48 protein-coding genes are annotated in these 49,350 nt (G+C 39.3%); 15 read left to right on the top strand and 33 right to left on the bottom strand.

From position 1 onward, the window contains the following. Positions 1–326: transposase (locus ACYSNQ_RS15995; RefSeq protein WP_426084589.1), on the top strand; the 326-nt coding region annotated here is incomplete at its 5' end. A 25-nt stretch (positions 327–351) separates the two neighbouring features. Here the strand turns inward: ACYSNQ_RS15995 and ACYSNQ_RS16000 are convergent. From ACYSNQ_RS16000 to ACYSNQ_RS16020, 5 genes are read right to left on the bottom strand one after another with little or no spacing between them, the layout of a single operon-like run. Continuing rightward, positions 352–516, bottom strand: coding sequence for a hypothetical protein (locus ACYSNQ_RS16000; protein WP_426084590.1), 165 nt, complete (start codon positions 514–516; stop codon positions 352–354). Then, positions 506–1,054 carry a cysteine hydrolase family protein gene (locus tag ACYSNQ_RS16005; RefSeq protein ID WP_426084591.1) on the bottom strand — a complete coding sequence of 183 codons (549 nt, stop codon included), beginning with the start codon at positions 1,052–1,054 and terminating at the stop codon, positions 506–508. Before ACYSNQ_RS16005 ends, ACYSNQ_RS16000 begins: the two co-directional genes overlap by 11 nt. A gap of 46 nt (positions 1,055–1,100) precedes the next feature. After that, complete coding sequence (locus ACYSNQ_RS16010) at positions 1,101–1,793, bottom strand: 5'-methylthioadenosine/adenosylhomocysteine nucleosidase (RefSeq protein WP_426084592.1); 693 nt, start codon at positions 1,791–1,793, stop codon at positions 1,101–1,103. 16 nt (positions 1,794–1,809) lie between these two features. Then, positions 1,810–2,094, bottom strand: coding sequence for a cell wall synthase accessory phosphoprotein MacP (gene macP, locus ACYSNQ_RS16015; protein WP_426084593.1), 285 nt, complete (start codon positions 2,092–2,094; stop codon positions 1,810–1,812). Beyond that, positions 2,094–2,675, bottom strand: a complete 582-nt coding sequence (locus ACYSNQ_RS16020) for an NUDIX hydrolase (protein ID WP_426084594.1) — start codon at positions 2,673–2,675, stop codon at positions 2,094–2,096. The genes macP and ACYSNQ_RS16020 overlap by 1 nt, the downstream gene beginning before the upstream one ends. Positions 2,676–2,938: 263 nt before the next feature. Between ACYSNQ_RS16020 and ACYSNQ_RS16025 the strand changes: the two genes are divergently transcribed. Continuing rightward, a complete protein-coding gene (locus ACYSNQ_RS16025; RefSeq protein ID WP_426084595.1) occupies positions 2,939–3,589 on the top strand; it encodes a 5-bromo-4-chloroindolyl phosphate hydrolysis family protein in 651 nt (216 codons plus the stop codon). A gap of 28 nt (positions 3,590–3,617) precedes the next feature. After that, the gene (locus tag ACYSNQ_RS16030) at positions 3,618–4,805 is read left to right on the top strand and encodes a toxic anion resistance protein (protein WP_426084596.1); all 1,188 of its coding nucleotides are present in this window, start codon (positions 3,618–3,620) and stop codon (positions 4,803–4,805) included. 44 nt (positions 4,806–4,849) lie between these two features. Here ACYSNQ_RS16030 and ACYSNQ_RS16035 read toward each other — a convergent pair whose 3' ends face one another. From ACYSNQ_RS16035 to ACYSNQ_RS16055, 5 genes are all read right to left on the bottom strand, one after another. Beyond that, positions 4,850–5,746, bottom strand: coding sequence for an alpha/beta hydrolase (locus ACYSNQ_RS16035; RefSeq protein ID WP_426084597.1), 897 nt, complete (start codon positions 5,744–5,746; stop codon positions 4,850–4,852). 225 nt (positions 5,747–5,971) lie between these two features. Then, positions 5,972–7,120 (bottom strand): mannitol-1-phosphate 5-dehydrogenase, encoded by a 1,149-nt coding sequence (locus ACYSNQ_RS16040; RefSeq protein WP_426084598.1) that lies wholly within the window; start codon positions 7,118–7,120, stop codon positions 5,972–5,974. Next, positions 7,117–7,548 carry a PTS sugar transporter subunit IIA gene (locus ACYSNQ_RS16045; protein WP_426084599.1) on the bottom strand — a complete coding sequence of 144 codons (432 nt, stop codon included), beginning with the start codon at positions 7,546–7,548 and terminating at the stop codon, positions 7,117–7,119. The genes ACYSNQ_RS16040 and ACYSNQ_RS16045 overlap by 4 nt, the downstream gene beginning before the upstream one ends. A gap of 25 nt (positions 7,549–7,573) precedes the next feature. Beyond that, positions 7,574–9,655 (bottom strand): BglG family transcription antiterminator, encoded by a 2,082-nt coding sequence (locus tag ACYSNQ_RS16050; protein WP_426084600.1) that lies wholly within the window; start codon positions 9,653–9,655, stop codon positions 7,574–7,576. A gap of 44 nt (positions 9,656–9,699) precedes the next feature. Continuing rightward, the gene (locus ACYSNQ_RS16055) at positions 9,700–11,124 is read right to left on the bottom strand and encodes a PTS mannitol transporter subunit IICB (protein WP_426084601.1); all 1,425 of its coding nucleotides are present in this window, start codon (positions 11,122–11,124) and stop codon (positions 9,700–9,702) included. 497 nt (positions 11,125–11,621) lie between these two features. On the opposite strand from ACYSNQ_RS16055, the gene ACYSNQ_RS16060 reads away from it, so the two are divergent. Together ACYSNQ_RS16060 and ACYSNQ_RS16065 are read left to right on the top strand one after the other, a co-directional pair. Continuing rightward, entirely contained in the window at positions 11,622–12,464 is an 843-nt protein-coding gene (locus tag ACYSNQ_RS16060; protein WP_426084602.1) for a MerR family transcriptional regulator, read from the top strand. Between the two features lie 271 nt (positions 12,465–12,735). After that, positions 12,736–13,311: a GNAT family N-acetyltransferase gene (locus tag ACYSNQ_RS16065; RefSeq protein WP_426084603.1), complete on the top strand. Its 576-nt coding sequence runs from the start codon at positions 12,736–12,738 to the stop codon at positions 13,309–13,311. 170 nt (positions 13,312–13,481) lie between these two features. Here the strand turns inward: ACYSNQ_RS16065 and ACYSNQ_RS16070 are convergent, their stop codons facing one another. From ACYSNQ_RS16070 to abc-f, 4 genes are all read right to left on the bottom strand, one after another. Beyond that, complete coding sequence (locus ACYSNQ_RS16070; RefSeq protein WP_426084604.1) at positions 13,482–13,736, bottom strand: TfoX/Sxy family DNA transformation protein; 255 nt, start codon at positions 13,734–13,736, stop codon at positions 13,482–13,484. Beyond that, a complete protein-coding gene (locus ACYSNQ_RS16075) occupies positions 13,736–13,984 on the bottom strand; it encodes a zinc ribbon domain-containing protein (RefSeq protein ID WP_426084605.1) in 249 nt (82 codons plus the stop codon). Before ACYSNQ_RS16075 ends, ACYSNQ_RS16070 begins: the two co-directional genes overlap by 1 nt. Beyond that, positions 13,981–14,547 (bottom strand): TetR/AcrR family transcriptional regulator, encoded by a 567-nt coding sequence (locus ACYSNQ_RS16080; RefSeq protein ID WP_426084606.1) that lies wholly within the window; start codon positions 14,545–14,547, stop codon positions 13,981–13,983. The genes ACYSNQ_RS16075 and ACYSNQ_RS16080 overlap by 4 nt, the downstream gene beginning before the upstream one ends. Positions 14,548–15,160: 613 nt before the next feature. After that, the gene (abc-f, locus tag ACYSNQ_RS16085) at positions 15,161–16,711 is read right to left on the bottom strand and encodes a ribosomal protection-like ABC-F family protein (protein WP_426084607.1); all 1,551 of its coding nucleotides are present in this window, start codon (positions 16,709–16,711) and stop codon (positions 15,161–15,163) included. A gap of 353 nt (positions 16,712–17,064) precedes the next feature. Between abc-f and ACYSNQ_RS16090 the strand changes: the two genes are divergently transcribed. Next, entirely contained in the window at positions 17,065–17,880 is an 816-nt protein-coding gene (locus ACYSNQ_RS16090) for an NUDIX hydrolase (RefSeq protein ID WP_426084608.1), read from the top strand. A 158-nt stretch (positions 17,881–18,038) separates the two neighbouring features. Here ACYSNQ_RS16090 and ACYSNQ_RS16095 read toward each other — a convergent pair whose 3' ends face one another. From ACYSNQ_RS16095 to ACYSNQ_RS16145, 11 genes are all read right to left on the bottom strand, one after another. Next, positions 18,039–19,043 (bottom strand): zinc-binding alcohol dehydrogenase family protein, encoded by a 1,005-nt coding sequence (locus tag ACYSNQ_RS16095; protein WP_426084609.1) that lies wholly within the window; start codon positions 19,041–19,043, stop codon positions 18,039–18,041. 116 nt (positions 19,044–19,159) lie between these two features. Next, on the bottom strand, positions 19,160–21,043 hold the full coding sequence (locus tag ACYSNQ_RS16100) for an acyltransferase family protein (protein WP_426084610.1): 1,884 nt from the start codon (positions 21,041–21,043) through the stop codon (positions 19,160–19,162). Between the two features lie 337 nt (positions 21,044–21,380). Continuing rightward, the gene (gene ilvA / locus ACYSNQ_RS16105) at positions 21,381–22,637 is read right to left on the bottom strand and encodes a threonine ammonia-lyase IlvA (protein ID WP_426084611.1); all 1,257 of its coding nucleotides are present in this window, start codon (positions 22,635–22,637) and stop codon (positions 21,381–21,383) included. A 23-nt stretch (positions 22,638–22,660) separates the two neighbouring features. Next, positions 22,661–23,656, bottom strand: a complete 996-nt coding sequence (gene ilvC / locus ACYSNQ_RS16110; RefSeq protein ID WP_426084612.1) for a ketol-acid reductoisomerase — start codon at positions 23,654–23,656, stop codon at positions 22,661–22,663. 170 nt (positions 23,657–23,826) lie between these two features. Continuing rightward, on the bottom strand, positions 23,827–24,312 hold the full coding sequence (gene ilvN, locus ACYSNQ_RS16115) for an acetolactate synthase small subunit (protein WP_426084613.1): 486 nt from the start codon (positions 24,310–24,312) through the stop codon (positions 23,827–23,829). Between the two features lies 1 nt (position 24,313). Beyond that, positions 24,314–26,002, bottom strand: a complete 1,689-nt coding sequence (gene ilvB, locus ACYSNQ_RS16120; RefSeq protein WP_426084614.1) for a biosynthetic-type acetolactate synthase large subunit — start codon at positions 26,000–26,002, stop codon at positions 24,314–24,316. A 159-nt stretch (positions 26,003–26,161) separates the two neighbouring features. Beyond that, on the bottom strand, positions 26,162–27,853 hold the full coding sequence (gene ilvD / locus ACYSNQ_RS16125; protein WP_426084615.1) for a dihydroxy-acid dehydratase: 1,692 nt from the start codon (positions 27,851–27,853) through the stop codon (positions 26,162–26,164). Positions 27,854–28,306: 453 nt separating this feature from the next. Next, positions 28,307–28,822, bottom strand: coding sequence for a hypothetical protein (locus tag ACYSNQ_RS16130; RefSeq protein ID WP_426084616.1), 516 nt, complete (start codon positions 28,820–28,822; stop codon positions 28,307–28,309). Positions 28,823–28,991: 169 nt separating this feature from the next. After that, on the bottom strand, positions 28,992–29,297 hold the full coding sequence (locus ACYSNQ_RS16135; protein ID WP_426084617.1) for a hypothetical protein: 306 nt from the start codon (positions 29,295–29,297) through the stop codon (positions 28,992–28,994). A 54-nt stretch (positions 29,298–29,351) separates the two neighbouring features. Then, a complete protein-coding gene (locus ACYSNQ_RS16140; protein ID WP_426084618.1) occupies positions 29,352–29,891 on the bottom strand; it encodes a hypothetical protein in 540 nt (179 codons plus the stop codon). A gap of 40 nt (positions 29,892–29,931) precedes the next feature. Then, positions 29,932–30,291 carry a DUF3958 family protein gene (locus ACYSNQ_RS16145; RefSeq protein ID WP_426084619.1) on the bottom strand — a complete coding sequence of 120 codons (360 nt, stop codon included), beginning with the start codon at positions 30,289–30,291 and terminating at the stop codon, positions 29,932–29,934. 367 nt (positions 30,292–30,658) lie between these two features. Here ACYSNQ_RS16145 and clpP point away from each other — a divergent pair, with 367 nt between their 5' ends. After that, on the top strand, positions 30,659–31,252 hold the full coding sequence (gene clpP / locus ACYSNQ_RS16150) for an ATP-dependent Clp endopeptidase proteolytic subunit ClpP (RefSeq protein WP_209558463.1): 594 nt from the start codon (positions 30,659–30,661) through the stop codon (positions 31,250–31,252). Between the two features lie 120 nt (positions 31,253–31,372). Next, complete coding sequence (locus ACYSNQ_RS16155; RefSeq protein WP_426084634.1) at positions 31,373–31,897, top strand: DsbA family protein; 525 nt, start codon at positions 31,373–31,375, stop codon at positions 31,895–31,897. Positions 31,898–32,162: 265 nt separating this feature from the next. Here ACYSNQ_RS16155 and ACYSNQ_RS16160 read toward each other — a convergent pair whose 3' ends face one another. Beyond that, entirely contained in the window at positions 32,163–32,594 is a 432-nt protein-coding gene (locus ACYSNQ_RS16160) for a cupin domain-containing protein (protein ID WP_426084620.1), read from the bottom strand. A 172-nt stretch (positions 32,595–32,766) separates the two neighbouring features. Between ACYSNQ_RS16160 and ACYSNQ_RS16165 the strand changes: the two genes are divergently transcribed. Further along, positions 32,767–33,084, top strand: a complete 318-nt coding sequence (locus ACYSNQ_RS16165; RefSeq protein ID WP_426084621.1) for a hypothetical protein — start codon at positions 32,767–32,769, stop codon at positions 33,082–33,084. 324 nt (positions 33,085–33,408) lie between these two features. Here the strand turns inward: ACYSNQ_RS16165 and ACYSNQ_RS16170 are convergent, their stop codons facing one another. Then, entirely contained in the window at positions 33,409–33,999 is a 591-nt protein-coding gene (locus tag ACYSNQ_RS16170; protein ID WP_426084622.1) for a TetR/AcrR family transcriptional regulator, read from the bottom strand. A 409-nt stretch (positions 34,000–34,408) separates the two neighbouring features. On the opposite strand from ACYSNQ_RS16170, the gene ACYSNQ_RS16175 reads away from it, so the two are divergent. After that, a complete protein-coding gene (locus ACYSNQ_RS16175; RefSeq protein ID WP_426084623.1) occupies positions 34,409–34,930 on the top strand; it encodes a flavodoxin domain-containing protein in 522 nt (173 codons plus the stop codon). Beyond that, on the top strand, positions 34,927–35,826 hold the full coding sequence (locus ACYSNQ_RS16180; RefSeq protein ID WP_426084624.1) for a hypothetical protein: 900 nt from the start codon (positions 34,927–34,929) through the stop codon (positions 35,824–35,826). The genes ACYSNQ_RS16175 and ACYSNQ_RS16180 overlap by 4 nt, the downstream gene beginning before the upstream one ends. A 133-nt stretch (positions 35,827–35,959) precedes the next feature. Here ACYSNQ_RS16180 and whiA read toward each other — a convergent pair whose 3' ends face one another. The 6 genes from whiA to uvrB form a co-directional block, all read right to left on the bottom strand. Next, positions 35,960–36,895: a DNA-binding protein WhiA gene (whiA, locus tag ACYSNQ_RS16185; RefSeq protein WP_426084625.1), complete on the bottom strand. Its 936-nt coding sequence runs from the start codon at positions 36,893–36,895 to the stop codon at positions 35,960–35,962. A 36-nt stretch (positions 36,896–36,931) separates the two neighbouring features. Then, the gene (locus tag ACYSNQ_RS16190) at positions 36,932–37,924 is read right to left on the bottom strand and encodes a gluconeogenesis factor YvcK family protein (RefSeq protein WP_426084626.1); all 993 of its coding nucleotides are present in this window, start codon (positions 37,922–37,924) and stop codon (positions 36,932–36,934) included. Then, complete coding sequence (rapZ, locus tag ACYSNQ_RS16195; protein WP_426084627.1) at positions 37,921–38,805, bottom strand: RNase adapter RapZ; 885 nt, start codon at positions 38,803–38,805, stop codon at positions 37,921–37,923. Before rapZ ends, ACYSNQ_RS16190 begins: the two co-directional genes overlap by 4 nt. A 116-nt stretch (positions 38,806–38,921) precedes the next feature. Further along, positions 38,922–39,128, bottom strand: coding sequence for a hypothetical protein (locus tag ACYSNQ_RS16200; protein ID WP_426084628.1), 207 nt, complete (start codon positions 39,126–39,128; stop codon positions 38,922–38,924). 349 nt (positions 39,129–39,477) lie between these two features. Then, positions 39,478–42,294: an excinuclease ABC subunit UvrA gene (gene uvrA / locus ACYSNQ_RS16205; RefSeq protein WP_426084629.1), complete on the bottom strand. Its 2,817-nt coding sequence runs from the start codon at positions 42,292–42,294 to the stop codon at positions 39,478–39,480. A gap of 10 nt (positions 42,295–42,304) precedes the next feature. Then, positions 42,305–44,299 (bottom strand): excinuclease ABC subunit UvrB, encoded by a 1,995-nt coding sequence (gene uvrB, locus ACYSNQ_RS16210; protein ID WP_426084630.1) that lies wholly within the window; start codon positions 44,297–44,299, stop codon positions 42,305–42,307. Between the two features lie 282 nt (positions 44,300–44,581). On the opposite strand from uvrB, the gene ACYSNQ_RS16215 reads away from it, so the two are divergent. The 4 genes from ACYSNQ_RS16215 to ACYSNQ_RS16230 form a co-directional block, all read left to right on the top strand. Then, positions 44,582–46,732, top strand: a complete 2,151-nt coding sequence (locus ACYSNQ_RS16215; RefSeq protein ID WP_426084631.1) for an amino acid ABC transporter substrate-binding protein/permease — start codon at positions 44,582–44,584, stop codon at positions 46,730–46,732. After that, positions 46,733–47,470 carry an amino acid ABC transporter ATP-binding protein gene (locus ACYSNQ_RS16220; RefSeq protein ID WP_426084632.1) on the top strand — a complete coding sequence of 246 codons (738 nt, stop codon included), beginning with the start codon at positions 46,733–46,735 and terminating at the stop codon, positions 47,468–47,470. It begins immediately after the preceding gene. A gap of 430 nt (positions 47,471–47,900) precedes the next feature. Continuing rightward, complete coding sequence (locus ACYSNQ_RS16225) at positions 47,901–49,007, top strand: SLC13 family permease (protein WP_426084633.1); 1,107 nt, start codon at positions 47,901–47,903, stop codon at positions 49,005–49,007. A gap of 129 nt (positions 49,008–49,136) precedes the next feature. After that, positions 49,137–49,350, top strand: a 214-nt coding sequence (locus tag ACYSNQ_RS16230) for a transposase (RefSeq protein ID WP_461731384.1), incomplete at its 3' end; no start/stop codon positions are given.

Genomic DNA, 49,350 nt, shown 5'->3' on the forward strand with positions numbered 1-49,350 from the left:
CAGAATGCAAGAAGAAGCTTTCAGATGAAAAAACAGGTTCGATTTATCGACAACGGAAAATCGATGTAGAACCAGTGTTTGGGCATCTAAAGGCTCATTTGGCGTTCCATCGTTTCCATTTACGTGGGAAACAAGGAGCGAAGATTGATGTTGGTTTGGCTCTCATGGCACTAAATCTAAGAAAATTAGGGAAATATATGGAGAGAAAGAGAAGGGAAGAAGAAAAAACAAGTCCGATTTTGACATTCATCATCAAAATCGAGCTTGTTTTCTTTTTGAGAGTGGATTATGTCCCAGTCTCTTTTAGTATGTGGAAATCCGAATAAACGGTGAGACAATCTATACTGGCACTTAATTGCGACGAGCAACCGCAGGCTCACATTCTTCTTTAGAAAATGCAGCTTTTTGAGCACCGTCTTTTTGTCTTTCAGGAGCAGCAAGAGCGGATGCTTCATTTATGTCCCACTCCCTCTTCTGACCTTCAGTACCTAAGACTTCTTTATCTTTAGTCGACAATTTCCGCGCCTAATGTATTAGCAAAATGCCGCAATGCCCATTCGTGCCCAGCCTGATCAAAGCTTGCTACAGCAGATTTATGAATCACCAGTTGATAGCCTAGATTATAAGCATCTACAGCTGTATGCAAAACACAAATATCCGTACAGACTCCTGTCAAATGTATTTCCGTGATTTGGCGTTCCCGCAGCCGAATATCCAAATCTGTACCACTAAAAGCGGAATAGTGCCGTTTATCAATCCAATAAACGTTCTCCTGATTTTTTGTTTCTTCGTATAGTGGTTTTAAGCCGCCAAATAACTCCCGGCCCTTTGTCCCTGCAAGATTATGTGGGGGAAACAGCTTACTTTCCGGATGATAAGCGTCATCCTTGTCATGTCTGTCTATACCATATATGACGAAGTCGCCGTTCTCTGTAAAGGTTCTGGTAATCTCTACTAAAGCTTCCTCAATCGCCTGTCCTGGTTCTCCTGTTGTCAAAGCACCATCAGCAGCAACAAAATCATTAGTGTAATCGATAGAAATTAATGCTTTCATTCTCTTCACTCCTTTGTTTCATTAGTGTCCCAGCCATTACCTGTTTTTATACCAAATGTCTAACAAACTGGATAACCATCTCAGCAGATTTCTTTCCAGCTTCTATAATAAACTCATCGAAGGACTGTGTAGCTTCATGGTCAGCCGTATCGCTAATTGCACGAACGACTAAAAAGGGAATATTGAACTGAGCTGCCGCTTGAGCAATAGCTGCCCCTTCCATTTCACAAGCCAAGGCTTCTGGAAAATCCTTAAGTATCCCAGCGGTTTTTTCCCTTCCATTTACAAAGGAATCCCCAGTTACGATTAGTCCATGCTGTACAGGTAAGCCAATCTTTTCAACTGCTTTTTTCATTTCGGCTTTTAAATACGTGCTGCACTCATAATATAACGGCATTCCCGGCAGCTGTCCTTTTTCATAGCCAAAGCCTGTAACATCAACATCAAAATATGCCAGTTTATCTGCAATAACAATATCCCCTACAGCCAAGCCTGCGCCAATTCCCCCGGCAGAGCCTGTATTGATAACCATGTTAACACCATACTCCTGAATAAGCAGCACCGTAGTTACAGTAGACAAGACCTTGCCGATACCTGAACGCACAACGATTACCTCGTGATTGCCAAGTGAACCTGAAACAAAAACCGCACCCGCCCGTTCCCATGATTTCTTTTCTACTAATACTTTTTTCAGTTCTTCAATTTCCTGATCCATCGCACCAATAATACCGATTTTCATTTATTATTCCTCATTTCTACAAATTCAATACAATCAGCATAACAATCACTAAAAGTACAGCAACAATAATAATTGCCTTCGTCAGTGTTGTACTTCGCTGTCTAATTTTGTTTTGTTCTCCTGAACGCGTCTTAACGATCTCCTGACTTTTTTTCCGTTCTTTTCTATAAAAATCAGAAATTTCTTTTTCCTTTTCCTGATACTCTTGTTCAGCACGCTCCTGGCGCTGCTCCAGCTCAGCTTCAGCAGCTGCCTTGCGCTTACGCAGCTCTGTCCGAGTAATTAACGGACCTTTTCCCATCAGTGTGCCTCCTTAGCATTTTTCTTTAATTCCATTAATTCCCAATATTGAACAGCAAACAATGTCTTGGCATCACAAATCAAGCCATTGGCAACCTCTTGTTTTGCTTCTTCTAAAGTCAGCTCGTACAATTCAATCACTTCATCCTCATCCTGAGGCAGCGGATTTTCCACCTTTTCAAGATTTTCTGCATAGAAAATATGAAGAATCTCGTCAGCGAAGCCCGGAGATACATACATTCCTGTTATTGGAATCAGTTTTTCTGCTCGATAAGCCGTTTCTTCTTCAAGCTCCCGTTTGGCTGTTTCTATAGGATGATTTTGTTCACCCGGGTCAATCTTTCCGGCTGGAATTTCTAAAATAACTTTTTCCAGAGGCTTGCGGAATTGTTTAACCATAACCATTTTATTATCAGCTGTAATTGGAATGACTGCTACACCGCCCGGATGAAAAACCAGTTCTCTTTTTCCTGTTGATCCATCTGGTAAACGGACATCATCAACAACAACTTCTATAATATGACCTTTAAATATCTCCTGTCTCGTTATTGTTTTTTCTTCAAAATCCTCATAATTCAACATGTTTTCACCCTGCTTTCAGTAGTTCAGCATATTCTGCTGCTGTGGACGAGCTCTTCATTATTTTAGATGATACCGCCCAGATTTACAACTTTCTTAAAAAATACCATATTTTCCATAATAATAAACTTTTTTCGCTGTTTCTTATGTTTTTTGTAAATATCAAAATCAACCTTAGGACGGATATTTTTTCTAATAGGGATTGTGTTAAAATGACTTATGTAGCAAGAGAGAAATCTTTTGATTAGAAAATGGAGGGTATTCATATGATTGGAAGAAAAATTTTACAAATAATCGCTTATATAGTTTTAGCTGCTGTTCTTGTCAACTTCACCTATATCAATATCGAATTGATTGCGTTTCTTTTAGTAGCAGCTATCCTCATAACTCTTTTTGTCGGACGTAAAAAAGATAAAGCTGCGCCGGCACTGCCGAATCTGACAAAAGCAAAAGAAGAGCACTATGAACAGCTAGGAATGAGCGACAACGAAATCATGTTTTTCCGCGACACCATGAACACAACCAAACGTCAAGTTGAAAAGCTTCAGGAAAACATCAACCGTTCAACAAAACTAAAAGCAATCGATTTGCGGAATGATACCTTGCGGGTAGCAAAAGCTATGTTCAAGGAATTGGTAAAAAATCCAACTAAGCTTCATTCTGCCAATCATTTTCTCTATACTCATTTGCCGAATCTAGTAGACCTGACTGACAAGTATTTGGAAATTGACAGTCACGAAATCAAGAGTAAACAGGCGTATGAAAAACTAGAGGAGAGTGCTCAGATTATCGACCAAGTGTCCAAGCTGATTAAAAAGGATTATGAACAGTTTGTAGCTGAAGATTTGGAAGATTTAGATGTTGAGATTTCGATTGCTAAAAACAGTTTGAAAAGAGATAATAATGGTAGCGAATAAATAGCTACTTACACAGGAGGTTATATGGATGGATAATAAACAAAAAGAAACCGTATCCGTAGACAACGCATTAGATGATTTATTAAATAATCCGTTCTCTACACCAATCGATACATTAACAACTACGCAGCAAAATGAGATATCGGCACTGCGTGACCAGCAGGCGGCAGTCCGTTTGGTTGATAAGCTGCCGGAAGATCGGAAGCGTCAGGCTCAAGAACTGGCTTCAAAAATTGATATTCAGGATTCACAGGCTGTAATCACTTACGGCTCTAATGCTCAAAACAAGCTTAGCGAATTCTCTCAGTCTATGCTGAATCATGTACAGGCTCAAGACATCGGTCCGATTGGCGATTCTCTGACGGATTTAATGTACCGTCTGAATGAAGCAAACCCTGATGAGCTTCGTGCTGGAGAAGGAAATATTTTTCAAAAAATGTTTGGCAAGGTAAAACAGTCAATTTTTGAAATCACTGCAAAATATCAAAAAATTGGTGCACAGATTGATAAGATTGCTGTCAAGCTAGACCGTGAAAAGGAAGGTCTTTTGAAAGATAATCTAATGCTGGAACAGCTTTACAACAAGAACAAAGACTATTTTGATGCCTTAAATATCTACATTGCTGCCGGAGAATTGAAAATTGAGGAACTAAACTTAAAAACAATTCCGGAAGCGATGAAAAAAGCGGAAGAAACCGGCGATCAGATGGACGTGCAAATTGCTAATGACTATACACAGTTTCTTGACCGTCTGGACAAGAGAACCCATGATTTGCGCTTAGCTCGGCAGATCACAATTCAGCAGGCACCTCAAATCCGCTTGATTCAAAATACAAATCAAGCACTCGCTGAAAAAATTCAAGCATCCATTAATACTGCGATTCCATTATGGAAAAACCAAGTAGTTATTGCACTGACCTTGCTTCGTCAAAAGGATGCAGTAACTGCTCAGCGTCAGGTCTCTGAAACAACCAATGACCTATTGAAGAAAAACTCTGAGATGCTGAAGATTTCTGCTATTGAAACTGCCAAAGAAAACGAACGGGGGATTGTGGATATCGAAACACTACAGAAAACTCAAAATGATCTGGTTGAAACAATTCAGGAAACACTTCGTATTCAGCAGGAAGGAAAAGAAAAACGCCGTGCTGCTGAAATCGAATTAGGCAATATGGAAGAAGACTTGAAGAACAAGCTTTTAGAACTAACACAATAAGCAAAAAGACCTGTACCTCTTTTTTAAAAGGAACAGGTCTTTTTTTAGATTATATGATTAAGAAAATCAGCCATTTCCACTAATGATGACTTTGCTTCTGGAACAGTGGCAGCTTTTGACTGAAAAACATGCCAAAGTCCTTCCCACTTCTTATATTCTGTCTGAACGCCGGCTGCTTTCATTTTTTCAGCAAGACGTTCACCATCACTCCATAACAGCTCATCACTTCCCACGTGGATCAATATTGGCGGGAAACCTTCAAAGGTACCAAATAACGGCGACACATCTGATGCTTTACGCAGCTCTGAGCTGCAGTAATAATCCGCAGTCAACTCCAAATCCTCTTTAAAAAGCTGAGGATCTTTTTCTTTATTCTCATCGATAGATTTGCCAGATAAGCTATAGTCAATCATCGGTGAAAAATGAAAGGAGGCTTTTGGCAATTCTGCCTTTTGGGTTTTTAGGCGCAGCATCGTTGCTAATGACAAAGTACTCCCCGAAGAATCGCTGCCAAAAATGATGTTTTGCGGTAAATAGCCTTTTTCCAATAATCCCTGATAGAGCTTCCCTGACGCCTCCACTGCTGCCGGATAAGGATGCTCAGGCGCTAGCGGATAGTTAAAAAGCAATACCTTTCGATTGGTATGTACGGCAACATACGTCCCCAGCTTACGATGGGTAATAATAGAGCCCTGGTTTAGGCCTCCCCCGTGAAAATATACAATGACTTGATTTTCCTGTGTATCTTTTGGAATCAGCCACTCCGTCTCTAATCCGACAATTATTTCCGGAACTGCTCTCATACCTTCCGGCAGCTCCACATTCTTACAGGAATCCTCCCATTGTTTCCGCTGTTCCTCCAGAGGGGTGTACAAAATCTCGTCTAGATCTTTGCTTTCCATCATCTTTTTACTTGCTTCTATAGCAGCTGTACTAGGCATGAGTTTCCTCCTTTTTTGTTCTTATTTTACCACAAGAATAGCTTTCCACCATATTTGAATCCGCCTATCCATTTTTTGAAAGCATACGGCTAACTAACAGAAAACCTTCCCATTTATGGGGTCAGTACAAATCAGATTCTCCAAATAAAAAGAGCCAAGTAAAAATTGCTTTTCCAATTTTTACCCGGCTCATCTTTTTCTTAACATCTTCTTTATTTTATTCAACTACACTAATTCATGATAAGAGTCTCTAACCTTCTCAAACAGCTTAGTATAGGGCTTCAACCCCGTGTATTGTTCGATTGTAGCATCAAGTCCGCTTTCTTCGATAGCCTGCTGTAATGCGCAGGCTTCCTCATCTGAAGGATTCTCAAACTTCAAAGCAGCAGCAATTGCTATCGCTAATGCTTTTGGCGTTTCATTAAAGGCTTCTACAAATTGGCGGGCCGGCTGAATAAAGCGGTCATTTTCGCCAATTTTTCTGATTGGCGAACGTCCAACCCGTGTAACATAATCAGATACATATGGGTTTTTAAAACGGTCAATTATTTTATCAATATACTCTTGATGATCTTTGTGAGAAAACTGGAATTTCTTTTCCAGTAAGGCTCCGGTTTCCTCTAATGCACTTCGAACAATAAATAGTACTTTTTCATTATGGATGGCGTCCTCAATAGAATCAATGTTTTTAATATAGCCAAAATAAGCAGTTACTGCATGCCCCGTGTTCACGGTGAACAGCTTTCTTTCAATATAAGGCGTTAAATCTGGAACATATGTCATCCCAGCTATTTTAGGTGCAGATGCCGTGTTGGGAAGCTCCTCCACCACCCATTCATAAAAAGGTTCAACTGTCACAGTTAATAAATCATCATGCTGCTGATCTGGTACAATGCGGTCTACTGCTGAGTTAGGAAATGCCACAAATTCATCTGCGTACCGCTGCTCTTCTTTTGACAGCTTCTTATATACCTCAGCCTTTAGTAGAGCTGAACCGCCAATCATATTTTCACATGCAATCACAGTAAGCGGCTTTTCTGCCACACTCCTTAAGCGAATCCCCTTAGCAATCGTATCAGCCAATCGTGGTAAAATTGTCGGACCAACTGCCGTCGTTAAAATTTCTGCTGCAGCAATCTCACGAATCAGCTGTGTTTCATCAGAAATACTGCTTAGAGCCGAAACGTGTTCAATTAGAAAGCTCTCCTGCTGTTCGTTTGCCAGAATCACCCGATATTCTCTTTTATCATTAATTGCGTCTACAATCTGCTGGTTCACATCTGCAAAGATAACGTTATAGCCGGCATTCGACAGCAGCCAGCCGATGAAGCCGCGTCCAATATTTCCTGCACCAAAGTGGACAGCCTTTTTCATACTGCTACACCACCTTCAAAAAGCGAAATAATCGTTTCTTCACTTTGGGCATTAATTAGTTTTTCGACATTCTCCATTTCAGAGCAAACCATTGCAATTTCTGATAGCAGCTCCAAATGTTCATTCTCCGCTCCTGCTATACCTATGATTAGCTTAACTGGATGGCTATCAAATTCTACGCCTTCAGGCACCTGCATCACAACAATTCCTGATTGCAAAATATCATTTTTGCTATCCTCTGTTCCATGGGGGATAGCAACCATATTTCCAATAAATGTTGAGGTCATCTCGTCTCTCTCAATCATTTTTGGTATGTAGGCCTCTGTTACGTAACCTCTTTCTTCTAATAATTTGCCGGCTGCAGTGATTGCTTCTATTTTATTTTCAAATGTTTGATTTAACTGTACGTCTTGCTCTCTTAATTTCATCTATTTCTTACCTCCAAATGACTATTTATTCTTCTGTCCTTAGTGTTAAAAAGTCCATTAACTTCTGAACAAAATAGTTGGATATCTCTTTCTCTTCTTTCCCTTCCAAAACCTCAACAAGCTGAGGATCATCCACAAATAACGTGCTAATGTAGCTCATAACTTTTAGTCCTTGCTGAGAATACTTTTCCGGAGCTAAAAGCAGAATCAGCTTATTCACCTGCATGTCAGACTGATCCATTCCTTTTACTGTTAGCGACTCAGAAAGCTGAAAGACTTGAAAAAAGGGCTGTCGAATCATTTCATCACGTCCATGAAACATTGCAATCCTAGTGTTAGGAATCCCAAATCCGCTCCAATTTTCCTTCATCAGCAGTCCAATCAACAGTTCGACATTTATTGTTGGATCTTTTTCCAGAAGCTGTGTGCATACTGCCCGTAGTATATCTTCCGTGTTTCCCAATTGTCCCTCCAAAGAACCATAGTTGAAATTCTTTAACATTGAAAGGACAACCTCGTGGTAAAGCTGCCGTTCTTCAAGCAGGTCAACAGCTTCCGCTATAGTGATTTGAGAGGCTGTCATATCTTTAGCAGCTCGCTTCTCTGGTTCATGACGAATACTTTTCAGATATAAATCAATTTGTGTGATTTCCTGTTCTGACAAAATCGGTGAAACAAGGAAATAATCAAAATCTACCTTTCCCAAGTCAATTGTGGAGATAATGATATCTACCTCTTTTTCACGCCGTTTTCTTGTCAGTTCAAATAGTGAAACCGTCTGAAGCTCTTTCAATTGAGGAATCTTTTGCTTTAAGCGTGTTACCAGCATTCTTGAAGTCCCAATCCCGCTGGCGCAAACAACTAGTCCTGAAAACAGGTTCTCACTTTCCATCTGCAGCAGAACTGCGCCAAAATGTAAAACTAGATAGCCGATTTCTTCATCTGGAGCTATTTCTCCCTGATACAGCTGATCAAACACTCGGCGAATAATTTGAAAAAGCTCAGGGTAGTCCTGCTTGATTGAATGTATTAAGGGATTATATATTCGCATATGCTGCTGTAATCTTCTTATAGTTGGTTTTAAATGAGAAATCAGTCCTTTAAACAGCTGCTCCTGGGGCAGCTGTTTATCCAGCTCTGCCTCAACTCCGGCAATCAGCTCTTTGGCAAATAACATTACTTGAATATCTTCATTTTCAATAAGCTTTTGATCTGCTTTGCTGCTCTTCAGTCCCCGCAAATACATTGCCGCATAAACGGCTTCCCCTTCTGGTACAACTTCTTTGTCGATTTCTAAAATCTCTCCCAGCAGCCGGGCTGCTGTCTCATATTCCGCTGTGCCGGTTAGCTCCGCAGCTTGGCTATCCTTGACAAAGCTGCCATTAATAATACGTTCTGCTGCAATCGCCAGATGAACGATTAAATTCATATAAGCTTCATCACTGATTTCCGGCAGTTCGTTTTCCCGCCAGCTGCGGATTCGTGCTTCTACTTTCTTTAAAACCTGTTCATCCAACAGATTGAGCAGACGTTCTTCGATCCAAACCGATGTTGTCTCACTTTTTTCCTTTTCCTGAAAATATTTAAGCAGCTGGTAATTAGGAAACTGATCACCAACGATTCCACTCATTAGATGGCGCCGCTCAATTTCTCCAGCCTTCAAGGATACTCCAGAGCCTCGTTTTCGTTCGATAACCACTCCAGCTGGAAGCTGCTCTTCAATTTTAGTCAAATCGCCGCTTACTGTCGAAACTGTTACGTTTAAATCATTCGCTAAACCTACCAGCTTAACAACATCTTCTTCCTGCACAAGTGCTTTTAAAATTCTTAGCTGACGCTCCTCCGGACTGTATTCGTTATAGGAAAGATCCATCAGATACCAACGAAAATTTTGAATTGCCTTTTCTGTGCCATCTATTCTCATCAGGCCATTTTCTTTATTTAACTGTAAGTCATAGGAGTGCAGTGTATCCTCCACCTCTTTCATATCACGGCGAACAGTGCGCTCGCTGACGTTCAGTTCTCGAGCCAGCTGCTTAAGAGACACTGGGAGCGCATGATTAAGAAATTGCTCCAAAATAAGTCGAGCTCTTGCTGAAAGATACATAGCTGCTTCCTCCTTTTTTTCTTGAGACTAACTGAATCAGGCTGCTACCCTTGTCCGATAAGCTTTTCTACCAGCTGGTCGTATTGATCACCATTTAAGAAATTTTCAACTGAAACATGATAAGCGTTAGGCAATTTCTCCATTGCTCTCGATGTCAAATCCTTATGTGTAACAACAATATCGGCATCCGTCGGCAGCTGAGCAATCGCAGAATTCACTACCTCAATGGAAAGCCCGGCTTTCTTCACCTTATTTCTTAATACTGAAGCCCCCATTGCGCTCGATCCCATGCCTGCGTCGCAAGCAAAAATAATTTTTTGTACATTAGTCAAAGCAGCCCCGTGGTCCGCAGCTTCTTCTTTCGCAGTAATGTTCTGAGTAACTATTTGTTTTCCTTTCAGAGCACTTACTTTTTCCGTTGCTGTTTCTAAGTCTTCAGCAGACTCTTTTGACGTTTTTAAAATTAAACTGGAAATTCCGAATGATACAGCAGTTGCTGCTGCAATCGCTAGAATTACTCCTAAGTAGCCATCACGAGGCGTCATTGCCAAAATAGCAAAGATACTTCCCGGTGAAGCAGGAGCTACTAGTCCTGAATTGAAAATTGATAAGGTTAAAACACCTGTCATACCGCCGGCAATTGCTGATAAAATTAGTGCAGGCTTCATTAAGATATAAGGGAAATAAATCTCATGAATCCCTCCAAGGAAATGAATGATAATCGCACCTGGTGCTGTCTGTCTTGCAGAGCCTTTACCAAACAATGTATAAGCCAATAAAATTCCTAGCCCTGGTCCAGGATTTGCTTCCAGCAGGAACAACAGTGATTTACCTGTCTCCGCAGCCTGTTCAATAGCGATTGGGCTGATTACTCCGTGATTGATGGCATTATTTAAAAACAAAACCTTAGCCGGTTCAATAAATACGCTTGCTACAGGCAGTAGTGAATGCTCAATCAAAAAGCTAACGCCGGAAGCCAAAGCAGTGTTCAAGCCTTCTACAGCAGGTCCAACAACTAAAAATGCTAGAATAGCTAAAACAGAAGATAAAATACCTGCAGAAAAGTTGTTGACCAGCATTTCGAATCCCGGTTTGATTTTTCCATCAACCAGCTCATCAAACTTTTTAATACAAAAGGCACCCGCCGGACCAACAATCATTGCTCCTAAGAACATTGGAATGTTCGCCCCTGTAATTACACCCATCGTTACCATTGCGCCGACGACACCACCGCGAATATCATAAACCAGCCGTCCGCCGGTAAATCCAATCAGAATTGGTAATAAATAATTGATTGTTGGTCCAGTAATCTCGTTCAGCTGTTCATTTGGCATCCAGCCGGTCGGAATAAATAAAGCTGTTAAAATTCCCCACGCAATAAATGCTCCAATATTCGGCATAATCATTCCACTTAAGAAGCTGCCGAACTGCTGGATCTTCACTTTCATATTCCCCTGTGTTTGTTCCATGACTTTTTCCTCCTCATATTTTGAAAAGTCCTTAGTTTTTAAAAGCATTTCTTTTTGGCTGCGCAGCCGAATTTTTTCGTGACCAGCTCTTGCTGTCAACTTCATTGTAAACGCTGTCTATCCTATTCACAAGGAAATGAAAAGACAGTTTTGTCACCCGATAATGGACAAAACCTGTAATGGACCTGTGACTACTACCAAACTATTCTTTATGTAGTTTTAACAGTCCATCTTCTATAATAAATATGAGGATAATCCTAGAAAAGTTATGCAGTTTAGAAAAGCTGAACGAGTTCATTCAGCTCTCAAGTAATAAGTCCATGAGGTTTTGACAAACACTCATACTTGGAGCAGCTCGAGAAATATAGTGCTTGCTATAGGCTTGCATTCCTCATGATATAATCACAATAAAAAGAGAATTTCAGTATTTTTTCTGATAGGTTATTGACCCTGACGCAGCGTGAGGGCTTATGCTGGATTCGTGAGGAGGAATATAAATGAAAACTGTCAAAGAAGTAGCAGAATTAACCGGGGTAAGTATTCGTACACTGCGCTATTATGATGAAATTGACCTGCTGAAGCCTGTGAAGCTTTCGAAAGCCGGCTATCGCTTATATGATGATTGTTCTGTCCAACAGCTGCAGCGTATTATGTTTTTTAAGGAACTTGATATTCCATTAACAGAGATTAAAAGAATCCTCAGCAATCCGGATTTTAACAGTGACGCTGCCTTAGCTGCACAAAAAATTCTATTGGAGGCTAAAAGAAACCGGCTAAATGGTCTTATTGAACTAATTTCCGATGTAATGGCAGGGGTGAGGACGATGGATTTCGAAGCATTTAACGAGGAGGATTTTACTAAACTTATTACTCATTCACTAAAAGTTACTGATGAAAAATTAATTATCAGTAAATTCGGCAGTCTTACAGAATACCGCAGCTTTTTATTAGCGGAGTTTAAAAAGGATGGTCAATTAAGCTCCCGCTTTGTTCAGCTTTACGGCAGCAAATCAAAAGCTCTAGAGACTAGCCTACAAAGATCAGAGAGTACCCAGTCGCTGCAAAAGCAAAAAGAAGCCATCAACCAAATTTATGCTCAATTCTCTTTAGCGATGGATACAAATAATTCAGCTTTGGCCGAAAAGGCTGTCATAAAGCTGGCCGAAAACTATAAAAATTTTTTCAAACTGATAAATGCTAGACGCTTACTTTTAGAGCTGGCGAAGGGGTACCTAGATCCTTCTCAGCAAAATCAGGCAACTGAAGCGCAATATGGTACTGGAATTACTGTGTTTATCGCCAAAGCTATTTTGACGTATTATGGTGAGTCCAGCGCATAATGCCTTTTATCTTATCATGAGGCGGCCGACTTGATTTAATGTTGAAGAGAGCTTGCTGGAGAAGCTGGACATTACCTGGACAGCTCTCTCACTATTTCCTGATATCACCTAGCTTACAACTATAAAAATTTTATACTCCCCTTGCTAACAAAAAATTAATTGGTTTATACTTTAATTTTAGTTTCTTTTTTGTTTGATATAATGAAATAGCAGATTATGCTGACTACTCAAATTTACAAATAAGCACTATCTGATTAACTATGGAGGAGAAATGACTATGTTACAGGGTAAAAAAATTTGCTTAATCCCTGCTGCACTGACGGATAGGGCGAAAGTATATGACTGGTGCTTTCATTCAGAAACAACGAAATTCCATAGCGGACCACCTGATTATCCAGAAAAAGAAATTCCGACTTATGAAGAATTTTGCACTGCTTATTATGAAGACTATTTTTTTACTGGAACCAGACCTAGTGATGGTCAGGGCTTTCTTATTCTAAATGCTGATGAAGCCATTGGCTATATTAGCTACTCTACTTTTCATTTAAAACCAGCACTTGCAGAACTCGATATTTGGATGAATTGTGAGGTAAATTGCGGCAAAGGATTTGGTGTTGATGCCTTAAATGTACTTAGTGACTATCTGAATCAGACAATCGGCAGTAAACAAATAATCATCGCCCCTTCAATTAAAAATACTTGGGCACTTAAAGCATATGGAAAGGCTGGTTTTAAAAAAACTGAGAAAAAAATGTCTGCTTTTTTACGGGAAGAGTACGCCGCTCTTTATGAAAATGGGGATTACGGTGTGGAGGAAACAGCTATTTTAACTAAGTCTTTCCTATAGAAAAAAGGAGCCTGAGATATAACTATATTCCCAGACTTTTAGTATGCTGAAAGTTGAATAAACGATGTTTCAAAGCTTGTTTATGCTTCAAATATTTGAGATAAGTGACAAACAGCGACGGAAGTAATCTGCCTCTCAACTTATTTACATTCAATGACTCAAAAAGCTGGCTACTCCAGTGAATGATAAAAAAGACGTAAATCTTCCTTCGTTTCTTTAGAGAGCTCTTTACTTCTCTTTTTTTGAATCGCCCCTTCTAACCCATAAAGAAAAGATAGACAGGCGCCTTTATCTACTTGTTCCCGTACTAAGAGAAATGCCGCCATACTCCCCTTCTCTTCCAGTTCCTCCAATGTATCAATGCCAACCTGACTGAGCTTTTCTACAGTTACTGGTCCAATTCCCTGTGCTTCCTCCAGCTTCATCACAGTTCCTCCTTACTCTGCCAATGCGGCAGCTGTCCTAATTGATAGACAGCGGCTTTCTCTGCAGCCTTTCGATCTAAACCTTGTGTAGCAACAATAAAATCAGTCATCCCAGCTACCATTTCAGAAAAATTTTTCATCGTTCCATCTTCTTTTTCACAATAGACACAATACTCTTTTGTCATATCGGAAGCGGCAAAGTCTGCTTTATTTCGCATCGGCATGCCACAGGCAATACAATGTTTCATTTTTTTATTCCTCCTTTGTAAACTAATGTCAGAAATTGTTCAATCCAATAGGCCTTATTTCTTTTTATGATATTTTTTCCACCAAATAAATCACGGTTTTCCAGATAATAGTGAATAAACCCTAACCAGTTTGTAAAAAGCACCGCCAACGGCAGGCTAAGTGTATCATTGACTGCTCGTTCAAAATGATGAGCAAAGGCAGCTTGAATACTTACATACAAATAGCTAACCTCTTGATTCAGCAGCAGCCGTTGAGTAATGAAATAAACATATAAATCTTCATATTGTTCTAAAACAGATAGATGAAGAAACAGATAGTCCTCCAATGAGGCTATCATACCGGTCTGCATTTGATAATCAAAATCCTTTAGTAGTTGAGAAATCACTTCTTCCATCAATCTGTCCTGATTGACAAAATGCAGAAAAACCGTTCCTTTGCCAACTTCTGCCTGGCGGCTAATCTCTTCAATTGATACCTCAACAAAGCCCTTTTTACCATATAAAACAGTAGCTGCAGCTAATATTTTCTTTCGAGTCATTGCTTTTTTTTCTGCTCTTTTCATATTTCCTCCAATTAGAAAGTCAGTGGGACATAACTAAATGATTGAACTCTGCCTTATCTAGAATCCGAATAAACGGTGTTCCCAAAATAGCTGGCTCGTGAAGCTAGATACTAGTCAAATGTTTCCTTGGGTAATCTTTGATATGACCGATTTTACAACTATAAAAATTCTACACTCTTTTATCCCTTATCACGAACTGACTACATAGTCAGTTTATAACTTTCTAGATTTTCTGTCAATTATATTTTTAGCCTGCTTAAAGATTACTATTTTACCTATTGCGGTGGATTCTAAAAAAAGTCTGGGACATAAACAAAATCCCAGACTTTTGACATCCCTAAAACCGAATAAACGGTATTCCAAAAGCAGCTTTCTCGGAAATAAGCCGAATAATCTCAAAAATATGAGAAACTATTTTCGGATTATTCTTCTTATTTCTCGAAGCTGAACACTTTTGTCATAACCTCAGCTATTCAAAAATTATTTTTATCAGATAAAACTACTACTTACTTAATCTGATAAAAACGCAAGATTTAGTTGATTTGAATACCTATTTGGAAATCCAATTGAGGATACTCCTCTATACTTATCGATCTAAATCAATCTTTTAAAATCAGCTGTTCATTTTCTTTAATTTTTTTAAAACCTCTTGAAATTCTTCTTCAAGCCTTCGTTTTTCCAGCTCGTCTGCCGAACTCAGTCTACTAATTATCACCGTTTTACGGTTCTCCAGCAGCAGCTTTTGCTGTTTCTCCTGCTCTTCTAATTCGCTCAAACGGTTTTGATCCTGCTCAGACTGAATATCTTTCCCTGAAATCAGCCAGGTTTCAGTAGCTACATTACGGATAAAGGTATCGTCATGAGAAACAAAGAGAATTGTCCCTTGATATACATTTAATGCTTCTTCTAAAACCTCAATCGAAGAAATATCCAAATGGTTGGTTGGCTCATCCAGCAACAGCAGATTATAATCGCTTAACAAAAGCTTGCTGATTGCTACTTTGCTTCGCTCACCGCCGCTTAATACACCAATTTTTTTAAACACAGCATTTCCAAGGAATTGCATATGAGCCAGTAAATCCCGAACCGACTGATCACTATGCATAGAAGACTCACTTACGGATTCAAAGATTGTCTTTTCTTCGTTCAAGGTTTCAAAGGTTTGACTAAAATAACCGATACGAACACCTTTCGCAAAAGTAATCCCTTGTCCTCTATTGAGAATTTCTTTAAGCAGAGTCGTTTTTCCTGAACCATTCACTCCTATTAAAGCTGTTTTAGAACCTGTTTCCAAACGAAAAGCAGCTGTTTTTAGAAGTTCTTTATTTCCTGCTGTCAAATTGTAGCCCTCAGCGGTCAAGGGATATGCTGTATGCAGCTTCTGAGCAGGAGAAAACGGAATAATCAGCTGTTTTTTCTCAATTGGCTTATCTACTTTTTCCAGCTTGGCTAAACGAGTTTCCATAATTTTTGCCCGATCATCTAAGTTTTTTTTCGCTCTCTGATCTCCCATTTTATGAAGTCTTGCCTCAGAATTTCCCATACGCTTTGGTGCTTTTCTAGTCTGGCGGCTCTTTTCCTGCACCACACCGACTGACTGAGTTAACCGCCGCCTTTCCTGTTGATAGCTATCATATGCTCTCTGTTGCTCTGTCTCTTCAATTTTTTTCTGAGCGAAATACGTATCGTAGTTTCCTTCATACAGCTTCACTCTACCATTTTCTATTGCTAAAATTTTATTAACAACCTTATTCAAAAAAGAACGATTGTGAGAGATAACCAGCAGTGTTCCTGCATATCGCTTTAGTTTCTTTTCTAAAAAGGCAATTCCTTTTTTATCTAAATGGTTCGTCGGCTCATCAGCAAGCAAAATATTGGTAGGTGATTTCAGCGCCTCTTGTATTCGCCGTTTTGTCTGTTCACCGCCGCTATCTGTTGTTTCAGTATCAATCAACTGTTCAATAGACGCTGTCTGGTCACTACAGAACACTTGCCCTTGGTTTGGTTCAATTTCGCCTTTTATAAGAGAAAAGAGTGTTGTTTTTCCTGAACCGTTGTCTCCTACAATTCCCACTCTACTTCCATCAGGAATTACCAAATGGTCGATTGTAAACAAATCCTTATCTCCAAAGTACATTTTTATATTTTTTAATTCTATTGACATAACAAAAAAACCTCCTTCAATCCTGAAGAAGATGCCTTATTGACCTAAATATAACGAACACTCAAAAACCAACCAAAATAAACCCTAGGTCCGGCTTTGAATAACGAAAGATATTTTGTCATGACTATTTAGGCACACTCATCCACTACAGAATTTAATAATTGTATTAAATTATTGAATAGTAGATGTAATACGCATAGTCTGAATACCTTTCCCTTTCTTAACATTAACCATAGTCTAACAAATTTCTTTTATTTTTTCAATACTTTCTGCCTATAGTTGTTTTTATTCTTCTTCGTGATACAATAAAGTAAAAATTACTATTACCATTAATATAGAAAGGATGAGTGCTTTTGTCTCACTTTGCTTCTAAAAAAGAAGAACGCCAATATTATGAGCAGATAGCCAGTGAAGTAGAGTTCTTAAAGTGGTATCACCAGCAGGATCATCCTGAGTATGAAAAGCCTTCATTGACAGTTGATATTGTTTTGATGTGCTATAACAAAGAAGAGGATCAGTTAAAGCTGCTTCTAATTAAGCGAAAAGGTCACCCCTATAGAAACTCATGGGCACTGCCAGGCGGATTTGTTATGCCGAATGAATCCACAGGCGAAAGTGTTCTGAGAGAAACAAAGGAAGAAACCGGCGTCGTAATCTCTAAACAGAATATTGAACAGCTCCATACTTTTAGTACACCTAATCGTGATCCCCGCGGCTGGGTTGTAACGGTCAGCTATCTGGCGTTTATCGGTGAAGAACCATTGATTGCCGGAGACGATGCGAAAGAAGTCAGCTGGTTCACTATGCAGCGGGTGGGAAGCAAGCTGCTTTTGGCAAACGGAGAAGCCGAAATAACCCTTGACCTAAACGATTCAAGTGCCAGTGATCATCATCTGTTAGCCTTTGACCATAGTGAGATTCTTTTAAAGGCCTTTAATCGAGTAGCTAACAAGATGGAGCATGAACCGCAGGTGCTGCAGGTTTTAGGAAAGGACTTTACAATAACAGAAGCACGTAAAGTATTTGCCAAATTTTTAGGGGTGGACTACAAGTCCATCGATCATTCCAACTTTAAAAAGGCCATGCTTCAATATTTTGAAGAGATTGGTGAACGTCCTGTTGGGATTGGCCGTCCTTCAAAGATTTATAAATTAAAGCTGGATGACTAGATGTCGGTAAAATTTGACTTTAAAGCGAGGATGGGCAGAAGTGTTTATTTCCGAAGAGGTTGCTTCTGCACCCACCATTTATCCAGATTCCAAGTGATGGGGTATAACTCATTGAGTTATATCCCCATCACTTTTTTCTATTACTTAGTTTGCTCCTTTTACCACCCGCTTAGTACAAGCTTGCCAACCATTTTACCCCTTCCTACCAGCTGATGTGCCTTCTCCAAATTTTCTGCATTTATCGGCTGAATAGACTCCGTTACAGTGCTTTCCAATTCATGCGAGTCATACAGCTCAGCCAGCTGCTTCAATATTTCACCTTGACGACTCATATCTGCGGTTTGGTAGAGGGACCGGGTAAACATGAACTCCCAGCTGAATGTCACGCTTTTATTTTTCAGCAAATCTAAATCAACCGGGCTTCCGCCATCAACGATAGAGCATATTTTCCCTTGGGGCTGAATTATCTTTGCAATCTCCTGCCAATACATACTAGTATTATACAAACATAAAATATATGGTACTTCTCTAATGCCTATTTTTTCCAACTCATCTGAAAGAGCATTCCGATGATTAATGACAAAATCGGCACCCATATTTTGAACCCAAGTCATTGTTTCTTCTCTGGAAGCTGTAGTAATTACCTGTAATCCAGCTTTTTTTGCCAGCTGAATAGCTATTGAACCTACGCCTCCGGCTCCGTTAATAATCAGAATTTGTTTACCTTTGTCTGCTTCACTAATTCCTAAACGATCATAAAGAGATTCCCACGCAGTCAAACCAGTTAAAGGAATTGCGCCACTCTCCTCAAAGCTAAGGTTTTTGGGCTTTTTAGCTATCAGTCTTTCATCCACTAACTGATACTGACTATTGCTGCCGGCTCTACTAAAGTCTCCAGCATAAAAAACCTCATCTCCGATTTTAAAAGAAGTGACTTCTGCTCCAGTCTCCTTCACAATTCCCGCACCATCCCAGCCCAAAATCCGATAGTCATTATCTATCTTTTGTTTTGCCGTCTTTGTGTCAATAGGATTCACTGATACAGCCTTCACTTCAATTAATACATCCTTAGGGTTTTGCAGCTCTGGAACAGCCAGTAATCCATCTTCAAAATGATTTTCCTGATTGGTTTCTCTTAATACAACAGCTTTCATCGTCTTCATAACTTTTCCTCCTCACAATAATTCAAGCTCTTACTGATAAGAGTACGCTGAAATGAAAAAAAACGCACTTATTTTGTGCTGGTTTTAGAACAGCTACAGAATAAGTGCGTTTTATTTTATTTGTCCTGCTTGGCTTGACTGCCAGCTACTAGACTTTTAGCAATCAGCTGGGCGTATTCCACCTGACCATCTATATTAGGATGGACTAAATCTTCGTAGAACCATTCGTCATGATCTTTACTAAGACTATACCAATCAATAATTGTCAGATTTTTGTATTTGTTTGTCATGGATTCAAGCATGGCATTGACTTCATTTTGCCAACGCCTCGTTGGTACCCGAACGTTCAGCCAAAAGACTTGTCGCTCTTCTCCAATAATTTTCATTAGATTATCAAATTGATCTTCGGTAAAAGAGCCATTTGTTCCCAAACCGATTAAGACAGTCTCCTTCAGCTGATTGTCCGTCTTCAATTTTTCCAGTGGTTCCTCGCTGCTATACAGCTGCCGTCCAACTTCGCCATCTACAATCATCTTAGGAAAAATCGCCTGCAGGTCAGCCGCGCCGTCCAAAATAACAGAATCACCAAATGCTGTTACCTCTAGAGCCTGGGCCTGGTTCCATTCGTCCTCGGTTAGTCCATAATGCGTCGGATCTACAGGTTCTGCTTCGCTGCTGGAAGAGCTTGCTGTCTTATCTTTTTCTGCTTGCTTTCGTTCTTCCGCCTTCTTCTTATTATTGGCAATGGTTTCTTGAAGCTGCTTTTGTTCCGCCGTCACATAATTAACCGGTGCTTCAACCCAGCCATATACTGCAAAACCAAATAAAACTGTGCCAATTAGAAAAGTAGCTTTAGGAATAGTAATCCATGGTCTTTTCACCAAATCCTTCAGAGCGTACCAGATATATTTGTAATAGAACTTGCCAAGGGGCTTTTCAATAAATCGATAAGAGAGTTCACTAATACCTAAAATCAACGCTAGTTCAATCAGCGAGTGAATAATCAGATGTTCGCTAATATTTTTTATTTTTGCTTCGTAGAAAATCATCACTGGAAACTGATACAGATAAATGCCATAACTCCGTTTGCCAATCCAGGTGAAGACTGGATTTGTCAGCCACTTATTGACATCTGCGCCTGGATGAGCAGTGATTGCAACAAGTAATGTGGCAAATACAGTAACCAGCAGCATGCCTCCTCTGTAGACAAAGGTATAATGGTCTGCTAAGAAGATAAACGAAAGAATAACTGCCGCCAGTGAAACACCTCCAACGATATTCAAAAGATAACGAGCTTTTTCAGGTATTTCTTTTTTTAATCGAAAGGTCGGCCAGACGAATGCTAGCCCGCTGCCCAGCAGTATTGAAAACAATCGCGTATCCGTTCCATAATAGACTCTTGTAGGATCTGCGCCTGGTGTGTATAAGATAGCCATTAACAGCGCCGAACCAAGTGCTGCACCGAAAATTGCTGTGGTAATTTTTACTCTGTTCTTTAAATATTTCTTTAAAAGAATAAATATGAGTGGCCAGATTAGGTAGTTTTGAGCCTCTACAGCCAGAGACCAGATATGGGTAAACGGTGATTGTGTTGCGAAACGATCAAAGTAGGAAAAACCGTGAAATATTTGCCACCAGTTGTTATAATATAACATGCTGCTGGCTACAACGCCCCGAAGATTATTGAGCAGATCCCTCTGAAACAGAGCGATGTAAGCGGATGTGGAGATAAGCATAAAAATTAGTCCTGGATAGAGTCGCTTCATCCTTCGTATGTAAAATCCTTTAACATCTATCTCATTATTTTGAAGCCATTCCTGGCGAAGTAAATCGGTGATTAAATAGCCCGAAAGAGTAAAAAATATCGGGACCCCCAGATAGCCTCCACTCATGATAGGAGGAAATAAGTGATAGAGGATAACCCCGACAACTGCAAGTGTTCGAATGCCATCGAAACCAGTGATATAACGGCTGTTTTTCAGCCTTTGTTTCTGTTCCATCTATATACCAACTTTACTATAATCTATTTTTATAAAGGTTATTTTTAATTTTTAGATGCTTTTTAAAGCAATAAATTAAATATACGTCCTTTCTATAGAAATGGCAAGAATAGTTTTACGATTTTCTTAAAAATTTTACAAATTCTTATAGTAGCTGAAAATAAATTTTCAACTAAAAAAATTTTTACCGAATTTGATATTTTTCTTTTTCCTAGGAACTGTTAAATTTCATGAAATTTAATTTTATGTTTATATTTTTAAATAACAAAAAAACTCGAAAAATATTATATATATTTCACGAGTCTTTTTTATGATTCTGCATTTTCTTTTGGAACATTTAAACCAATAACGTATACAGTGAAGGATTTTGACTTAAATCAATGTAAGTTGGATCGAATTCATTCAGCTTTTCAGTAAGTTTAGCCAAATCTTCTGGATTTTTTAGCAAAATCCCTAAGATAACCGGTCCAGTTCCCCGGTTCACTTTCTTGGTATACTCAAACCGTGTAATATCATCAGCAGGTCCCAAAACATCATTTACAAACTCTCTCAACGCTCCCGGACGCTGAGGGAAGTTAATTACAAAATAATGTTTCAGTCCTTCGAATATCAGCGAACGCTCTTCAATTTCAGCCATTCGATTAATATCATTATTTCCGCCGCTAATGATACAAACGACATTTTTCCCTTTAATTGTGTCTTTCATCTGTTCAAGTGCCGCAACGCTCAGTGCACCCGCTGGTTCTGCTACAATCGCCTGTTTGGAGTATAGCTCTAAAATTGTTGAACATACCTGACCTTCGTCAACCGCCAACAACTCATCGACTGATTCCACTGCGTGAGCGTATGTTTTCCCGCCAACTTTTTTTACTGCTGCACCATCGACAAATTTCTCAACCTGAGATAATTCAATTGGCTCTCCTAAATCAAAGGCCGCTTTCATCGACTGAGCACCTTTAGGCTCTACTCCGATTACAGCAGTTACAGGACTGACGCTTTTAGTATAGACGCCTGTTCCGCTAATTAAACCGCCGCCGCCAATCGCAGCAATCAAGTAATCCACTTGAATGTCTTCTTCCCGTGCCTTGTTAAAGATTTCTACAGCCACCGTTCCCTGCCCTGCCATGATATCCAAATCATCAAAAGGATCAATGAACGTTTGACCGTTCTTTAAAGCAAATGCTTTTGCTGCTGCCGCCGAGGCATCAAAGGTATCTCCTACCAATTGGATTGTTACTTCATTTCCACCAAAAAACTGAACCTGAGTAATTTTTTGCTGAGGTGTAGTTGTCGGCATGAAAATCGTTGCAGAAACCTTCATTTCCTGACAGGTGTAAGCCACTCCTTGAGCATGATTTCCCGCACTGGCGCATACAACACCATTCGCTAACGTTTCAGGTGCAATTTGCGAAATCGCATAATACGCGCCTCGAAGTTTGAATGAGCGTACCTTTTGCAAATCTTCTCTCTTTAAATATACACTGCACTGATATTTCTGTGACAGGTATACATCATACTGCAGCGGCGTCTTCATCACTACTTTGCTAAGTAGTCCATATGCGTCTTCTATTTTTTCTTTTGTGAGCTTTGCCATCATTTCACCTCATTAACGAACAATTAGTCATTTCTTGAAACAAAGGGCATCATTTTTCTAAGCTCTGCACCAACTTTTTCAATCGGATGTCCGGCGTTTTCTTCTCTCATTTTATAAAATTCCTTGAAGCCGTTCTTATTGTCATCCACAAAGCCTTTAGCAAAATTCCCGTTTTGGATATCAGTCAGAACATCTTTCATATTTGCTTTTGCCTGCTCTGTTACTACTCTAGGTCCAGATACATAATCGCCATATTCCGCCGTATTAGAGATAGAATGACGCATCTTCTCGAAGCCTCCTTCGTAGATTAGGTCGACAATCAGCTTCAGTTCATGACATACCTCGAAGTAAGCCAGCTCAGGCTGGTATCCAGCTTCTGTCAGTGTTTCAAAGCCCGCTTCAATCAAGCTAGTCAAGCCTCCGCATAAAACAGCCTGCTCTCCGAAAAGATCTGTTTCAGTTTCTTCTTTAAAGGTTGTTTCCAGAACACCTACACGAGTAGCTCCAATTCCTTTGGCATAAGAAAGAGCGACATCTGATGCAGTTCCTGTTGCGTCCTGATAAACAGCAAATAAAGCAGGTACAGCAAATCCTTCCGTAAATGTCCGGCGAACCAGATGTCCGGGTCCTTTAGGAGCAACCAGAAAGACATCAACATCTTTGGGAGGCTTGATTACATCAAAATGGATATTAAAACCATGAGCGAAAGCCAGTGCATCTCCTGCTGCCAGATTTGGTGCAATTTCATTTTCATACAACGCACCTTGAATTTCATCGGGAGCTAAAATCATGACAACCTGTGCCTTTTTAGCAGCTTCTCCAACCGGCAGTACTTCGAAGCCGTCATTTCTAGCTGCTTCAGCTGATTTTCCTTCTCTAATTCCGATAACTACCTGATTACCATTATCCCTCAGGTTCTGAGCATGAGCATGTCCTTGAGAGCCATAGCCCACAATTGCTACTGTTTTTCCTTCCAACACATTTTTTTCAACTGAATCATTGTAATATACTTTTGCCATAATCATAAACCCTCCATATTTTTATTAGAAAAGCAATCCAAATTTAGCTGCCTTTTTGTGAAAGATTGTTTTACAACCTTCTTATCTATTCAGCAAGCGGAATTTGTAATGCCAGACGTTATTAGTAAAGTGAAAATATATTTTTTTGCGGCTAGCTGTCGGTCTCTCCTTCAGCTATTATTCCCTCTGGTAAATCCTGTCACACCTGTTCTTGCCAGCTGCTTTATCCCATAAGGAGCAACAACATCAACAAAGGCGCTAATCTTCTCACTGGTACCAGTTACCTGAATGACTACTGTTTTTGTGCCCACATCGATGACATTGGCTCTAAATGGATCAATGACTGAGAAAAGCTCTGAACGAACAGCAGCCGGCGCATTTAGCTTAATCAAAGCCAGCTCTCTTTCCAGATGTGGTTCATCAGTGATGTCGGAAACCTTAATCACATCAATCTGCTTGTTCAACTGTTTGGTTATCTGCTCACTTTCATTGAGATCTTCCACTTGCACAATAATCGTTATTCTAGAGATATTGCTTTGCTCTGTAGGTCCTACTGAAATACTGTCGATATTTACCTGACGCCTGGTCAGAACACCACTGAAACGATTCAGGACACCTGAATTATTATGAACTGCAGCTGTTATAATTCGTCTCATCTTAGTCCACTCCCATCATCTGATAATTTGGTTTGCCTGCCGGCACCATTGGCAGTACATGTTCAGTTTGTGATACTGCTACTTCAATCAGTATCGGACCTTTTTCTTTAAATGCTTCGGTCAGATCTGCTTCGACCTTTTGCGGATCAGTAATGCGAACAGCAGAAATTCCATAAGCTTCAGCCAGCTTAACAAAGTCCGGCTGACTGGCAAATACAGACTCCGACCGCCGTTCGTTAAAGAAGCTTTCCTGCCACTGTCGGACCATTCCCAGCGATTGATTATTCAAGAGAACAATCTTAATTGGCAAATCGTAGTCATTTAAAATTGCCAGCTCCTGATTCGTCATTTGAAACCCGCCGTCTCCAACAAACAGGACAACCTCTTTTTCGCGACAGCCCAGCTTGGCGCCAATCGCTGCCGGTATACCATACCCCATCGTTCCCAAACCACCGCTCGTAATGAACTGCTTTTCATTTTTAAATGGATAGAACTGTGCTGTCCACATCTGGTGCTGTCCAACATCTGTTACCACGATTGCTTCACCAGCTGTCAGTTTTCCGATGTACTCAATTACCTTTTGCGGTTTGATTTCTTTCTGTTGTTCTGCGTCATATTTAAATGGATGCAATTTCTTCCTTGACTGATTGATTTTCCGCCAGTCTGACCAGCAGTCTCCGTTTTCACACAGCTCATAAGTCAGCATTTCCTTCAATGTTTCCTTTGCATCGGCAACTATCGGAATCTTGGTTTCAATTATTTTACCGATTTCAGCTGGGTCAATATCAATATGAGCAACTACTGCATTCGGAACAAATTCCTGCGGCGCACTTGCTAGGCGGTCGTCAAACCTCGAACCAATGTTGATCAGCAAATCACAATCTGTCAGTGCCATATTCGCCGCAAAGGAACCATGCATACCACCCATTCCCAAAAACAGCTCATGCTCAGAAGGTACTGCACCCAAACCAAGTAGCGTACTTAATACAGGCAGCTTGTGCTTTTCAACAAACGCGGTTAATTCTTCACTAGCATTCGCTTGAACTACACCCGCTCCCGCTAATACAAGCGGCTTCTTCGCTTCCTTCAGCTCCTCCATCAGCTTTTTAACCTGAAGCTTATTAGGAAAGACTGTCGGCTGATAGCTTGGCAGTGCTAATGCAGGCGGGTGCTCGGCATCTGATTCAATAATTGTCATATCCTTAGGCAAATCAATTACTACTGGTCCTTTTCTTCCTGTAGAAGCAATATGAAAAGCTTCATCAATGATTCTCGGCAGCTCGCTCGTATCTCTTACCTGATAATTATTTTTAGTGATCGGCATCGTAATTCCTACCACGTCAGCTTCCTGAAAGGCGTCTTTACCAATACCATTAGTCGTTACCTGTCCGGTGAATACCACGAGGGGAACCGAATCACTCATTGCATCCGCAATTCCTGTGACTGCATTTGTAGCACCTGGTCCGCTTGTCACCACTACAACTCCCGGCTTGCCAGTTGCCTTTGCATATCCCTCCGCGGCATGTACAGCTCCTTGTTCATGCCGTGTTAATATATGCGGCATCTCTCCATCATACAAGGCATCATAGAGCGGGAGGACTGCGCCTCCCGGATACCCGAAAATCATTTCTACATTCTGACGAAGCAGCGCATCAATCAATATTTTTGAACCGCTCTTTGCATTTGTCATACGCGTTCCTCCTAACTTTTGATTCTATAGCTCCTTTATTTGCTGGCTAAAGCCAATCCTCTTTGATTATTTTCCTACTAACCTGTACAAACCAGTTCTTTTAAAAAAGGATATTATAGTAAAGAAGTACCCATTGCATTTTTGGTCATACCCATTTTTTTAGTCAAGCAAATCATCAGGAATACGCATAATACCGCCTGTATGAGCAGAAGTAACCAAGGCTGTATATCTAGCTAAATACCCAGTTTTAACCTTAGCCTTAAACGGCTGCAGCGTTTCTTTCCGCTGCTGTAGTTCTTCTTCTGGAACTTGAACATTTAATGTTCGATTAGTCAAATCAATTTCAATCGTGTCTCCATCATTAATTAGCGCTATCGGTCCGCCTTCAGCAGCTTCAGGAGAAATATGTCCTACAGCAATTCCCCTAGTAGCACCGGAAAAGCGTCCATCTGTAATCAAAGCAACATCTTTGCCTAAACCTCTACCGACAATACTTGAAGTCGGCGCCAGCATTTCAGGCATGCCCGGTCCGCCCTTTGGTCCTTCATAGCGGATAACCACCACGTGTCCTTTAGTCACCGTATGATTATCAATTGCTTGAACTGCCTCATCATGAGAGTTGAAACAAATCGCTTTTCCTGTAAACACTTGAATAGACGGATCTACACCACCGACTTTAATAACGCTGCCCTTTGGTGCAATATTTCCATATAGAATTGAAAGACCGCCGACAGGGCTGTACGGTGTTTCCTTTGGATGAATGACTTCCTCATTTTTAATTGATGCATCTGCTACATTTTCCCGAAGAGTTTTACCTGATACAGTTATCCTATCAGGATGAATCGCATCGCCTAAATCAACCAGTTCTTTTATGATTGCTGGAACTCCACCAGCTTCGTGTACATCATGCATAGAATAAGCGGATGAAGGAGCAATTTTTGAAAGGTAAGGGACTCGCTTGGCAATTTCATTGATTGATTCTTGATCATATTCAATCTCTGCTTCATTTGCAATTGCCAAGGTGTGAAGAACGGTATTGGTTGAGCCGCCCATTGCCATGTCTAAGGCAAAAGCATCATCAATTGCCTCCTTAGTGATAATATCTCTTGGTTTGATTTGCTGTTTAACTAAATCCATTAAATGAAATGCAGATTTTCGAACCAATTCTTTGCGCTCCTCTGAAACAGCTAAAATTGTGCCATTCCCCGGCAGTGCCATACCTAAAATCTCCATCAGACAATTCATTGAGTTTGCAGTGAACATTCCGGCACAAGAACCACAGGTCGGGCAAGCATTTTGTTCCATAAAGGTAAATTCTTCTTCTGTCATTTGTCCATCTTTATAAGCTCCTACCGCTTCGAACATAGACGATAACGTCGCTGTGTGTCCACGAGGATCAACTCCAGCTTTCATTGGACCGCCGGAACAAAAGATAGCTGGTACATTCGTACGGACACTTGCCATTAACATGCCCGGTGTGATTTTATCGCAGTTTGGAATGTAGAAAACACCATCAAACCAGTGAGCATTAATCACGGTTTCCGCCGCGTCTGCAATTATTTCCCGGCTGGGTAATGAATAGCGCATTCCAATGTGCCCCATCGCTATGCCGTCATCAACCCCGATTGTATTGAACTCAAACGGAATTCCGCCAGCTTCACGAATCGCTTCCTTCGCAATATCCGCCAGCTCGCGCAGATGGACATGTCCAGGAACAATATCGATATAAGAATTACAGATAGCAATAAATGGTTTCTCCATATCTCTGGCACTTTTTACTTGGCCTGTTGCGTATAGCAGACTTCTTGCCGGAGCTGCTTCGATTCCTTTTTTGATCATATCACTTCGCATTTTTATCACTCCAATTCTGGTTTTCGGTCTCTTCAGTCTTGCTTCACCTATTTCTTCTACAAAAAAAGCATCCCATCAAATGGGATGCTTTAGCAAGAATCCCATTCACTAAAGACGAATAGGACTCAAACATCTGCAAAAATCTCAGTGTTCTAAGTCCTCGATAATAAAATAATGACTAATTCAATATTCGCTGTCTTTCTCATAAGTGGATTCTCCTTTATTCGCTGTACATAGGTACATAACATTAAAAATTAATGTGAATCAGAAAAGCTTTTGTTAACTATAAACTTTTAAAATGAGAATGTCAATAGAAAATTCAGAAAATTCGAAAAACATTTTCAATTTTCTTTTCTAACTTTTAGTTATAAAAAGCTATTTGGGAACAGGAGCTGTTTTGCGAAATAAAAAAACACTAGAACAAAATTTGACTTTTGTTCTAGTGTTGACAGTTTAATTATTTCTAAAATAATATAACGGTTTTTTAGTCAGACGTTTCATCTGACGTTTTTTATCTTCAATAATTGATAAAAGCTCATCAGAGAAATTTTCAAGAATGACTCGACCGCCTTTATACGTGTTTCCGCCAATTGAAGCAACCTCATCTGGCGTAAGTATTACCTTTCGATGGGTAATTTTTTTAAAAAACACATCAATCAGGTAAGTTGGCAGATAAAAATTATTCTGTGCTGAAAAAGATTCCAGATAAATAAAATCATCAATACTGATATAACAGTCATCAACTGACAGAAAATGAACAGACCGGTCAATATAGATATCTCTCTTCTGTAAAATCTCATTAATTTTTTTATTCAGAAGATTTAAACTCTCAATCTCCTTCACATAATTTTCCAATTCGCGGTGGCGAATATATCTGCGTTCTTCATATGAAAGCCGAAAAGCCATCGATAAGATCACAATTGCCGCCCCTACGATAACCCCTATAATTCCTACAAAAAAAACAAGCATTGGATTTACCTCTTACGTTAGTTTGTCTGTAAATTAGTATAGCACATTCTGCTTTCTAGAGAAATTAAAAACTACGGCTACACACCTCGGTATATCCTTGCTCTATCCAAGTTCTCAGTAGAAATCAAATTTTCCAGCAATTACCATAGAAAGCAGAACTAACTTATAGTTATGCTTCACGACGTATCAGGATTGTCACACCTTTTTCAAATTGAGCTTCATATTCCTGCAGAATATGAATAATCTTTCGTTCCGTGGAACAGATACCTATCTTCTTATCCGTTTTCTTCACCGCCCGCCAATGAATAATCCAAAAAAGCGGTCCTCCCAGATACCAGGCAAATTGTGAGGTGTTATCCAGACATTGACTATACAAAAACGACAACCGCTCTATGACATCTCCTGTAATCACATAGTCTTCCAACTGCTTTCTCAACAACGGATAAAGCTCTTCAATATCATTTACATCATTCAAATCATACTACTCCTTTTTTCGTGTTCATTTAGCCGCAAATAATTCTTTTACTTTCTACAATATACCTTTTTTAGAGAGGTGGATGGCAATTTCTTCTCTCGTTGCTGGAAAAATAATGCCAGCTAGTCCCTCATACTCATTTCCATAACTGTCCATCAGATAGCCACACTGCTCACATTCTTCCAAAAAATGAATTTTCCCGTTCGGCTGCTTCGCAAGAACATAATACATAGTATATTGATTAATTTTTGGGCAGTCATTGCTTGTAGGAACCGCCGCCAGCTCCCATAACGTACTGCTGATGATCATCGCTAACCCGCCGATTTTATTATATTCACGTTGACTTACTATGTTTTTCTCTGTTTCCAAAGAGAGAGTTGTCTCTGGATTAACATAGACTGCCGGATCAAGCTCGATTAGCATATCCAAGCGCGAGTTTTGCAAAACCTCTTTTCTGAAATATCGATTATTTCTTTTGACAAAAGCCGCTAGTGCTGCGTAATAGGCTTGATGACTGCTCATTATGTTCTCATCAGAAAACAGTGCGTAGTACTGCTGCATAAAACGACTGTCTCGCTTCATGTAATTTTTCATCTGCTGCTCCTTATCCAATGAACCTGTCTACTCTAATCAACTACACCTTTTCTTCTATTAGAAGACGTTTCTTTTGATAATAAATTAAGTCTTCCTGATCCTGCAGCTCCTTAGTCTCTTTAAGAAGCTTTTCTTTTTCCTCCTCCAAATGAAAGAATACAGCTTTTTTCTTTTGCTGAACCTGCCATCGCAATTCCTCGGTCATTTGTTTTTCCTGATCGTTGCCGATAAACTGATCTAAACGGCTGACAAGATGATTCACCCGGTAGAACAGTTCACTATATTTATCCTCAAGCTTGTCCATTTTTCTCTGTGTTTCTATAGCTTCGTCTAATGCTTTTTCGACATTTCGCTCTTCCAGCAGCAGGCCATCCCATTGGTTAATCTTCTTTCTATCCATTTACACGCCCTGCAATTTTCTGGATAATGATTTGCCTTCTCTGCTTGGATACAAATCCAACCTCTTTATCACTCATTAACTTTCCTCCTAAATAGTCTCATAATAAAAATGACAAAATAACCAATTAAAAATTCTTTTCATTACATATAGTTTATCATAATCCTTGGAAATCAACTTATCAGATTTTTTCTCTTTATATAAAATAATTGATATAGCTTCTCCTATTTTTCTGTGTAAAAACAGGTGAATAATTTCAATGCAATTTAATTGACCTTTATTGACCATTAGAGTATACTTTTTTTAGGCATTCCAATCAGGGATATGTTAGAATGTTTTTATGAGCTTTTTATATAGGAGGACATAACTTATGAATTTAATACCAACAGTCATAGAACAATCATCTCGCGGCGAAAGAGCCTATGATATTTACTCACGCTTATTAAAAGACAGAATCATTATGTTGAGCGGACCAATCGACGACAATGTAGCTAACTCCGTTATCGCTCAGCTGTTGTTCCTTGATGCACAGGATTCTGAAAAAGATATTTATCTATACATCAACTCTCCGGGCGGCAGTGTTTCTGCTGGATTAGCAATCTTTGATACAATGAACTTTGTTAAAGCTGATGTACAGACAATCGTATTAGGGATGGCAGCTTCTATGGGCAGCTTCTTGCTGACAGCCGGTCAAAAAGGCAAACGCTTTGCGTTGCCGAATGCTGAAATCATGATTCACCAGCCATTAGGAGGAGCACAAGGTCAGGCAACTGAAATTGAAATTGCTGCTAAACACATTCTCGATACACGTGAACGCTTGAATAAAATCTTAGCTGAACGTACGGGGCAACCAATTGAAGTGATTGAGAAAGATACAGATCGCGATAACTTTATGACTGCACAGCAGGCAAAAGATTATGGGCTGATTGATGAAGTGATGGAAAACAGCAGTTCTCTGAATTAATAATCAGAATCTCAAAAGTCTGAAATCATTAGATTTCAGGCTTTTTTCTTTGAAATTAACTTACAAACAATAGTACACTAATAGTTGAAAGAAAATTAAAGGAAGAAAGGATTATTGATGATGGATATTTCTCAAATCGATGCCTCCAAAGTTACAGAAGAAAATGGTTTAATCATCGGCAGAGACTCGGCTCCAGTGAAAATGATTGAGTTTATGAATGTCCGCTGCCCTTATTGTAGACAGTGGTTTAATGAATATGACGATATGCTTACGACTTATGTGAACAATGGAAAACTGCAGCGGATTATCAAACTGTTCGATAAAGAAAAGGAAAGCCTGCAGCGGGGAAATATGATGCACCGCTTTATCAATTACGACCTTCCGTTAAAAGGTTTGACAGACTTACGGCAAATTTATGCCACGCAGGATAAATGGGGGGATATGTCCCTGACTCATGTTGCGGAATTTGCTCAAAATAATCTGGGACTGCAGGAAATGGATAATCGGGCAGTTTCACAGGCAGTTATTGATGAAGCTGTTGCTGCTAATATCCAGTTTGTGCCAACCATCATTATTGACCAGCATATTTTTGATGAATCAGTTACAAAAGAAGAGTTAATTGCCTATATTGAACACAGAGAGTAACAATCATTTAAAAAATTTGGAGTTAAAAAAATCAACTGAAATAAATATTCGTTTTATGAGGTCTGGGATATAAATAAATTTTCAGCTCTTTAGTTGTGCCTGCTCCGAATAAATATACTAAGATTAGTGGGTAAGGTATTCGATTGAATATCTTACCCACCATTTATTATTCTGTTTTCCATCTATTTAGCTGTGTTTTTTATTCAATTACTCTTTTCAAATCAACCCAAGATTAGTTCATGATAATTCTATTTTTTTAATCGCCTTATTTTTCATCCTTGTTTCTTCTTAGCAGCCTTGCTGCTTCTGCCTCAGAAAAAACCTGCTTATCAATTTTAATAACTGCTGCTTGATTTTCTTTTGGTGGAACAAATCTGAAGATAGTACATTCAGCGATAGTTTTTCCTGGATTTGATATCCGATGAATGCTTTTGTTCATTCGAATCAGTTCACCCGCTGCTACCTGACGACACTGCAATAAGTCATCAATCCATTCTACACACAGACTTCCTTTATTAACTACAATAATTTCTTCAATTTCTTTGTGGGCATGCCAATCCTGAACACAGCCAGCTGGAATAGTATTCGTATGCACTTCAAAGGTATCAAACAAAAAATAGCCGACTGCAGTTCCGTTTTCTTTAGTAACTGACAATGCGTCCATTTGAGTCATTATATCCGGTATTTGTTTTTTCATTCTATCCTTCATCCTTTCTGCGCTTTGGAATTTTACTTGTTGGAGCATTTAATGCTGATTACTCGTCGAATTCTATATATTAACTAGTATACCGACAAACCGCTCTCCTGCCTATTTTAACTAGGAGAAAATCCTAAACTATGTTATTCTTTTTATTAAAGGAGGGGTTATTTTGTCTAAAGCAAGCTATTTTGCTTCATTGCTTCAACAGGGAATTCCCGTTGAAAAATATAAAGAAGCAGGAAATTCCATGCTGCCGATTATTAAATCAAATCAGCCTGTGAGCTTAGAACCAGTAACGATGAATACTGAGTTAGCAGTCAATGATATTGTTTTTTGCAAAGTCAAAGGTAACTACTACACACACTTAATAACAGCTGTTAGAAATCGAAACAATCAACTGGAGTTTCAAATTTCCAACAATCATAATTATGTGAATGGCTGGATAAAAAAACAGAATATTTTCGGCAAAGTTGTTAAAATTTGGTAATCACCAAGTTTTATTTTTTTTCTGAAAAATAAAAAAGCCTCAATTTTTAGAGAACGAATTGAAAGCTGTTTTATATTAGGCATTGCTATTTATTTGTTTATTTTACTGCTGGCGGCTGCTGATAATTGCATTTTTCTCTTGATGAAAACAGTCATGAACTATCTCAATAGAATGACCAACAGTTAACTTTCTAGTCGTTTCAGGAAAAAACATTCATTATTTCTTCAAGTAGCGCAAACCATATAAAGTCTTTTAAAAACAATTTGCTATTAGATAATACAAGCTATTTATCTCTAAACATTTCTTAAAAAAATCACTGATAGTCTAATTTAATGCTTGAATAAGCATTTCTATATATTGTTCTGCCATCCTTTCTGCTGATTCACCAGATAGACCAGTGCTGACAATATGATAGACTAAACCCATCAGTCCAATTAGCATCAGCTCAGCTGAATGCTGATTCGCCGACGTAAAGCAGCCTTCTGTTATCCCCTCATTGATTAATGCCTGCAGTAAATCAATTCCTGCTTCTTCTTCGCCCTCCTCTGGAATAGGATCATTACGGGAGGCCATCATTACGGCTTTAAATTTCTCAGGATATTTTATCATTGTTCGAATAAACGTCCTGTTGCATGCTCTCAATTTTTCAACTGGCGTCTGTTCAGGATACTTTGCTAATAACGTAGTAATCTCTTCCATAACTTCCTGAAAAACCCTAGTTGAGATGCTTGTTAAAATATCATCTTTGTTTTTATAATAATTATAGATTGTGCCAACTGCATAACCGATTCTTTCTGCTATTTTTCGGATTGACAGCTTCTCGATTCCTTCTTCAAGAATAATTACCACAGCCGCATCTACAATTTTTTCCTCTATTGCTATTCGTTCTATTTGTTTTCTTGACTTACTATCCATTCCCATTCACCCTCTATCTATCTATTAAATATCCCATAAAAGAAGTGCAGCATCAGTCCGTAGCTTTTATCTGTATTACTACTGAAAAATTTCTTTTAGCAAGTCAACTCACTCCAGGCAAGTCAAAATAAAAAATTATAGTGAGTCTGTACATAATCGAGCGAAATAAGTCGCTTCGCAAAAAATACTTGATTCCTCTGTATGACTAGTTATTAGCTTTGAACATCGAAGCTTTTTTGAAATCCACATAGTTAGCTCTTTTGGCTACTGTTGGTCTAATCATAATAAAGAAAGAAGATATTTTCAACAGAGTATCTTTACATTTTTCCGATTTATGTTATTATTATAACATAAATATGAACGATGTTCATTTTATGAATATTGTTCAAAAAAAGGAGAGAGCCTTTCTATGAAAACTATGATTATCTACGATTCTAAACATGGAAGTACCTCACATATAGCTAAAATGATTGGTTGCGAACTCCAATTTGATGTTCAGCTTTCTGACATTCAGGAACCTATCAGTCTATCAGATGATTTTAACCAAATTATCTTTTTAGCACCGGCTTATGCCGGTCAGCTGAGAAAACAAGCTGCTGCATTCTTAGCTTCTCATCAAGAAACTTTACTACAAAAAACGCTAATTCTTGTCAATACTGGCTTACAGTTCTCAGAGGAAAAGATTGCGCAGCAGCTTCAAGCTATTTTTCCCGCTGCTCTTCGTGAGCATGCCGAATTGACTGCTTTTGCTGGATCAATTATTTATCCAGATAAACTAAATTTTTTTGAAAAGCTGATTCTAAAAAAAATATTTCATGATCAGCGCTTAGAATTTCCACGCCATGAAACTGATCATTACCTAGATAAATCTGCTCTGGACAGTATCGTACAAGCACTCAATGAACAAGAAGGGAGGACATATAGTACATGAAACAAAAAACGGAAATCTTGCTTGGATTGACAATCTTGTTTGGATTCATTACTACATTAGCCGGTATTTTTTCGTTTGATTTCAGCGACTCCTATGAAGTTCTTAATCAATACGGAGAACCGGTAGAACTATGGGGCTTCGGTATCTATGCCCATGACTCATATTTTAAAGCACCTATTCTCATTGGCTCAGACTGGTCTGTTTTATTATTTTTGCTGCTGCCAATGTCATGGTTCTTGCTGAAATACAAAAAAAGCGGGAGCGAGAAACTACTGCTTTTGCTAACAGGTTTGCTCTCAGCACTACTTTACTATGCTGTTAGTTTGGCAATCGGTGTGGCTTATAATCGACTTCACTTGATTTATATCTTATTTTTCTCTTTATGCTTTTTCAGTTTTATTTCTTGCCTATTTTTATTAGATCATAAATGGCTGAAGCAGCAGCAAGAGCGGAGTCTTAATAGTCGCTTTGTTCATTTTTTTCTGATTCTTTCCGGGTTTTCAATATTTATCGCCTGGCTGCCGGATATTTTATCCGCCTTGATATCAGATTCACCATTAGCGATGCTTGAGATTTATACTACTGAAATTACTTATGTTATCGACTTAGCCATTCTCAGCCCTTTCATTTTTCTAGTACTATATCTAGTGAAAACTGATGATAGTCGTGCGTATACGTTGCTGCCCGTTACAGCATTGATGTGTACGTTTATTGGCATCATGGTTATTTTTCAAACGGTAATGCAGCTGCTGGCTGCCGTTGATGTGCCCCTTCCAGCGCTAGTCACTAAGGTAATTGTCTTTATTCTACTCTCTTTTTATTCATCCAGTATTAGTTTTCGTTATTTTAAACACTTCAAACAAGTATCAGACGCTAGAGATCCTGCAAAACCTTAAAAATATGATTTTATATACCTGATTTTTACATGAAAAAACTGGCCTACTCCAAGTAATCAGAATAAACCAGTTTTTAGACTCTAAAATATATTGTGTTGGTGGAAACTCCAAAAGGAAAATCTACCAACCTTTTTTATGCACTTTTTTCTCTAAGCTTTTCAGCAAACTCATTGATTTTTCTAATACGGTGATTAATTCCAGATTTAGAAATCGCTCCAGAAGGAATCATTTCTCCCAGTTCCTTTAGGCTAACTTCTGGATGCTCTAGACGCAGCTCGGCAATTTCCTGAAGCTTTCCCGGTAAAGCCTGCAAACCGACTGTATTTTCTATATATTGAATATTTTCTATCTGTTTTGAGGCAGCATCAATTGTTTTATTTAAATTAGCTGTTTCACAGTTAACCAATCGATTCACTGAGTTTCTCATATCACGAACAATTCGAACATCTTCAAACTTTAGCATAGAATTGGTTGCTCCGATCAGGGTCAGAAAGTCAGCGATTTTTTCTGCTCCTTTTAGATAGGAAATATAGCCGTTTCTTCGTTCTAAGGTTCGTCCATTTAATCCATAATAGTTCAGCATGTCGCAAATATCGTTATTATGATCTTCATAAATGGAGAATATTTCCAGATGATAGCGGCTGGTTTCCGGATTATTTACCGACCCAGTTGCCATAAAAGCCCCACGTAAATAGGAGCGCATCTTTTGAGCATTTCCGACAATTTCATCGGAAACATGGTCCTGAAAAACCAAGCCGTCCATAATGTCTAAATCCGCTAATACAGATTTGGTATCCTGTTTTAGCCGAACAATGTATACATTGTTTTTCTTCAGCTTCATCTTTCGTCTAACCAGCAGCTCCGAACGAACATCATAATGATCCTTTAATAAGGTATATATTCGTCTGGCAATCGCCGCATTTTCGGTCTGAACATTTAAAACAAACTGTTGATTCAACAGACTCAATGAACCATTCATCCGAATCAGAGCAGCCAGCTCTGCCCGTGCATGTTCTCTGTGAACCTCTAAGGTTGTCAGTTCCTTCTTTACATCTGAGGCAAATGACATTTGAATGTACGCCTCCTTTCTATTTCACTGTTGCTTTTAATACTTTGCGCCAAAGACTATTCGGAATAGTTCTTCAACAACTTTGTCTCCATCATGAAAAACCCCGCCGTTTCTCAATTCTAAAAAGTCTGTTGATATTACACGGCAGCCTTCATTTCTTAAGCCTTGGAAATCGTGGACTACCTGTACTAGATATTCATCATAAATCTCAAAGTCCATGTACCCATCTGGTACAGGTTCAGTATTCACCAAAACAGTATCCACAAATTTCTCTCCTAAATGGTCATGGAGCACACGAATATGATCAGCATCGGTGAAATGCTCTGTTTCCCCCTTTTGCGTCATAATATTACAAATATAGACGACTTCTCCAGTTCGTTTTAAAATAGCATCCCCAATTTCACCAATAACAAGATTCGGCAAAATACTAGTAAATAAGCTTCCTGGGCCCAGCACAATCATATCTGCTTCTTCAATTGCTTTTACAACTTTTCGTGCTGCTGTTGGCTGTTCATCATCGTTCGTATTTGTCACAAATACGTGATCAATCGTTTTACGTGCTAAACCGATCCTTGATTCACCCACAGCTCCAGTACCATCCTTAAATATAGCGTGCAGGGTAAGCGGCCGCTCAGAAGAAGGATAAATATGTCCATCTACATGCATCATTTTCGATAAAAGCTGAATCGCTTCATAGGTACTGCCTCTCATCTCAGAGACAGCGGCTATAATCAGATTGCCTATGGCATGATTAGCAAAATACTCATCATCTTTATTGAAGCGGTATTGGAATATATCTTCATACAGCTGGGGCATATCTGAAAGTGCCACCAGCACATTTCTTAAATCCCCTGGTGGTGTCAGATTCATTGACTTTCTAATCTCTCCACTGCTGCCTCCGTCATCGGCAACAGTTACCACCGCTGTAATTTCTGCCCCCTGATTACGGAGACTTTTCAAAATAACCGGTAGTCCTGTTCCACCGCCGACAACGACTATTTTAGGCTTACGGATTCGATAGGTTTTCATGAGCGATTCACCGTCTCTTTCCGTTTGTCCTTATCACGATGGGTTACATTTACATGATAATTTTTTTCCAGTTCATGAGACATCCGTTCAGTGAGCGCAACAGAACGGTGCTGTCCGCCTGTGCAGCCAATAGCGATAGTCACATTAGATTTTCCTTCTTTTTTATAGCCTGGCAGCACATACTCTACCAAATCAATAAACTTTGTATAGAATTCTTCTGTTTCTGGAAAATTCATTACATACTCATAAACAGCGCTGTCCAGTCCAGTAAGCGGCCGCAGTTCGGGAATGTAATGGGGATTAGGCAGGAAGCGTACATCCATTACAATATCTGCATCAATCGGCAGACCATATTTGAATCCAAAGGAAACCATTTCTACGCGAAACTCGTGGGTATCTCTAGATTTAAATTCCTTACTGATTCGTTCTCGAAGCTGTCTTGGAGAAAGTGCCGTTGTATCAATAACTAGTTGAGCATCTCCTTTAATTTCTTCCAAGATTGCCCGCTCTTTTCTAATCCCTTCAGTGACTAATCCGTCCATAGCTAAAGGATGAGTTCTTCTGGTTTCCTTATAGCGGGAAACAAGCTCTTCATCGGTCGCATCTAAAAACATGACAGTGGTATCAATGACATTGGTATTTTCTATTTCAACAAGCATATTCTGTATTTCTCTAAAAAAGGCACGTGATCTCAGATCCACGACCAAAGCAATTTTCGATACTTTGCCAGATTCTTTAATCAGCTCCCAAAATTTGGGAATCAAACTTGGCGGCATATTATCAATACAGAAATATCCCATATCTTCAAAGCACTGCACCGCTACTGTTTTTCCTGCACCGCTCATTCCTGTAATAATGACTAATTGTAAATTATCGACCATAAAATTCACCGCTCCTCCAACACATTTTACTTATTATAACATTCCGGGCGTGTCAAAGGAAGCCTTAGCTCTAAGCGCAAAAAAAGAAGGCTTGCGCCTCCTTGCCAATTCACTTATCATATTGTGTCAATAATGCTCAAGTAGTTGATGTCCAAAACAGGGTTATCAGATTCTAAAGCCATACGGTCAATCGGATGACATTTGAGCAACTCCACTTGTACTGCATGATCTTCCTTGGAAAGAGCTTTTCCAATAAATGACCAAGATAAGTGATCAGCACTGCATAGATACGTACCACCGACTCTAATGTTTCCTCTATCCATTTGTCTATCCTTCTTTCTTGTGACATCTTTTCTATCTATAGAATAGCATGAAAAAAATTTTATGCTCATTCAATATTCTGATGTTTTTTCCTTTTTTTTGACTTTTTCCTACCTAATCCTTAACAGCAAAAAGAAAAGCAGTTTGTCTTTTACGACAAACTGCTTTTCTTTTCTTTTTGAACGGATTATTTATAGAGAGATAGATATAGACCAATTCATACCAATAATCTGTCTATCTGCTTTGATTTTACTCTATGAGAAATTATAAATCAAGATTTTTCAATCTATTCTTAAAAATTATGAATTTCTTAAAAAAGAAAACACTTTCACAGAAATGGAGTATACCAATTTATAAAACCCGCTTCAAATATTGACCAGTATAGCTTTCCTTAATTTCAGCAATTTCTTCCGGTGTACCGATTCCGACAATCGTTCCGCCGCCGTCGCCACCCTCTGGACCTAAGTCAATAACATGATCGGCTGATTTAATCATATCCAGATTATGTTCAATAACCAGTACAGTATTTCCAGCATCAACCAGTCGGTTCAAAACATCCAGTAAACGGGCGATATCATCCGTATGAAGTCCGGTCGTAGGTTCATCCAAGATATAGAAATTCTTGCCATTCGAAATCTTATGCAGCTCACTGGCAAGCTTCATACGTTGTGCTTCACCACCTGACAATGTGGTAGCTGGCTGTCCTAATGTTACATACCCTAAACCAACGTCCAAAATTGTCTGCAGCTTGCGGTGAATTTTAGGAATAGGCTGGAAAAATTCTACAGCATCTTCAACAGTCATTTCTAAGATATCTGCAATATTTTTTCCTTTGTAATGAACATCCAGCGTTTCAGAGTTATAGCGTTTCCCATGACAAACCTCACAGGGAACATAAACATCCGGCAGAAAATGCATTTCAATCTTAATAATCCCATCACCACGGCAGGCTTCACAGCGCCCGCCCTTCACATTGAAACTAAAACGGCCTTTCTTATATCCGCGAACTTTCGCCTCATTTGTTTTAGCGAATAAATCCCGAATATCATCGAATACACTAGTGTATGTAGCAGGATTACTTCGAGGTGTTCGGCCAATTGGACTTTGATCGATATCAATTACTTTTTCAATCTGTTTATACCCAGTTACACTTTTATGCTTACCAGGTTTATTTGAGTTGCGGTTTAACTTTTGAGCAAGAGCCTTTTTCAATATCTGATTGACCAACGTACTTTTCCCTGATCCAGATACACCGGTAACTGCAACAAACTCCCCTAAAGGAAACTCCACATTGACATTTTTGAGATTGTTTTCTGCTGCTCCAGTGACTTTAATGGACTTGCCGGTGCCCTTCCGCCGTTTTTCCGGCACAGGAATCACAAGCTTGCCCGACAGATATTGTCCTGTCAGTGAATCAGGGTTTGCGGCTACTTCTTCTGGTGTTCCAGCAGCCACAATCTGTCCGCCTTGTTCTCCGGCTCTTGGCCCTACATCAATCAAGTAGTCAGCTTCCCGCATAGTATCTTCGTCATGCTCCACGACAATCAGGGTATTGCCAAGATCCCGCATTTTCTTTAAAGAAGCAATCAAACGATCGTTATCCCGCTGATGAAGACCGATAGAGGGTTCATCCAGAATATATAATACGCCGGATAAATTTGATCCAATCTGGGTAGCTAGGCGAATCCGCTGTGCCTCTCCACCTGACAACGTACCGGAAGCACGGCTCAAGGTTAAGTAATTTAATCCCACATTTTCCAAAAAGGTCAACCGGTCTTTTACTTCTTTCAATATCGGCTTGGCAATCATCTGCTCTTGTTCTGTTAAGCTCAGTTTTTCAAAGAAAGGTACACTGTTTTGAATGGTTAACTCGCTTACTTCACCAATGCTGGTACCATTTATTTTCACAGCTAAAGCTTGTGGATTCAAACGGTAGCCTTTACAGGTTTGACAAGGCAGCTCTGTCATGTATGAACGCATTTGTTCTCTGGTAAATTCGCTGTTGGTTTCATGATAGCGACGTTTAATGTTCTTTAAAATCCCTTCGAAGGCAAGATCCACATCACGCACGCCGCCAAACTCATTTTCATAATGGAAATGGAAAATTTCACCGTTTGAACCATTTAAAATGATATCCTGATGTTCCTTTGGCAGTTCATTAAATGGTGTATCCGCATCAATGCCAAAACCAGCTGCTGCCTGCTCAAGCATTTGAGGATAATATTGTGAGCTAATTGGATTCCAAGGGGCGATGGCCCCTTCCTTCAATGTTTTTGAAGGTTCTGGAATGATTAAATCTTTGTCTACTTCCAAGCGCATACCTAAGCCGTCACAGTCTGGGCAAGCGCCAAATGGTGCATTAAATGAGAAGAGTCTCGGCTCCAGCTCGCCAACGGTAAAGCCGCAGTAAGGACAAGCATAGTGTTCACTGAACAATAGTTCTTCTTCACCATTAATGTCTACTAATACGTATCCCTCTGCTAAGCGAAGAGAAGCTTCAATTGAATCAAACAAACGGGAACGGATGCCTTCTTTAAGAATAATTCGATCTACTACAATCGCAATATCATGCTTCTTATTCTTCTCCAGCTCCGGTACTTCACTCAAATCATAGATTTCTCCATCTACACGAACACGGACATATCCTTCTTTTTGAATAGAATCAAATACTTTTTTATGCTGTCCTTTTTTCTTAACGATGACTGGAGCCATAATCTGCAGTTTTGTACGTTCCGGAAATTCCAGAATTTTATCCGCCATCTGTTCAACAGACTGACTGGTGATTTCGATATTGTCGTTCGGACAAATTGGATGACCAATGCGTGCAAAAAGCAGACGAAGGTAATCATTTATTTCCGTGACCGTTCCTACTGTTGATCGAGGGTTCTTACTGGTTGTTTTCTGATCAATGGAGATGGCTGGACTTAACCCGTCAATACTATCCACATCTGGTTTATCCATCTGACCTAAAAATTGACGAGCGTAGGCCGAAAGGCTCTCCACATAACGTCTTTGCCCTTCTGCATATAATGTATCAAAAGCCAGCGAGCTTTTCCCGGAACCAGACAAGCCGGTCACTACAACCAGCTTATCGCGGGGAATCGTCACATCAACATTCTTTAAGTTATGAGCGCGTGCTCCATGAATCACAATTTTATCGTTAGCCATATTCTACCTCCTAATCTGAAGCCTTCAGCTCCAGAATCGTATCCCGTAATGTTGCAGCTGCTTCAAAATCCAATGCTTTCGCAGCATCTTTCATTTCTTTCTCAAGTTTCATCAACAAATCGTCTTTTTCCTGCTTAGTCAGCTTGTCATAAGATGTGCTTATTGAATAAGTTTCTTCATCTTCAGCGATTTTAGAAATAGAAATCAAGTCACGAATTTCCTTGATAATTGTTTTAGGAACAATTCCGTGTTCTTCATTGTACTTCTCTTGTATTGAACGGCGGCGGGCAGTTTCATCCATCGCCTTCTGCATGGAATCCGTAATTTTATCTGCATACATGATAACTTTTCCCTCAGAGTTCCGGGCTGCCCGTCCAATTGTCTGAACCAGCGAACGTTCACTTCGCAGAAATCCTTCCTTATCCGCATCCAAGATGGCAATTAGAGATACCTCCGGCACGTCTAAGCCTTCTCTTAGAAGATTAATCCCAATTAGAACATCAAACTCACCTAAACGAAGATCACGAATTATTTCCGTACGTTCCAGCGTCTTGATATCACTGTGCAGGTATTTAACCTTTAATCCCAGCTCTTTGAAGTAGTCAGTCAAATCCTCCGACATTTTTTTCGTCAAAGTCGTGACAAAGACCCGCTGATTATTTGCCACCCGCTCATTAATTTCGCCAACTAAATCATCAATTTGTCCCATAATCGGACGAACTTCAATCAATGGATCCAACAGACCCGTTGGACGAATAATTTGTTGAATCACAGTCTCTGTTTGTTCATGTTCATACGGTCCCGGTGTAGCAGAAACATAGACTACCTGATGGACATGCTTCTCAAATTCTTCCAGTTTTAATGGACGGTTGTCCAGCGCGCTCGGCAAACGAAAACCATAGTCCACCAGCATCTGCTTTCTGGCACGGTCCCCATTATACATCCCTCTAACCTGAGGCATGGTTACGTGAGACTCATCAATAACCAGCAGAAAATCGTCTGGAAAAAAGTCGATTAATGTATAAGGCGGCTCGCCTTCTTTTCGTCCATCCATATGTCTGGAATAATTCTCAATTCCAGATGTATAGCCCATCTCTCTCATCATCTCGATATCATAATTCGTCCGTTGTTCCAACCGCTGCGCCTCCAGCAGTTTATTTTCAGAACGCAGAACCTTAAGCCGGCCATCCAGCTCAGCCTGAATTTGAGCAATCGCATGCTCCATATGATCATCATTGGTCACAAAGTGGGTTGCTGGAAATATCGCTACATGTTCTGTATCGCCAAGTACCTCTCCAGTTAAAGCATCTACTTCTCTAATGCGCTCAATTTCATCTCCAAAAAACTCCACCCGTAAGGCATGATCATCTTTGGAGGCTGGGAATATCTCGACAACATCCCCTCGTACTCTAAAGCGTCCCCGCTGAAAGTCTATATCATTTCGTTCAAACTGGATATCAATTAGATTTCTAAGTAAGGTTCCACGGTCTATCTCCATACCAACCCGCAGCGAAACAACTTGATCACTATACTCATCAGGATTTCCCAAACCAAAAATACAGGAAACCGACGCTATCACAATAACATCATTTCGTTCTAGTAGTGCACTGGTAGCCGAGTGACGCAGCTTGTCAATTTCATCATTGATGCTGGCATCTTTTTCAATATATGTATCACTTGAAGGAACGTAAGCCTCCGGCTGATAAAAATCATAGTAGCTGACAAAATATTCAACAGCATTGTTTGGGAAAAACTCTTTAAACTCCCCGTAAAGCTGTCCTGCCAAGGTTTTATTATGAGCAATCACCAGTGTTGGTTTGTTCACTTCTTTAATCACGTTTGAGATTGTAAAAGTTTTACCAGTACCTGTGGCGCCTAGTAAAATTTGGGCCTTTTCTCCGCCTTCAATTCCTTCTACTAATCGTTCAATCGCCTCCGGCTGATCACCATCTGGCTGATACTTAGAGACCAGTTCAAACTGGTTTGTTGTTGTTCTTTCAATCATCTGACTTACTCCCTTCATACAGTTTTTTCTCACTAGAAAAAAGGAAAAGAGTAATTTCTTACTCCCTGAATTATTTTAACATACCGAACATATTTTCGCCACTTGAATAGATCAGATTCTTTTATCGTTTTTTAATAGAAAAAACTCTTTTACATGTCATGATTTCTCACACGAAATGTTACTTTCTAAATATTTTTTTATTTTTCTATGTCAAATTAATTGTTTTTGACCTTAATTTTGCTATATAATTACTGAATATGTAATTATATTAGGAGGACTTTTATGAAGAAGAAGTATTTTTTATTTTCTTTAGTTGCTGTAATTGCCAGCCTGCTTGTTTTCACTGTTGGTAAGCCGGCCTCGGCTGAAGAAAAAACATACGATATCGGAACAGATTTGACTTTTGCGCCGTTTGAGTTTCAGGATTCAAATGATGAATACATCGGTATCGATATTGACTTACTTAATGCGATTGCAGAAGATCAGGGATTTAAAGTTAATTTGAAACCTTTAGGATTTGATTCAGCGATTCAAGCAGTTCAGTCAAACCAGATTGACGGAATGATAGCTGGAATGAGTATTACCGACGAACGAAAAAAATCATTTGATTTTTCGGAGCCTTATTTTGACAGTGGTCTGCAGATGGCTGTTAAGCAAGGAAATGATACAATCAGTTCGTATAAGGATTTAAAAGGGAAAACAGTTGCTGCTAAAGTTGGAACAGAGAGTGCTGCTTTCCTCGAAGAAAATCAAAAGAAATATGATTATACAATTAAGAACTTCGATGATGCAACAGGTCTTTATCAAGCTCTCCAAAATGGTGAAGCAGATGCTATCTTTGATGATTATCCAGTTTTAGGATACGCGATCACTAACGGACAGAAGCTGCAGCTAGTCGGAGAAAAAGAGACAGGCAGCTCCTATGGTTTTGCAGTGAAAAAAGGACAAAATCCAGAACTGATTAAACAGTTCAACGCAGGTTTAAAAAAGCTAAAGGAAGATGGAACCTATGACAAAATAGTTTCTACTTATATCTCTTCCGGTGCCAAAGACGACGGAAAAGAAATGCAGCAGATTGAGCCAAAGAAAGAGGTTTATTCAATTGCTAGCGATTCAACCTTTGCACCATTTGAGTTTCAAAATTCTGATGGTGAATACGAAGGAATCGACGTTGATTTAATGAAACGCGTTGCTGAGCTGCAAGGCTTCAACATTGAATTTAAATTTATTGGTTTCAGTTCAGCTGTTCAAGCCGTAGAATCTGGTCAGGCAGATGGAATGATTGCTGGAATGACTATTACACAGGAACGAGAAAAAGCTTTCGATTTCTCAACACCTTACTTTGACAGCGGCATCCAAATTGCTGTTAAAGAAAATAACGATTCCATTACTTCTTATGAGGATTTAAAAGGGAAGACAGTAGGAGCGAAAATTGGAACGGAAAGCGCTGATTTCCTTGAAGCGAACAAAGAAAACTATGGGTATTCCATCACGTATCTTGATACTACTGATGCGTTGTATAGTGCATTAGAAATTTCAGAAATCGATGCCATGATGGACGATTACCCTGTTATCGGCTACGGTATTGCTCAGGGACAGCCTTTAGCTACACCGATTCCCCGGGAAGAAGGCGGCTCTTATGGTTTTGCAGTGAAAAAAGGCAACAATCCGGAATTAGTTGAGATGTTCAACGAAGGGCTCGCAGAGCTGAAACGAACTGGTGAATACGACGAGATTCTCAGCAAGTACATTCAAGACGGCAGTAAAAAAGAAACTGCTGATGAGTCTACATTTGCCGGAATGATTAAAAACAACTGGAAACGACTGTTAAGCGGTCTCTGGATGACCATTCAGCTAACATTGATTTCTTTTGTTCTCGCTCTAATTATTGGTGTTATCTTTGGTCTGTTCAGTGTATCTCCGGTTAAGGCCCTGCGCATAGTCGCAACCATTTATGTCGATCTTATTCGAGGGATTCCGTTGATGGTAGTTGCTTTCTTCATCTACTTTGGTTTACCAGGGGTTCTAGGCTTCAACATCCCCGTGTTTATTGCAGGGATTATTACATTAACGTTAAATGCTAGTGCCTACATCTCCGAAATTGTCCGCGGCGGTATTAATGCCGTTCCGGTTGGTCAAATGGAAGCCTCCCGAAGCTTAGGGCTTTCTTACAATAAAACAATGAGAAAAATCGTTTTGCCGCAGGCTATCCGCATCATGATTCCTTCTTTCATTAATCAGTTTGTTATTTCTTTGAAAGATACAACTATTCTTTCTGCAATTGGTCTGATTGAACTGCTGCAGACTGGTAAAATCATCGTTGCCCGTAACCTGCAAAGTACAATGGTGTATCTGATTGTTGCAGTAATGTATTTGATTCTAATCACTTCATTAACTAAGCTGGCTAAAGTACTTGAAAAGAAGGTGAACTAAATGACAGAAAAAATTCTAGTCGAAAAATTAGTAAAAAAATATGGTGATAACACCGTTTTAAAAGACATTAACGTATCAATTAATGAAGGTGATGTTGTTTGTGTTATTGGTCCTTCTGGTTCTGGAAAAAGTACCTTTCTACGTTGTCTGAACCAGTTGGAAGAGGCAACCAGCGGGGATATCATTATTGATGGTGCGAATCTGACTGATAAAAATACAGATATCAATAAGGTGCGTCAGCACATCGGGATGGTGTTCCAACATTTTAACCTTTTTCCTCATCTCTCTGTTTTGGAAAACATTACACTTGCACCAGTTGATTTAGGCCGTATGTCTCCAAGCGAGGCAAAAGAAAAAGCTGTTAAGCTGCTGGATACAGTTGGACTGGCAGATAAAAAAGATAGCTATCCGAAATCTTTGTCTGGTGGTCAAAAGCAGCGTGTGGCTATTGCCCGTGCGCTTGCAATGAATCCTGACATTATGCTTTTCGATGAGCCTACCTCAGCACTTGACCCTGAAATGGTTGGGGATGTATTGAATGTTATGAAAAAGCTGGCAAAACAAGGTATGACAATGGTGATTGTTACACATGAGATGGGCTTTGCCAAAGAGGTGGCAAACCGCGTAATGTTCATCGACGGCGGGAACTTCCTTGAAGATGGTACGCCACAGCAAATCTTTGAGTCTCCTCAGCATGAACGGACTCAGGACTTCCTGAATAAGGTATTGAATATTTGATAAAAAGTTTTCAACATCAACTAGTGTTGGCAGGATTAAAAGCTAATTAAAATCGTGGAGCTTGGAACAAAAAGCAGGAAATATCTGGTTTTGTTTCAAGTTCTTTTATTTGAAAAAATCAAGACATTCCTCAGTTCCCAATCGCTTCTGATTTTTATTCCAGCTTCCGACTACTTTCAGCCACCGAATATTCTCTTAGTTCATTTCTATTGGTTTGTTTCCTCTAAGTTTTCTCTGAACTGTTACAGTGTCTCACTTGAAATTTCTTTTTTCCTGCCGTACATTTAATTTAAGCGGGTCTTAAATCTATAAACTGCTAAAGTATTTTACAGCTCTTTTGTGAAACTCAGCATCATAAAAGAAGTCAAAGCAGCTGCTGTTTTTTTACTCTATAAATTATCCTATTTTGATTCGAGGCGAGTATCTCTTAATGACAAAAATTATTCAGTTTTTCAAAACAGACCTTTTATTTACGATTTCTTTCCTAGCCGCTTTACTTAGCTTAGGCTTTGGTCTACCAGGAAAGGAAACTATTGATTATAAAATGCTTAGCTGCTTATTTGCGTTAATGCTGCTAATCAAGAATATTGAAAATCTTGGAGTTTTAAATTTTTTAGCTGAAAAAATTATTCACTTTTCCAAAGACACGCGCAGCTTAATCATTAGCATCACATTGCTCTCGTTCTTCAGCTCAATGCTTTTAACAAACGATGTAGCTATCCTTACTCTAATGCCGATTTACTTAAAAATTACTAAAAAGCTAAAGGTTTTAAAAGATCCGCTTACTGGAGCAGTCTTACTGATTATTGCAGCTAATCTGGGCAGCAGCTTCTTTCCATTTGGGAATCCCCAAAATTTATATCTGATGTCTCATTTTTCCTTATCTGCTAGTGATTTTTTTCAATGGTCTTTTATCCTGCTGGTTGCTTCTTTAGGCTTTCTTTGTCTTTCTTTTCTATTTATTGAGAAAAAGAAACTTACTGAGAAAACTGTCAAGCTTAAGTCGCTTAATCAAAAACATATACTATTACTTTCTCTAACTGGTCTTTTGATTTTGTCTGCAGTTTTTAATTTATCTCCTTATGAGGTTAGTATCCCCTTGGCAGTTACTATTTTGCTTTTTTACTCTCCTCAATCTGGGAAACAGGTTGACTATCGTTTATTGGCAACCTTTCTCTTCTTTTTCATTGCAGTAGGAGGTTTTTCTCAAATTCCAGGTGCTGCCGCTGTTATTAAAGAGCAGTTTAAAAGCAGTTATCGAACTTTTTTAGGAAGCATTGCTCTTAGTCAAATCATCAGTAATGTACCCGCAGTTATTCTGATTGCTCCTTTTACCAGCCATATTAAGGCCTTATTCTTTGGTGTAAATATTGGAGGTCTCGGAACATTAATTGCTTCTCTGGCAAATTTAATTGGTTTTAAAATCTACAGGGTTTATTACCCTGGTAAAGACAAACAATTCTTAACTAAATTCTCTCTGCTTAATCTATTATTTCTGGCAGGAATGATTGTTGTATTTTTATTTTTCTTAAACTAAAAAGGGAGTGGGACAATAGTCAGAAGAAAATCTGATTATTGTCCTACTTTTTTAATTTTAGGGTACACAAAAAGCACGCAACCGTGTAAGATTAAAGTGACTAAACCAAATCAAAAGGAGCGTGCTTTTATGTTTAAAGATTATACCATTAATCAAACGATTTTACCATTAGAGTTGGAACAGTTTATTCCTGAAACGGATGTCGCTTTTGCGGTTAATGCCTTAGTCGAAGCCATGCCGCAAACACTCTTTAATAAATTAGAAGAACAATTAGGCCGACCGGCCTACCACCCGAAGATGCTATTAAAAATTATTCTGTATGCGTATACTCAGCGTGTCTTTT

The sequence above is a fragment of the Enterococcus sp. LJL51 genome, assembly GCF_054871795.1.

Coding starts and splice junctions, on each gene's coding strand:
- ACYSNQ_RS16070 (WP_426084604.1), bottom strand. CDS start 13,736: ATGAAGCTGGAGGAAGCACAGGGAATTGGACCAGTAACTGTAGAAAAG.
- ACYSNQ_RS16145 (WP_426084619.1), bottom strand. CDS start 30,291: ATGGATAGAAAGAAGATTAACCAATGGGATGGCCTGCTGCTGGAAGAG.
- ACYSNQ_RS16095 (WP_426084609.1), bottom strand. CDS start 19,043: ATGAAGACGATGAAAGCTGTTGTATTAAGAGAAACCAATCAGGAAAAT.
- ACYSNQ_RS16050 (WP_426084600.1), bottom strand. CDS start 9,655: ATGTATCTTTCAGCAAGAGCTCGACTTATTTTGGAGCAATTTCTTAAT.
- ilvA (WP_426084611.1), bottom strand. CDS start 22,637: ATGGCAAAGCTCACAAAAGAAAAAATAGAAGACGCATATGGACTACTT.
- ACYSNQ_RS16225 (WP_426084633.1), top strand. CDS start 47,901: ATGACAAAAATTATTCAGTTTTTCAAAACAGACCTTTTATTTACGATT.
- ACYSNQ_RS16190 (WP_426084626.1), bottom strand. CDS start 37,924: ATGAAAACCTATCGAATCCGTAAGCCTAAAATAGTCGTTGTCGGCGGT.
- ACYSNQ_RS16035 (WP_426084597.1), bottom strand. CDS start 5,746: ATGCCTAGTACAGCTGCTATAGAAGCAAGTAAAAAGATGATGGAAAGC.
- ACYSNQ_RS16100 (WP_426084610.1), bottom strand. CDS start 21,043: ATGGAACAGAAACAAAGGCTGAAAAACAGCCGTTATATCACTGGTTTC.
- whiA (WP_426084625.1), bottom strand. CDS start 36,895: ATGTCATTTGCCTCAGATGTAAAGAAGGAACTGACAACCTTAGAGGTT.
- ACYSNQ_RS16045 (WP_426084599.1), bottom strand. CDS start 7,548: ATGAAATTAAGAGAGCAAGACGTACAGTTAAATCAAACATTTGAAAAT.
- ACYSNQ_RS16175 (WP_426084623.1), top strand. CDS start 34,409: ATGAAAACTATGATTATCTACGATTCTAAACATGGAAGTACCTCACAT.
- ACYSNQ_RS16005 (WP_426084591.1), bottom strand. CDS start 1,054: ATGAAAGCATTAATTTCTATCGATTACACTAATGATTTTGTTGCTGCT.
- ACYSNQ_RS16040 (WP_426084598.1), bottom strand. CDS start 7,120: ATGAAAAAGGCTGTCCACTTTGGTGCAGGAAATATTGGACGCGGCTTC.
- ACYSNQ_RS16025 (WP_426084595.1), top strand. CDS start 2,939: ATGATTGGAAGAAAAATTTTACAAATAATCGCTTATATAGTTTTAGCT.
- ACYSNQ_RS16030 (WP_426084596.1), top strand. CDS start 3,618: ATGGATAATAAACAAAAAGAAACCGTATCCGTAGACAACGCATTAGAT.
- ACYSNQ_RS16220 (WP_426084632.1), top strand. CDS start 46,733: ATGACAGAAAAAATTCTAGTCGAAAAATTAGTAAAAAAATATGGTGAT.
- ACYSNQ_RS16010 (WP_426084592.1), bottom strand. CDS start 1,793: ATGAAAATCGGTATTATTGGTGCGATGGATCAGGAAATTGAAGAACTG.
- clpP (WP_209558463.1), top strand. CDS start 30,659: ATGAATTTAATACCAACAGTCATAGAACAATCATCTCGCGGCGAAAGA.
- abc-f (WP_426084607.1), bottom strand. CDS start 16,711: ATGTCAATAGAATTAAAAAATATAAAAATGTACTTTGGAGATAAGGAT.
- rapZ (WP_426084627.1), bottom strand. CDS start 38,805: ATGGTCGATAATTTACAATTAGTCATTATTACAGGAATGAGCGGTGCA.
- ilvC (WP_426084612.1), bottom strand. CDS start 23,656: ATGGCAAAAGTATATTACAATGATTCAGTTGAAAAAAATGTGTTGGAA.
- uvrA (WP_426084629.1), bottom strand. CDS start 42,294: ATGGCTAACGATAAAATTGTGATTCATGGAGCACGCGCTCATAACTTA.
- ACYSNQ_RS16140 (WP_426084618.1), bottom strand. CDS start 29,891: ATGAAAAATTACATGAAGCGAGACAGTCGTTTTATGCAGCAGTACTAC.
- ilvD (WP_426084615.1), bottom strand. CDS start 27,853: ATGCGAAGTGATATGATCAAAAAAGGAATCGAAGCAGCTCCGGCAAGA.
- ACYSNQ_RS16075 (WP_426084605.1), bottom strand. CDS start 13,984: ATGAAACATTGTATTGCCTGTGGCATGCCGATGCGAAATAAAGCAGAC.
- ACYSNQ_RS16065 (WP_426084603.1), top strand. CDS start 12,736: ATGACTATGTTACAGGGTAAAAAAATTTGCTTAATCCCTGCTGCACTG.
- ACYSNQ_RS16080 (WP_426084606.1), bottom strand. CDS start 14,547: ATGAAAAGAGCAGAAAAAAAAGCAATGACTCGAAAGAAAATATTAGCT.
- ACYSNQ_RS16160 (WP_426084620.1), bottom strand. CDS start 32,594: ATGAAAAAACAAATACCGGATATAATGACTCAAATGGACGCATTGTCA.
- ACYSNQ_RS16170 (WP_426084622.1), bottom strand. CDS start 33,999: ATGGATAGTAAGTCAAGAAAACAAATAGAACGAATAGCAATAGAGGAA.
- ilvN (WP_426084613.1), bottom strand. CDS start 24,312: ATGAGACGAATTATAACAGCTGCAGTTCATAATAATTCAGGTGTCCTG.
- ACYSNQ_RS16130 (WP_426084616.1), bottom strand. CDS start 28,822: ATGCTTGTTTTTTTTGTAGGAATTATAGGGGTTATCGTAGGGGCGGCA.
- ACYSNQ_RS16055 (WP_426084601.1), bottom strand. CDS start 11,124: ATGGAACAAACACAGGGGAATATGAAAGTGAAGATCCAGCAGTTCGGC.
- ACYSNQ_RS16215 (WP_426084631.1), top strand. CDS start 44,582: ATGAAGAAGAAGTATTTTTTATTTTCTTTAGTTGCTGTAATTGCCAGC.
- ACYSNQ_RS16180 (WP_426084624.1), top strand. CDS start 34,927: ATGAAACAAAAAACGGAAATCTTGCTTGGATTGACAATCTTGTTTGGA.
- ACYSNQ_RS16020 (WP_426084594.1), bottom strand. CDS start 2,675: ATGTTGAATTATGAGGATTTTGAAGAAAAAACAATAACGAGACAGGAG.
- macP (WP_426084593.1), bottom strand. CDS start 2,094: ATGGGAAAAGGTCCGTTAATTACTCGGACAGAGCTGCGTAAGCGCAAG.
- uvrB (WP_426084630.1), bottom strand. CDS start 44,299: ATGATTGAAAGAACAACAACAAACCAGTTTGAACTGGTCTCTAAGTAT.
- ACYSNQ_RS16200 (WP_426084628.1), bottom strand. CDS start 39,128: ATGGATAGAGGAAACATTAGAGTCGGTGGTACGTATCTATGCAGTGCT.
- ilvB (WP_426084614.1), bottom strand. CDS start 26,002: ATGACAAATGCAAAGAGCGGTTCAAAAATATTGATTGATGCGCTGCTT.
- ACYSNQ_RS16155 (WP_426084634.1), top strand. CDS start 31,373: ATGGATATTTCTCAAATCGATGCCTCCAAAGTTACAGAAGAAAATGGT.
- ACYSNQ_RS16060 (WP_426084602.1), top strand. CDS start 11,622: ATGAAAACTGTCAAAGAAGTAGCAGAATTAACCGGGGTAAGTATTCGT.